This window comes from Pseudomonas sp. JE3303 (genome assembly GCF_056312565.1).
In genome coordinates this window covers 112,922-167,526 of the sequence record NZ_JBWGIF010000013.1, presented here as the reverse complement: position 1 = coordinate 167,526, position 54,605 = coordinate 112,922, and the positions used below count along the sequence as shown (strand labels likewise).

Here is a 54,605-nt window from a genome sequence, read left to right as displayed (position 1 = left end):
CTTCGCATGCCGCAATGTAGTCGACGCTGCCTGAGCGCAGGCTGTGTTCGAAGGCGTCGAGGAACAGCTGCTTGAGCTTGGCGGCGGTGATCTCGCGCATGTGCAGCAGGTTGATGAACAGCGCGCGGAAGGTCTTGAGGCTCTGCTCGCTCGTCGAGCGCAGCGGGATCAGGGTCAGGTCGAGCGGCACCGAAGTGTGGCCCCCGACCAGCAGCCGCCGCAGTTCGTCAGGCTTGAGCTCGTAGGCCTTGAGGCCGTTGCGCTCCAGGTTGGTGAACAGTTCCTTCTGGCGCAGGCAGGTGTCGTCTTTCTGGTAATGGGCCAGGTCCAGTTCGCCCGCATAGGCAAAGAACTGATGGCCGAAACCGCCGCCCGGGCCACGGCCAACCACGCCGATCACGTGCGGGCCATGGGGCAGGCTGACTTCGCAGAGAATGTAGCTGGTGTCGGTGGCGAAGTAGAAGCGCCTGGACTGCTCCAGGCTGTACTTGCCAAAACTCATGTCCGACATGCGCGCCAGGATCGGGAACTGCAAGGCGTTGATCGAGGCGCTCTTGCCCAGGTTGTTGGCGCCGTAGACAGACAGTGGATGCTCCAGCGGGAACAGGCCGAGGCTGTAGCCGGCGGTGTTGAGCAGTGCGAAGCGGCGGATGCCGTAGCGTTCCTGGCTCATGCGTCGATCTCCTGTTGTTCTTCGGTGATTGCCCGGGCCAGGGCCTGTGCCTCATCTTCATCGAGCGGGTCGTCGGCCAATGCCGGAATCGGCAGCGGAAGGTCGCTGTGCAGGCTGGCGGCCAGGTCCCGGTCCTGCTGCACCGACAGGCACACATCGAGGAAGCGGTGCATCGGCGGCAGGAAGCGGTAGATGCCGTTTTCTTCATGGGCGAAGCCCAGCTGGGTCATGCGGCGCATGATCTTTTCTTCCAGCTCGTCGGGCGTCTGCACTTCGGCCTGGAGGAACAGGTCGCGGTATTTCTCGAGCAGCGAAGGCAGCTCGTCGCGGCCCAGGCTGCCACCATCGAGAACGGCCATCGGGTCGCGGCCCTGGTCGGCCAGGTGCTCGACCAGGATGAACGTGAACAGCGACAGGCGCTGGGCGGTCTTGTTGACCTGCGCGGAGGCGGCGGCCAGCTCCGGGACGAAGTAGTAGAAGCCGCGGGTATCGCAGACCAGCTCGAAGCCAAGAGCCTTGAACAGGCCGCGGTACTGGTCCTGGAAGTTCGACAGGTGGGCGTACAGCTCGGGGTCGCGGCGGCTGATGTGAAAGCCCTTGAACAGCTCGCGGAAGATCGGCGCGAGCTGTGAAAGTTCGGAAAGATCAAGATGCATTGGCAGGGCTCGCGTTGGATTCAGGCGATGGCGTGCGGCTGGAGGTCAGGGCAAAGGAGCGCAGGCTGACCAGGTGTTCGTGAGTGGTGTAGTCGCGCCGCGCGAGGCGTTGACGGCTGAAGCGCTTCTCGCGCGAGAGGCGCGAGAACCAGTACAGCAGCTCGTCGGTGGCGCCTTCTGGCTCCTGCTCCAGCAGCCAGGCCATCAGGTCGGGCAGGGGCAGGGCGCCTTCGCAGCGCTCCAGCATTTCCTTGACCGTGCGCGGCGCACGCGTCGGCGTGGCCTTGTCGGACTTGTGCGCCTTGGGAAACTGCGCCGGCTTGGGCTCGAAGCGGGCGAGGGCGTAGACGTAGGCCTCGACCTGGCTGGCACTGCCCAGGAAAGTGCTCTGCGGGCGGGTGAACAAGGGCAGGGCGGCCTGGGGCACTGCGTCCAGGCCCTTGCGCCGGATCACCGAAAGGGCCAGGGCGGCTCCACGGGTCACGGCGTTGTGCCGGCGGGCTTCCTCGCGCAGGGGCAGCAGCAGTTCACGGGCGTGGCGCAGGGTCAGCTGGGCGCTGGTCTGCATCTCGAGGATGCGCGCGTGGGTGCGCAGCAGCATGTCGTCGTCGACCAGATGACCCAGGCGCGCCTGCTCGCCCAGCAGGCGCAGCAGCACCGTCTCGACCTTGCGCACGCCTTGCTCGAAGGCGCCGTCGGCATTGACCAGCGAGATCATCGGCTCGACGTATTCGTCCCAGGTCGCCAGCACTTCGGCATAGCGCTGGCGCAGGGGGATCTGCCGGTCGCGGGTCTTGGCGCGCTCGGCCACGGCCACCAGCGCCTGCTCGTCATTGTCGAGCTTCTTGAGCACGTCGCGCACGCGCATGTCGAGCAGACGCAACTGGCGGGCCAGGTCATCGCTGTCGCGGTTGTCGAAGGCGTCCTGGATGTGGCCTGCCAGGCGCTCGAGGTGGCGCAGGTAGGCTTCGATCTCGAGGCACAGGCCCAGGCGGTGCTCGCGGCGCAGGTAGGCGAGGAAGTCGTGGATCTGCGCATTGAGCTCGAAGCGGTTCGGGCTCTTGGCGACCGGGACCAGGATATCCAGGCGAATCCAGAGGTCGAGCAGCTGGGTAATGTCCGGCGGCGTGCTGTCCAGTTGCTGCTGGGCCAGCTGCTGGCGCAGTTCGATCAGGCTCAGCGTGCCCTGGTCGAAACGCTCGCACAATGGCTCGAGCAAGGCCCAGTGTTCGGCTAGGGCGCGCAGGACGCGCTTGGGTTCGATCATTGGCGGGTCGACTCGTTGCCAAAAAAAGGTGGGGGATTGTACTGCATCGACAGGGCAGGGTTTTACCCCTGATCGACTGTGGGGGTTTTCTGCCCATGAACTGCGGCGCGCGGCGAGCAAGGGCGGTAGAATAGCCGACTGTCTTTTCCCCGGATGCCCGCGCCTTGTTGACCGAGTCCCGCCGCCGCGCCTACCTCAACGCCATGCAAGTGGTGCATTGGCTGCCGCGTGCCGAGCTGCCGTTCGCTGCCAGTTCGCGCCCCGAGCTGCTGCTGCCGGTGGCGCCCGTGGCCGAGCCCGAGTTCGAGGTGCTGCCCCGCGTCGAGCCCCCTGCCGCGCCTGCCGCCCCCGTGCTGCGCCCGAGCGAGCGGCTGAAGATCGAGCGTCCGCGCCCTTCCAGCAGTGCCAAGACGGCAAGCAAGCCGGTCGAGGCCGACAGCGAGGCGCCGGCCCCTGTGGCCCGTCCCGTACCCGTCCCGCCCCCGCGTTTCGCCCTGCAGTTGCTGCGAGCCGGTAATTGCCTGCTGCTGATCGAGCTGGTGACCGGCCAGCCGTTCCAGAGCCGCGACCCGTCCTACCTGTTGTTGAAGGACATGTTGCGCGCCGCTGGCCTGCCCGACAGCCCGCAGATCATCGGCGAGCCCGTGCGCTGGCCGCTGCTCGCGCGTGGCAGCCTCGACCAGGGGCCTGAGGCCGCGCGCGACTTCGTCCAGGGGTTTGTCCAGGTGCAGTTGGAATCCGCGCCCTGCGCCTGCCTTTGGCTGGTCGGCCTTCCCGCCATGCGCTTCGCGGGTGACGCGCAGGATGAGGCGTACTACCAAGAACTCACCGTGCCCGGCCTGGGCACTGCCTGGGCCTTGCCCGGCCTTGAACTGTTGATGGACGAGCCGCCGCGCAAGGCGGACGTCTGGCAAGCGATGCGCCGGCTGATGGCGCGCTGGAAGTCTGCTGAATGAGTGATCCGATCAGTTTCCGCCGCATGACCGAGGCGGATCTGGATGCCGTGCTGAAGATCGAATACGCCGCGTTCAGTCATCCCTGGACCCGCGGCATCTTTCTCGATGGGCTCAAGTCGTATGAAATATGGCTGATGTTCGAAGGCAGCCAGCAGGTGGGCCACGGCGTGGTCAATGTGATCATCGACGAGGCGCATTTGCTCAACATCACCGTCAAGCCAGAGAGCCAGGGCAAAGGCCTGGGCTTGCGCCTGCTTGAACACCTGATGAGCCGTGCCTTTGCGCTCAACGGGCGGGAGTGCTTCCTTGAGGTGCGCGCGAGCAACCAGTCGGCGTACCGCCTGTACGAGCGCTATGGTTTCAATGAAGTCGGCCGTCGCCGGGATTACTACCCGGTGGCTGGTGGGCGTGAAGATGCCCTGGTGATGGCCTGCACCCTGTTCGAGTAAGGGTGTGACTCAGGCTCGTCATACATGGGTACCCCTGATGAGGCACTGACATGCACGACCTGCAGGAACTGATCGACAACAACGCACGCTGGGCCGACGCCATCACCCAGCGCGACCCCGATTTCTTCGCCAAGCTTGCCCGCCAGCAGACGCCTGAGTTTCTCTGGATCGGCTGTTCGGACGCGCGGGTACCCGCCAACGAGATCGTCGGCATGCTGCCGGGTGATCTGTTCGTGCATCGCAACGTGGCCAACGTAGTGCTGCACACCGACCTGAACTGCCTGTCGGTGATCCAGTACGCCGTCGACGTGCTCAAGGTGAAGCACATCCTCGTCACCGGCCACTATGGCTGCGGCGGCGTGCGAGCGGCCATGCAGGACCGCCAGCTCGGGCTGATCGATGGCTGGTTGCGCTCTATTCGCGATCTGTATTACGAGAAACGTGACGAGCTGGCCCCGCTGGAAGGCGAGGCCAAGGTCGACCGCATGTGCGAGCTCAACGTGATCCAGCAGGTGGCCAACGTCGGGCATACCAGCATTGTGCAGAACGCCTGGCACCGCGGGCAGAGCCTGTCCGTGCATGGCTGCATCTATGGCATCAAGGATGGCCGGTGGAAGAGCCTGGACGCCACCATCAGCGGGCCCGAGCAGTTGCCGCCGCAGTATCGGCTGCGCCGGTTGGAGTAAGACCTGGGGCGCAGCTCATAGTACGTGTGGGAGCGGGCTAGTCCCGCGATCGGCCGCGAAGCGGCCGTAAACCTTGCCAACGCTTTCCGCCAGACACACCGCGGATACCGGATCTACGACCGCTTCGCGGCCGATCGCGGGACTAGCCCGCTCCCACAGGCATTGCATTCGCCCTCAGGGCTTTCAGCCCTTCAACGCAGCCCTCGCTTTCATCCTCCCAACATCGACATCATCGATGATCGCCTTGGCGAAGGCGCTCAGGTAGTACGCCGACCAGAGCATGTCGCCATCGTTATCCACCGTGCCGGCATGGACCAGCGTGTTCACGCAGCCCAGCAGCGTTGAAACCTGTTCCAGCGCGTAGTCGCACGGCACGCCGGGGGCGATGCGGAACAGGTCCATGGGTGGATCCTCGGTGGTGATGAACGTGGTGACGCCCGGAGTCTTGGCTTTCTCGCTCATGCCATGGCCTCCTGGGGGTCGCCCGTCTGCATCTTCGCAAGGGCATGTTCGATGAGCGCCTTGGCGGTTTCGGCCGAGTGCAGCACGTTTACCAGCATGCCCTGGCCAGACTCTTCGAAGCGCGAGCGGCAGTATTCGTCGGTGGTCTCGTAGACCCCGCGCAGCAGTTCGCTGGCGATGACGAGGGAGTCTTCGGGAGTGAGGTTGCTGTTGAGGGTGTAGTGCGGGGCGGTGGTGAACTTGCGGGGGGAGGTGGAGAGGGGTGGATCGGGTACGATTTTTTTCATGACATTGTCCTCATACAGTTTCAGGAGCTGTCACTTGACCCTTCTCACGGGATATGGGTGGCAGCCATGCGCGGGGTGAGAATCCGAGGTATGAGGAACTCGGCCAGACCGAAGTCTGCCCGCGCACGGCTGCCATAACATGGCTGCCTCATACATGTCGGGTTCTCACACCCGGTCGCCATCGTGCGACCTGAGGAAACTAGCCCTGATGCATGCTCCCCTACAATAGGGAAAATTCAGCAGCGCTTGTAGGATACTTCCCAAAGTTGCGGAAACCGAAATTTTTTGTGGCTGTTGGGGGGCGCTTTTGACCGCGTTGTGGCTGCCGGGCGCATGCCATGAGGTTTGCAGCGCCCATCAGATCGAGCGCCGCCCGCGCGGCGCATCGCGGGACAAGCCCGCTCCCACATTTGTTGCAACGTGCCATGGCCTGACAGATTGGAGTCTTAGCCTTGTCTGTATGGCGAAGACCTTTCGGCGAACATACCGCCCCCCCACTAGTCTTCTGCCATGCACCAAGGCTGACCACCCAGATCCCACAGGCCATGGCACGTTGCAACGTGCCATGGCCTGACAGATTGGAGTCTTAGCCTTGTCTGTATGGCGAAGATCTTTCGGCGAACACACCGGCCCCCCACTAGTCTTCTGCCATGCACCAAGGCTGACCACCCAGATCCCACAGGCCATGGCACGTTGCAACAAATGTGGGAGCGGGCTTGTCCCGCGATGCGCCGCGCGGGCGGCGCTCGATCTCAAGGGCGCCACAAGGCCCCAAGCGCACGCCTCGCGCGGGCGCCACAAGCCCCTAAGCGCACGCCTCGCGAAGCGCCGCTCGATCTCAAGGGCGCTGCACACCGCATGGCATGCACCTCTCAGACAACACGCAATCCAATGAAATGGGGACGACGGTGATGACGAGATGGATCAACGGAACAGCACTGACCGCAGCCCTGCTTTTCACACTCCCCACCCACGCCGACGACCGTGACATCTGGATGTTCGCCCAATGGGCCGGCGACCACGAAAACCGCCGCTTCCGGGAAATGCTGGTCGACGCACGCCTCTACGGCATTGTCCCCATCCACCAGCTCCTGCGCTCGGCCTCCGACTGGCGGCTGTGCAACGCCTCGCCCTTCGCGATCCCGCCCGCCAGCCAATGGCCCGCAGTCCGCTCCACCTTGCAACTGATCAAGACCCTCGCCGACCAAGGCCAGCTCCGCCAGTTCGAGGTGGTCTCGGCCTACCGCGATCCTCGGCTGAATGTCTGCGCGGGCGGAGCGGTGGGCAGCGCTCACACCCGGGCCTTCGCTGTCGATGCGCTGCTGCCGGAATGGGCCGACCCCAATCCGCTGTGCCGCTTCTGGCAGCAACACGGGCAGCAGTGGAACATGGGGCTGGGACGATATCCGTCAGGACGGATTCATATCGACACGGCGGGGTACCGCACCTGGGGCGGCGATGGCGGTGCGGGGTCCTCGTTCTGTTTACGCCTGACGGCTCTGCCGTCGAATTGACAGCAGAGCGCGCATTTATCCAGTCGGTGTTTCGACCCCTTCGGGCATCAACGTGGCAATCAGAGCCCGTACCGTACCTGGCAACGCATCAAGCTCTCTTACCAGGATGCTGCGCTCGCGCACTGCCCAAGGTTCGTCGAGCTCGACGCTGATCAGCCGCATGGTGCGGCTGTGCCGCGCGGCGGCGGATTCGGGAATGATGCCGATACCCACGCCGGCTTCGACCATGCGGCAGATTGCCTCGAAGCTGGACATCTGGATGCGCAACAAAAGGGCCAGGCCGATGCGTTCGGCGTGCTCGCGCAGGAAGGCCAACAGCGTGCTGCCCTCGTGCAAGCCGATGTGCTGGAACGCCAGGGTCTGTTTCAGCGTGACCCGCTGCTCGCTGGCCAGCTCATGCCCGACCGGGACCATGAGCACCAACCGGTCGGTGCTGAAATGCAGCACTTGCAGGCCGGCCGCCTCGACCGGGCCGGCGATGATGCCCATGTCGGTGCTGCCGTCGAGCACGCCCCGCACGATGTCGCGAGACAGGCGCTCCTGCAGGTCGACAGTGACGCCCTGGCGCTTGGCGAGAAAACCAGCGAGGACTTCCGGCAGGAACTCTGTGACCGCGGTGGTGTTGGCAAAGATGCGGATGTGTCCCACCGAATCGGCGCCAAAGTGGGTGAATTCGGCTTTCAGATACTCGACCTGGCGCATGATCAGCCGTGCGTGCTTGAGCAACTGGTTACCCGCGGGCGTCAGTTCGACGCCGCGGCTGTCGCGGTAGAGCAAGCGGGTATTGAGCTGCTTTTCCAAGGCCTTGATTCGCGCGCTGGCGGCAGCGGGTGAGAGAAATGCCCGGTGAGCGCCCTGGGTCAGGCTGGGCGATTCGCCGATATGAATGAAGAGCCTCAAGTCAGCGAGGTCGAAGTGCATGTTCGTTTCCCTACAGTACTAAGCGCCAGCGTTCAGCATACCTGAACGCTGGCTTACGAAAATGTAAATTCACAGTATGCCGATGAGCCTCGCATCATCTGTCCATAACAACAAAACAAGAGGCTTGCAGGTATGAGTGCTTCGAATTCACCCATGGATTTCAGCGCCTGGATCGGTCGCACCCAAGAGGCAGAGGATGTGCTGAGCCAAAACCTGATCAAGCGCATCGCGGCGACCTTTGGCGAGGCGCCGCCGGCCGATGGCGACCCCCTGCCGTTGCTGTGGCAATGGTGCTTTTTCCAGGAGCCGGTACCCGAGGATCAGTTGGGTGAAGACGGTCATCCCGCCCGTGGCGGCTTCCTGCCCCCCGCCGACCATCGCAATCGCATGTGGGCCGGTGGCCGGCTGGAGTTCCTCGAACCGCTCAGGGTTGGCGCCTCGGCGCAGCGCCTGTCGACTCTCTTGCACGTCGAGGAAAAGCACGGCCGCACCGGCTCGCTGCTATTCGTCACGGTCCGCCATGACTACTCTCAGAACGGCAGGTTATGCGTGCGCGAGGAGCAGGACATCGTCTATCGCGAACCCAACCCGCCCAAGCTCGACAGTGGCCAGGCGCCGGAAGCGGGGGACTGGAGCGAAACCATCGTGCCCACGCCAACCCTGCTGTTTCGCTATTCCGCCGTAACCTTCAACGGCCACCGCATTCACTACGACCATCCCTATGTCACCGATACCGAAGGCTACCCAGGCTTGGTGGTGCATGGGCCGATCATCGCGACATTCAGCCTGCGTGCGTTCATCCGCGCCAACCCCGACAAACGAGTGCGACAGTTCGCCTATCGCGGCGTTCGGCCGTTGAGCGTGCCCACGCCCTTCCGTGTAGGCGGGTATCTCGGCGAAGCCGGCAGGGCGCAGTTGTGGGCGGGCAACGACGCCGGCATCGCACAAAGCGCCGAAGTCGTTTTCGACTGAAACCTCACCGGTGAACGCGTCCAGCGTCGCTGATCAACCGAGAGCAGAGCATGAATCCTTACGACGACGAAGACCTCAATGCCATCCGCGAGGGCGTGCGGGCCCTGTGTGCCGGATTCGATGCGGCCTACTGGCGCAAGATCGACGAAGAGAAGGGGTTTCCCGAAGCCTTCGTCAAGGCGCTGACCGACGCCGGCTGGCTGTCGGCAATGATCCCCAGCGAATACGGCGGCTCGGGCCTGGGACTGGCCGAAGCCTCGGTCATTCTCGAAGAGGTGAACGCGTGTGGCGGCAATTCCGGCACCGTCCATGGCCAGATGTACAACATGTTCACCTTGTTGCGCCATGGCAGCGAGGCGCAGAAGCAGTACTACCTGCCCAGGCTCGCCAGCGGTGAACTGCGCCTGCAATCGATGGGCGTGACCGAGCCGACTACCGGCACGGACACTACCAAGATCAAGACCACCGCCGTGCGCGAGGGCGACAAGTACGTGATCAACGGCCAGAAGGTGTGGATCTCGCGGATCCAGCATTCCGACCTGATGATCCTGCTGGCGCGCACCACGCCACTGGCCGAGGTAAAGAAAAAGTCCGAAGGCATGTCGATTTTCCTGGTCGACCTGCGCGAGGCCATCGGCAAGGGCCTGACCGTGCAGCCGATTGCCAACATGGTCAACCATGAAACCAACGAACTGTTCTTCGACAACCTCGAGTTGCCTGCCGACAGCCTGATCGGCGAGGAAGGCAAGGGTTTCCGCTACATCCTCGATGGGCTCAACGCCGAGCGCACGCTGATCGCCGCCGAATGCATCGGGGACGGTCGCTGGTTCGTCGAGAAAGCCAGTACCTACGCCCGCGACCGGGTGGTATTCGGCCGGCCCATCGGGCAAAACCAGGGCGTGCAATTCCCGATTGCCGAGGCGCACATCGAGATCGAGGCCGCTGACCTGATGCGCTGGCGTGCATGCGAGGAATACGACAGCGGCAAGAACGCCGGAGCCAGTGCCAACATGGCCAAGTACCTGGCGGCCAAGGCGTCGTGGGAAGCGGCCAATGCCTGCCTGCAGACCCATGGCGGTTTCGGCTTCGCGTGCGAGTACGACGTGGAGCGCAAATTCCGCGAGACCAGGCTCTACCAGGTGGCGCCGATCTCCACCAACCTGATCCTTTCCTACGTCGCCGAGCACTTGCTCGAACTGCCACGCAGTTTCTGAGGAGCGGTACATGAGACATACCGAAGCGTTGGCCGGCTTTCTCGCCGACCTGAACTACGAGCAGATCCCCGGCAGCGTTCTGGATCGCACCGAAGACCTGTTTCTCGACTGGCTCGGCTCGGCGCTGGCCAGCCAGGGCGCACGGCCGATTCCGCTGTTCGAGCGCTATGCCGAGCGCATGGGGCCCGCCGATGGCGTGTCCAGAATCCTCGTTAGCGGCCGCGGCACTTCGGCGTACTTCGCTGCGCTGGTCAACGGTGCATCCTCGCACCTGGTCGAGCAGGACGACCTGCATAACAGCTCAGTGCTGCACCCGGCCACGGTGGTGTTCTCGGCGGTCCTGGCTGCGGCTCAGGACCTGAACAAATCCGGCAAGGACCTGCTTCGAGCCTCGGTGGCAGGCTACGAAGCGGGTATTCGCATCGGCGAGTTCATGGGGCGTTCGCACTACCGGATCTTCCACACCACCGCCACAGTCGGCACCCTCGCTGCCGCGGTGGGTGTGGGCAAGCTGCTGGATTTCGACAAGCAGCAGTTCATCAGCCTGCTGGGCACTGCCGGGACCCAGGCCGCCGGCCTCTGGGAGTTTTTGCGCGATGCCGCCGACTCCAAGCAGTTGCACACCGCCAAGGCTGCCGCCGATGGCCTGCTTGCCGCCTACATGACTGCGGACGGTCTCACCGGCGCGCGCAACATTCTCGAGGGCGAGCAAGGCATGGCCGCAGGCATGTCCACCGATGCCGACCCCAGCAAGCTGGCAGATCGCCTCGGTACGCGCTGGGCACTGGGGGAAACCTCGTTCAAGTTCCATGCCTCGTGCCGCCATACCCATCCTGCCGCCGATGCCTTGCTGCAGCTGATGCAGCGCGAAGGCCTGCGCCACGACCAGATCGCCAAGGTCGTCACCCGGGTGCACCAGGGCGCCATCGATGTACTGGGTCGTGTATCGAAGCCGAGCACAGTGCACCAGGCGAAGTTCTCCATGGGCGCCGTGCTTGGGCTGATTGCCGTGCACGGCAACGCCCAGCTGATCGAATTCCGCGACCTGGCCCTGATCGATGCCGACGTCGACGCGTTCCGGGAAAAGGTCAGCATGGAACTGGACCCCGAAGTGGACGCCGCCTACCCGGCCCGTTGGCTTGGCCGGGTAATCGTCACCACCACCGATGGCCGCACTTTGACCGCGGCTATCGACGACCCCAAGGGCGACCCGGGCAACACCCTGACGCGCCCGGAACTGGAAGCCAAGTTTCAGCGCCTGCTGGCGTTTTCCGGCGCGCGTAGCGAAGCACAGGGCAAGGCGTTGATCGACAAGGTCTGGCATCTGCGCGATGTCCGGACCATGACCGATCTGATCTGAACGTTCGCCGAACAGGTAAAAGCACATGACTCAGCTCAACCCCCGTCCCTTGGACGGCATCACCGTCATCAGCCTGGAGCACGCCATCGCGGCGCCGTTCTGCACCCGCCAGCTGGCCGATCTTGGCGCTCGGGTGGTTAAGATCGAACGCCCCGGCACGGGTGACTTTGCCCGTGGCTATGACCAGCGAGTCGACGGACTGGCCTCGCATTTCGTGTGGACCAATCGTTCCAAGGAAAGCCTGGCCCTGGATCTGAAGCAGGACGCCGCGCTCGCCATCCTCGAGTCGCTGCTGGGCAAGGCCGATGTGCTGGTGCAGAACCTGGCTCCAGGCGCTGCGGCGCGCATGGGACTGTCGTTCGAGGCACTGCATGAGCGGTTTCCGCGGCTTGTCGTCTGCGATATTTCCGGCTACGGCGAGGGTGGACCTTATGAGAAGAAGAAGGCCTACGACCTGCTGATCCAGAGTGAAGGCGGCTTTCTCTCGGTGACCGGCGGCCCGGGCGAGGATGAGATGGCCAAGGCCGGTTGTTCGATCGCCGATATTGCCGCCGGCATGTACGCCTATACCGGGGTGCTGTCGGCGCTGATGCTCCGCGACAAGACCGGGGTGGGCAGCCGCATCGATGTGTCGATGCTGGAAAGCCTGGTGGAGTGGATGGGCTACCCCATGTACTACGCCTACAACGGTGCACCGCCACCGGCGCGGGCCGGGGCGTCGCACGCGACCATCTACCCCTACGGACCGTTTCCCACCGGCGGTGATGGCACCATCATGCTAGGTCTGCAGAACGAGCGGGAATGGGCACTGTTTTGCGAGAAAGTCCTGCTCGACAAGGCGCTGGCCCAGGACGAACGTTTTTCGGCCAATGCCAGGCGCTCGGAAAACCGCGAGGCATTGCGGCAGATCATCGTCGAGGGTTTCGCCACGCTGTCCCTGGACCAGGTAGTAGCGCGGCTCGAAGAAGCGCAGATCGCCAATGCGCGGGTCAACGACATGCAGGGCGTATGGGAGCACCCGCAGCTCAAGGCCCGCGACCGCTGGCGGGAAGTGGACAGTCCCGCGGGCACACTGCCGGCGCTGCTGCCGCCGGTAAACAACACCGCCTTCGCGCCACGCATGGACAGTGTGCCAGGCCTGGGCCAGCACACCGGCAGCATTCTGGCCGAACTGGGGGTGTCGGCGGATGAGCAGGCGCGGCTGGCGGCAGCCGGGGTGATCTGAATTCGCGGCCCAACCGCCCAAGGCCAACACCGCCCCGTAGTGCAAGCAACCCTGACCCCAGAATCCGAGGAGCACATGCCATGTCCCGATCCATCGTCCGCTCCGCGCTGTTCGTGCCAGGCAGTCGGCCCGAGCGTTTTGCCAAGGCCTTGGCCGCTGGCGCCGATGCAGTCATCGTCGATTTCGAGGATGCCGTCGAGGAGCCGCTCAAGCGCCAGGCGCGCGATAATCTCGCTGATTTTCTGCGCAAGGCACCGCAAGCCTCGGTCTGGGTGCGGGTGAATGCACCGGAGCATCTCGAGCATGCTGCGGACCTGGCGTTTTGCGCGCAACACACAGGCGTCGCCGGGGTATTGCTGCCCAAGGTCGAGACGGCCGCTCAGGTGGCCGCCGCCTGGCAGGCCGGCAAGCCGATCTGGCCGATCATCGAAAGCGCCAGGGGGCTGCTGGCACTGGGGGAGATTGCCCATGCAGAAGGGACCGAGCGCCTGTCATTCGGCAGTCTCGACCTGGCGCTTGATATCGACCTCAACAGCGGCACTGCCGCCGCTGACCTGGTTCTCGACCAGGCGCGCATAGCCGTGCAGCTGCACTCACGCGGCGCCGGCCTGCTGCCGCCGCTGGATGGCGTCTTTCCGGCGATCGGTGATCCCGAAGGACTGCAACGCGCCATCCGGCACGCCCGTGACATGGGCTACGGAGGCGCGTTGTGCATTCATCCGAAGCAGGTGCAGGTCATCCATGCGGCTCTGGCGCCCAGCGAGGAGGAGCTAGAGTGGGCACGCAAGGTGGTAGCCGGCAGTGCGGCCGCCAACGGTGCAGGGGCATTCCAGTTGGACGGGGAGATGGTGGATGCCCCCGTATTGCTGCGTGCGCAGCGGATGCTGGGGCTGACCGCGAGCTGAGTCCACGAGAGCCGGGGCAGGGACTGGCGTTCGGCATTGCCGAATGCCCGGTTTGGCAAAAGCAGATTCTCGAAACGCAGTCGATTAGGCCATCGTGAAGTCGGAAACGCTTCTAAGCTGCCTCTACCAGGGCGGTCTGAAGCGGCCCCCAGAGGCTGATTGCTCTACAACAATAAAAAGGTGATCCCGATGTTGAAGCTGACCAAAGCGCTGTTCTGCGCTGCCGCCGTCTCCATGGCAAGCCTTGCCCAGGCCGCCGACCCCATCGTCATCAAGTTCGCGCACGTCGTCGCGGACAACACGCCCAAAGGCCAGGGCGCCCTGATGTTCCAGAAAAGGGTTGCCGCCGACCCGCAACTCAAGGACAAGGTAAAGGTCGAGGTATACCCCAACTCGTCGCTGTTCGGCGATGGCAAGGAGATGGAGGCATTGCTGCTGGGGGATGTGCAGATGTTGGCGCCGTCGCTGGCCAAGTTTGAACATTACACCAAGCAGATTCAGATCTTCGACCTGCCGTTCCTGTTCGACGACCTGGCCTCGGTCGACCGTTTCCAGCAAGGCCCGCAAGGCAAAGCGTTGCTCACCTCCATGGAGGACAAGGGTATTCGTGGCCTGGCGTACTGGCACAACGGGCTCAAGCAGCTTTCTGCCAACAAGAAGGTGGTCCTGCCCAAGGATGCCCGTGGCCTGAAGTTCCGGGTCCAGGCTTCCAGCGTGCTCGAAGAGCAGTTCAAGGCGGTTCGCGCCAACCCGCGCAAGATGAGTTTCGCCGAGGTCTACCAAGGCCTGCAGACCGGTACCGTCAATGGTACCGAGAACACCTGGTCCAACTACGAAAGCCAGAAGGTCAACGAGGTGCAGCCGTTTTTCACTGAAACCAATCATGGCCTGATCGACTACATGGTCATCACCAATGCCAAGTTCTGGAGCGGCTTGCCCGAGGATGTCCGCGGCGAACTGCAACGGATCATCGATGACGTCACCATCGAGGTCAACAAGCAGGCTGAAGCCCTGAACCTGACCGCCCGGCAGAAGATCATCGACGCCAAGACCAGCGAAATCGAGCCGCTGACGGCCGAACAGCGCGAGGAATGGCGCGACGCCATGCGCCCGGTCTGGGACAAGTTCTCCGATGAAATCGGCGCGGACCTGATCAAGGCGGCCCAGGCAGCCAATAAAGCTTCCTGAAGGGCCTGCTGCTTCTCTCGGGCAAGACTTGATCTGCCACACAGAGTCCTGGGCGAGATCGCCACCAGCTCACCTACACCGGCCTTGCCACGGCCTGGTGCCGGGCCTTGGCATGGCTGTCCGGTTCTTTGCTTCGATACCGCTTCATTGATGGAGATCCCCCATGCACGCTGTCGCCCGTGTCTGGAATCGCGTTGAAGAACTGTTCGTGGCCTTCCTCTTGGCAGGCATGACGCTGATTACCTTTGCGTACGTGGTTTTCAACAACCTTTATGGGCTTTTCTACGCCCTGGGTGATTCGCTGCCCTTCGCCAGCGATTTCATGTTTACCCTGGGCGACGGCATCATGTTCATTGCCCAGGAAATGACCTGGAGCGTGGCGCTGACCAAGGCCATGTTCGGCTGGCTGATTTTCGTCGGCCTTGCCTGGGGTGTACGCATCGGCGCGCATATTGGCGTCGACCTGCTGGTACGCCTCTTCAAACCCGCACTGCAACGAGCCGTGGCGATTCTCGCGCTGCTGGGCTGCATGGCGTACTGCGCGCTGATGGCTTACTCCAGCGAGCAATGGGTCGCTACCCTGTTTACCGCCGGCATCGGCGCCGAGGACCTCGACCGCTTCGGGATCAAGCAGTGGCACATCGTGATCATCGTGCCGGTCGGCTTCACCTTGATGTTCATACGCTTTGCGCAGGTGCTGGTGGATGTCGTGCAGGGCCGGAAGCTGAATATCGGAGGCCACGGCGAAGCAGAAGATGCCGTGAAGCTGGCAGAAGAGACCAATGCCCAGGAGGCCAAACGATGACCATCGCTTTCCTGTTCGTCGCCCTGTTCGTGCTGATGTTCATCGGCATCCCAGTGGCGATCTCCCTGGGGCTGTCCGGGGCCATGACCATTCTGTTCTTCAGTCACGACTCGGTACGGTCATTGGCGATCAAGCTGTTCGAGACCAGCGAGCACTACACGCTGCTGGCGATCCCTTTCTTCCTGCTGTCCGGTGCATTCATGACCACTGGCGGCGTTGCCCGTCGCCTGATCGATTTCGCCAATGCCTGTGTCGGGCACATCAGGGGAGGCCTGGCCATTGCTGCGATCCTGGCGTGCATGCTGTTCGCGGCCTTGTGCGGTTCGTCTCCGGCGACGGTAGCCGCGGTCGGTTCGATCGTCATCGCCGGCATGGTGCGTTCGGGTTACAAGAAGGAATTCGCCTCGGGCATCGTATGCAACGCCGGGACCCTCGGCATCCTGATTCCACCCTCGATCGTCATGGTGGTCTATGCCACGGCAACCGAGACTTCCGTGGGCAAGCTGTTCATGGCCGGGGTGATCCCAGGCTTGCTGCTGGGCGTGGTCTTGATGATCACCATCTACATCATCGCCCGCGTGAAAAACATGCCATCGCTGCCACGCGCTTCATTCAGGCAAGTCCTCGAATCCGGCCGCAAGGCCGGATGGGGGCTGCTGTTGCTGGTGATCATCCTTGGCGGCATCTACTCGGGCATGTTCACCCCGACCGAAGCGGCAGCCGTGGCGGCGGTATACGCGGCTTTCGTCGCGATCTTCATCTACAAGGACATGACCCTGCGTCAGTGCCCAAGGGTGCTGGTCGAAGCCGGTAAGCTGAGCGTGGTGCTGATGTTCATCATCGCCAACGCCATGCTCTTCGCACACGTGTTGACCACCGAGCAGATTCCCCAATCGATCACCGCCTGGGTAGTGGCGCAAGGCTTCACCCCGGTCGAGTTCCTGCTGGTGGTGAATATCGTGCTGTTGATCGCGGGTACCTTCATGGAGCCTTCCGCGATTATCCTGATCCTGGCACCGATCCTGTTCCCCATCGCCATGAAACTGGGTATCGATCCGATTCACCTGGGCATCATCATGGTGGTGAACATGGAGATCGGCCTGATCACGCCACCCACCGGATTGAACCTGTTCGTCACCTCGGCCGTCACCGGCATGCCGTTGACCCGAGTGGTACGTGCGGTCTCGCCGTGGCTACTGGTGATGCTTGCGTTCCTGATCCTGGTGACCTATGTCCCGTTCGTTTCCCTGGCGTTGCCGACCTGGCTGGGAATGAGCTGATTCGAGCCGAGGGGCGCGCGTGATGACTCATGCGCAGCGCCCTGGTTACCTTGCAGGAGCCAAGGCAGGAGAAAGCGCGGCCAAGGCACATGGGCCTGACCCTGGCCCTCTGAGGCGGCAGAACGAATATGCCAGACACAAGAAAGCCCGCACTAGGCGGGCTTCTTGATATGTTTATGGACTTCAGAAGAAGTCTGTAAACAAGTATTTGGTGGCTACACAGGGACTTGAACCCCGGACCCCAGCATTATGAATGCTATGCTCTAACCAACTGAGCTATGTAGCCAAGTGGCGCGCATTATTAGCTCGAAACGCCTCCCTGTCAACACCTCGATTCAAAAAAATTAACCTACGATCAAACGCTTAGCCCAACCCCCCGGCTCAATGCACGAATAGCCGGTAAAAACAGTGGCTTTGTGTCGAGTTGTTTCTCGATAATTGGATCCCGATACCGCGGACGGATATACCTCCCATGGCCCTCAGCAGTACCCAGACCAGCACGACAGCCAGCGCCACCACGGCCCCGGCCAATCCCTTGGTGATGCGCATCATCGGCTTCTGCGCCTTGGCGCACTTGATCAACGACTTGATCCAGTCGGTACTGCCGGCCATCTATCCGCTACTCAAGGCCAATTACAACCTGAGCTTTGCGCAGATCGGCCTGATCACCCTGACCTTTCAGATCACCGCCTCCCTGCTGCAACCCTGGGTGGGCTTCCATACCGACCGCAAGCCCACACCGAACCTGCTGCCGCTGGGCACGCTCTGCACGCTGGTCGGTATCGTCATGCTGGCATTTGTCGGCAGCTTCCCGATGATCCTGCTGGCCTCGGCGCTGGTGGGGATCGGCTCGTCGACCTTCCACCCCGAAACCTCGCGCATCGCGCGCCTGGCCTCGGGCGGGCGCTTTGGCCTGGCGCAGTCGACTTTCCAGGTGGGCGGCAATGCCGGGTCTGCGTTTGGCCCGCTACTGGCGGCGGCGATCGTGATTCCGTTCGGCCAGGGTAATGTTGCCTGGTTCGGCTTGGCAGGGCTGTTCTTCTTCGGGGTGACCTTGCTGCTGCGCCGCTGGTACAAGGACCACCTCAGCCAGTTCAAGGCCCGCGCCGCTGCCCCGGCCACCCATGGCCTGTCGCGCCAGCGTGTGATGGCGGCATTGGTGGTACTGGGCTTGCTGGTGTTCTCGAAGTATTTCTACATGGCCAGCTTTACCAGCTACTTCACCTTCTACCTGATCGAGAAGTTCGACCTGTCGGTGGCGAGCTCGCAGCTGCACCTGTTCCTGTTCCTGGGCGCAGTCGCCGCGGGCACCTTCTTTGGCGGGCCGATCGGCGACAGGATCGGGCGCAAGGCAGTGATCTGGTTCTCGATCCTGGGCGTCGCCCCTTTCACCCTGGTGCTGCCGTACGCTGACCTGTTCTGGACCAGCGTGCTGAGCGTGGTGATCGGCTTCATCCTGGCCTCGGCATTCTCGGCCATCGTGGTCTATGCACAGGAACTGGTGCCAGGCAGCGTCGGCATGATCGCCGGCATCTTCTTCGGCCTTATGTTCGGCTTCGGCGGCATCGGTGCGGCGCTGCTGGGCTACCTGGCCGACCTGCGCGGCATCGAGTACGTCTACACCCTGTGCTCGTTCCTGCCGTTGTTCGGCCTGCTGGCGGTGCTGCTGCCGTCGACCAGCAAGCGTTGAGCGGCATGCAATCCCAGCTCCATCAGATACCCCGCAAGATTCGGAATTCGGGACGACGGGCGGTCAAGCTAGACTGACCCTGTCCCCACCCAAACGACCACCCCCATGACCCCCCTCGAAGAAGCAACCCGATTCCTCGCCACCCTCGACCCCGACTGGGCGCGTCATATCGCCACGATCGGCCCCTGCCTTCACCAGGCTACGCCAGGCCGCGAGCCTTACGAAGCGCTGGTTCGCGCGATCGCCTACCAGCAACTGCACCCTCGTGCAGGTGACGCGATTCTCGGCCGCATGCTGGCGCTGTTTCCCGAGGTGGATTTCCCTGCACCCGCCCAGCTCCTGGCAAGCACGCCGGAAGTCCTGCGCGCCTGCGGTTTCTCCGCAAACAAGCTGGCGACCATCCAGGGTATCGCCCAGGCGCGTCTGGATGGCGTGGTGCCTGGCAGGGACGAAGCGCTGCTGCTCAGCGACGCGGCATTGATCGAGCGCCTGGTCAGCCTGCGAGGGGTAGGGCGATGGACGGTGGAGATGTTGCTGATCTATAGCCTGGAACGCGGGGATATCCTGCCGGTGGATGACCTTGGCGTACGCGAGGGTTATCGTCGGATGAAGGGGCTGGACAAGGCGCCGACGCCTGCGCAGATGCGCTCGCTGGCGGCAGTATGGAGCCCGCACCGGACGGCAGCTTCGTGGTACCTGTGGCGGGCCTGAGTCCTGCGATCCAATGGCGGAGTACGACATGACATTCATCTCCGATTCTCAGCGATGGCAAGCGGTGCTGACCCGCGACCCCACCGGCATCGGCCATTTCGTATACGCCGTGCGCACGACTGGCATCTACTGTCATCCTGGGTGCAGCGCACGCGCGCCCAAGCGCGAAAACGTCGAGTTCTTCGCCACCCCGGCGCAGGCCCAGGCCGCTGGCTACCGTGCCTGCCTACGTTGCTCCAGAGGCGTCGCGCGGCGCAGCGAGTGGGTAGCGCGTGCCTGCCGCCTGATCGAAGCCAGCGAAGCGTCCTTGAGCCTCAAGCAACTGGGCCAGCACCTGAGCATGAGCCCGTTCCATCTGCAACGCGAGTTCAAGGCGGAAACGGGCCTGACGCCCAAGGCCTACGCTTCGGCCTTCCGTGCGCGCAAGGTACGTGAGCAATTGGGTGATGCCTCTACCTCGGTTACCGAGGCGATCTACGGCGCCGGCTTCAATTCCAACAGCCGCTTCTATGAAAGCGCGGCGGAACGCCTGGGCATGTGCCCACGCGATTTTCGCGATGGCGGCACCGGTGCGACCATCCACTTCGCCATCGGCCAGTGCTCGCTGGGCGCGATCCTGGTGGCGCAGAGCGAGCGCGGCCTGTGCGCGATTCTGCTCGACGACGAACCCGAGCGGCTGTTGGCCGAGCTGCAGGATCAATTCCCCAAGGCCCGCCTGATCGGCGGTGACGCCGGGTTCGAGCGTCTGGTCGCAGAAGTGGTCGGCTTCGTCGAGGCGCCCGCTCTGGGCCTGGACCTGCCGCTGGATGTGCAGGGCACGGCGTTCCAGGAGCGGGTCTGGCGGGCCTTGCGCGAGGTGCCGCCGGGCAGCCGGGTGAGCTATACCGAGATCGCCGAGCGCATCGGCGCACCGGCCGCGGTGCGGGCGGTGGCCAAGGCGTGCGCCGCGAATCGTATCGCGGTGGCGATCCCTTGCCACCGCGTGGTGCGCCGCAATGGCGATCTGAGCGGCTACCGCTGGGGCGTCGAGCGCAAGCGCCAGCTGCTTGATCGTGAAACACCACCTGCCTGATCCGCAGTGACCGGCGTAGAATCCGCCCGTCGCGACATGAAAGAGGAAAATTCGATGAGGCGTGTCAGCCTGAACAGTTTGTGCACGGGGATACTTGCCCTGATGCTATGGGTAGCCTTGCCGGCCTGGTCCGCCCCCGAGGCTCCCGCGCAACGACCGGCGGCCGAGCTGCCGGCGCTCGCCGAGGATGCCACGCTGGACCAGTTGAGCGACCGGCTCGACCTGATCCGCCAAGGCGTGACCAGCAACGCCAACGACGACCTGCTCGCCCAGTTGCGCCAGGGCGCGCTGCAAGTGCAACGCCAGGCCGATACGCTGCTCACGGAGCGTACGACGAATCTTCAGCGGGTCGACGACCAGCTCAACGTACTGGGTCCGGTTCTGCCTGACGAGGCCGACAGCATCAAGCGCCAGCGTCAGCAGCTCACGGCCGAGAAAAAAACCGTCACGGCTCAGGTCCAGCAAGCTACGCAACTCGCGCAGTCGGCGCGTGACCTCGCGGCGCAGATCATCAACCTGCGCCGCAGCCTGTTCAACTCGCAGGTGACCTCGCGCGCGGCCAGCCCGCTGAGCCCGGCGTTCTGGTCCAGCCTGATCCGTCCGACCGATGACGATCTTCGCCGCCTGCGCGAGCTGCGCGATGAGGCGGTCGCCGCCGTGGACAGCGCGATCAGTGCGGGGATACGCGGCTTTTTCATCGGCAGCCTGATCGCTGCCATTCTCGTCTGGACGCTGGGACGCCGCCTGCTCGAGCGCTTCCTGGCATGGGCGGTGCTGCGGTGGCTGCCCGAAGGCCGCTTGCGGCGCAGCGCGCTGGCGCTCGGCGTCGGCCTGGCCACGTTGACCACCATCGGCGGTGCCGTCGCGCTAGTGCGCTGGGGACTGGAAAACAGTGCCGAACTGGGCACTGATATTGCCAGCCTGACCAACCAGATCCTGACCCTCGTGGTGTTCTGTTCCTTCATCGCCGGCCTGGGACGGGCGATGCTGATGCTGGCGCGGCCGTCCTGGCGCCTGCCGGGCATTCCAGACGAAGTGGCTTCTGCGCTGCATTGGTTCGCGCCCGTATTGGGCGGGGCCCTGATGCTGCTGCTCACTCAGGAGCGAATCAACAGCGTGATCGCCAGCAGCCTGGCGCTGACAGTAGCCACCAACGGGCTGACAGCGCTGGTCGTCGCGCTGATCTATGCCGCCGCGCTGATACAGTACCGCCGTATCCGCCGCCAGCACGAGCTCGAGCGCCCGCCGGGACTGGCGGGGTTGATTCCCTTCGTCATCACTGCCTGGGTCGCGGCGATCTTGCTGACCCTGCTGACGGGCTACCTGACCCTCGCGTACTTCCTCACTGGAAAGCTGCTGTGGATCAGCGTCATCGCAACCTGCACCTACCTGCTCGTGGCAGCCTTCGGTGACTTGTGCGAAAGCCTGCTTTCACCCCGTCAACCGGGCGGCCTCGCGCTGGCCTCCGCGCTGGGCCTGGCGCCGCGTCACCAGGCTCAGGCGAGCACCGTGCTGGCGGGCGTGGGCCGTACGGTGCTGCTGTTCACCGCAGCCTTGCTGGCCATTCTGCCGACGGGCACCAGTCCGGGTGAGTTGCTGTTGAGTCTTGGCGAGTGGAACGTCAGCGGCGCCAAGACCCTGGGCAACCTGAACATCGTCCCGCAGGACATCCTGGTGGCGCTGGTGTTGCTGGTCGGAGGCATGTTCGGCCTGCGCGTGCTCAAGCAGTGGCTCAGCGAGCGCCTGTTGCCCGAGACCGAGATGGATGCCGGTATGCGTGCCTCCCTGGTCACCTTGGTCGGCTACCTGGGGTTCCTGTTCCTGGCGATGCTGGTCATGTCGATCCTGCGCATCAACCTCACCAGTCTTACCTGGGTGGTCAGTGCGCTATCGGTCGGTATCGGTTTCGGCTTGCAGGCGATCGTGCAGAACTTCATCTCGGGCCTGATCCTGCTGACCGAGCGTCCGGTGAAGGTGGGCGACTGGGTCAGCCTGGCCGGTGTCGAAGGCGATATCCGCCGGATCAACGTGCGCGCCACCGAGATCCAGATGTCCGACCGCTCCACGGTGATCGTGCCTAACTCGCAGTTCATCTCGCAGAACGTACGCAACGTCACCATGGGCAACGCCCTTGGCGTGGTAGGGATCACCCTGACCTTGCCACTGGAAACCGATCCTTCGCAGGTGCGTGACCTGCTGCTGGAAGCCTACGGCGAGCACGAGGCGATTCTCGATGCGCCGTCGCCGTCGGTGAGTTTCAAGGACCTGACCAGCACTGGCCTGGTGCTCAGCGCCAGCGGCTACGTCGCCGGCCCGCGCGCGGTATCCGGGGCCCGCAGCGACTTGCTGTTCACCATTCTCGAGCGGTTGCGCGAGCGCGGGATTGCCTTGTCGTCGCCGCAGAGCATGGTGTTGTTGCAAGAGCCGGCAGTGAGGGGGCCGGAAAACGCTTCGTAGAACCAGCGGTCGACTGAACCTGTAATGGAATGGTTTTGCCAGTCCATTACAGGGCCGACCGAGGCGGTCGTCAGGCGTGTCTATCCCATACACCGGGTGACGTGCTTCACCGACTGATACCCCGCCAATCCCCACGGCCCCAGCTCTCTGCCTATTCCGCTGCCCTTGGTGCCGCCCCAGGACGTCTCCACGAACACCGCCTGGATCGAGTTGATCCAGACATGCCCGACCTCCAGCGCATCGGCCACGCGTTCAGCCCGCTCGATATCGGCCGAGCACACGGTGGCGACCAGCCCGAAGCGGCTGTCATTGGCCAGGGCAATCGCTTCGGCCTCAGTGGCAAAGCGCCGTGAGCAGAGTACCGGGCCGAAGATTTCCTCGGTCCACAGGCGGCTGTCGGTCGGCACGTCGGCATACAGTGTGGGGCTGACGAACCAGCCTGGCGGAGACAGGTTTTCGCCGCCGGCAAGGCACTGGAGGCCTTCTTCCCGGGCAGTGGCGAAATAGGCCGCAACCTTGAGCCATTGGCCCTGGCTGGTCAGCGGCCCCATGTCCACCTCTTCGGTCAGCGGGTTGCCGACCCGCAGGTTCTCGAACGCCGCCTGCAACCGCGGCAACAGGGCGTCGGCGATGCCTTCCTGGATCAGCAGGCGGGAGGTCGCCGAGCACATCTGTCCAGCGTTCCAGCTGATGCCCGCGACAATCCACTCGACTGCCTGATCCACGTCGCAGTCATCGAACACGATGATCGCGGACTTGCCGCCCAGCTCAAGGGTAACGGGCCGGCACTGGCTCGCAGCGCTGCGCATCACCTGGCTGCCGACGGCGTTGCTGCCGGTGAAGGAGAGCTTGTCCAGGCCGTTGTGGCTGCTCAGCGCCGCGCCGGTCTCGGCCTTGCCATTGACGATGTTCAGCACGCCGGCGGGCAGGCCCACGGCGTCGGCGATCTGTCCGTACGCCTGTTCGGCCAACGGGGTGACTTCGGACGGCTTGAGTACCACGGTGCACCCGGCTGCCAGGGCCGGAGCCAGCTTCCAGGCGCTGGTCACCAGTGGGAAGTTCCACGGCACGATCAGGCCCACGACGCCGACGGGCTCCAGGCGGGTACGGGCCTTGAACCCATCCTGGGCCAGCGGCACGTCAATATTCTTGCCAGGCAGCTGCTCAGCCAGTTCGGCGTAGTAGGCGAAGGTGGCGATGGCATCGTCCAGGTCCACCTCTGCCTCATGCCGTGGCTTGCCGTTGTTGCGCATCTGCAAGCTGATCAACGCCTCGCGGCGCTGACCCAGCTGCTCGGCGAAACCCCGCAGGTAACCCGCGCGTTCGCTGGCAGTGTGGTTTTTCCAGCCCGGCAGCGCATGGCGCGCGGCCGCGACAGCTTGGTCGACCTGCTCGAGGCTGGCGGCGCGCAGCTCGTCGAATGGCTCGCCCAGGGCAGGGTCATGCACGGTGATGCAGTCGGTGCCAGCGCCTTCGACCCAATGGCCGGCGATGTAGTGCGATGAAGTCATGGTCAGGTTCCAGTCAGCGAGTCAGGCGATTCCGGCGGTGCCCACGGGGGCGCTCGCAGTGCATTTCGAGCGCACCCAGCGCGGCCCGCTGGGCCCATACACCGCTGCGGGTTCGGGAAAGAAGTTGAGCAGTGCCAGGTACAGCACGCAGGCCATGCCCAAGGTGACCGGCAGGCTGATGTCGATGCCGCCGGCCATTTCGCCCAGTGGCCCGACGAACTGGCCCGGCAGGTTGACGAAGCACAGGCCAAGCGCCGCGCTGGGAATCCAGGCGCCCATGCCACGCCAGTTCCAGCCATGCTGGAACCAGTAGCGGCCACCCTGCTGGCCACGGGTGAACACCTGCAGGTCATCGGCATGATAGAAACCGCGGCGCGTGATCAGGCCGAGGATCATGATCATCATCCAGGGGCTGGTGCAGGTGATGATGAGCACGGCGAATGTCGACACGCTCTGCACCAGGTTGAAAGTGAAGCGGCCGATGAAGATGAAGGCGATGGCCGCCACCCCGATCAGCACGGTGGCTGCGGCGCGGCTCAGCACGCGTGGGAACACGCTGGACATGTCCAGCCCGGTGCCGTACAGCGCCGTGGTGCCGGTGGACATGCCGCCGATCACGGCAATCAGGCATACCGGCAAGAAGAACCAGGCTGGCGAGATGGCCAGCAGGCCGCCGACATAGTTGTTGGTCTCGATGTATTGCGGCGCCTGTGACGCCACCAGCGTGGCCGTGCACAGGCCGAAGAAGAACGGGATCAGTGTACCGGCCTGGGACGCGATCACCGCCAGCATGATCCGCGACTTCGCGGTGTGCCGTGGAATGTAGCGGGACCAGTCGCCTAGAAAGGCTCCAAACGACACGGGGTTGCTCATGGCCAGGATCGCCGAGCCGACAAAAGCCGCCCAGAAACCCGGCTGTCCAAGGTTCACGCTGCCGGCATAGCCCGCATCGAACGGCCCCGCGAAGGCGGCGATACCCAGCAGGAACAGCAGGCTCGACGCCCAGACCGCAATCTTGTTCACCCACAGCATGAAGCGGAAGCCATAGATGCAGACGATCAGCACCAGCACCGCGAACAGCCCATAGGCCAGGCCCAGTGTCAGGTCGGTTTCCGGGAGACCGGCGAGCCGCTTGGCGCCGCCGACCAGCGCATCACCGGAACTCCACACTGACAGCGAGAAGAACGCCACCGCCGTCAGCAGCGACAGGAACGAGCCGACAATGCGCCCGTGCACCCCGAAGTGTGCCCCGGAAGACACCGCATTGTTGGTGCCGTTGAGCGCACCGAACAGTCCCATGGGCGCGAGAATCAAGGCGCCGACGCTGACGCCCAGGATGATCGCCCACAGGCCCGCCTCGAAAGACAGCCCGAAGAGCACGGGGAAACTGCCGAGCACCGCGGTAGCAAAGGTATTGGCGCCGCCGAAGATCAGGCGGAACAGGTCGGTGGGCGAGGCGTCGCGTTGGTGGTCGGGTATCTGCTCGACACCGTTGGTTTCGATACCGGTCGATTGGCTCATCGTAAGGCTCCAGCGCTGTTGTAGTGGGCGAGCGCAGTAGCGCGGGCCCTTTTTATGGGTGCGATGGCAGAGCGGCAATGCCGCGAAGAATGTCAGGCCGGGGAGGCTACCGAAAGGTGTTCGTGGCACGCCAGCCAGCGTTCGCCGTGCAGCCGGAAGACGATGCTCTCGCGCTCCTGCAACAGATGCTCGGTGCCGCCTTGGCGGATATGGGTCGCCACATCGTGCATGAAGATCGCCACCTCGCCTTGCAGGCTCACGCAGGCATTGCTCGACTGGCAGCCGAGCACGGCAAAGCCCTCGTCCTGCCACTGCTGCCAGAGGTCCTGGTAGGCGCTGCGCGAGAGCAACGGTTGCGGCAAGGTGTGGAAAAAGAAGCTGGCGTCTTCACTGAAACAGTCGAAGTAGCGCGTGGTGTCATTGCTGGCGAAGGCATCCACGAGGTCGGCGGCGGCTTGCCGAACCTGGGCTTGGAGGATCTGGTCCATGGGGCTCACGATTATTGTGATTGTCGTGGGGCCGATTCTGGTGAGCGGCGCCGCCGGGAAAAATCCCCAGCGGCAAATAATCAGTTCAGGAATTTGTGAACCAATGCGACCATTCCAGAACAAAGGGCGTGAGTGCTGTATCGTCCTGCCCAACAGTATCCACGGGCGCTGACAGCAGTTGGTCCGCAGGAGTCGTGACAGTCGGGACCTGTTTCAGATCGCGAAGTGCGCTTCAATCGCCGGGGTGAAATGCGTGCAGTTGATGCGTGCGTAGCGCCGGTAGTCGCGCGTCACCGAAAACGCAGAGCCTGGCATCACGCCGCCTTCGTTGCGCTGGCCGGGTTGTCCTTGCTGATCGCGGTCTGCCTGCCTGAGGCCCCGGCGGTGTCTGTCAAGACGCGTGCACCCGAAGGCGAAGCCAAGACCAGGGTCATGACCCCCGTCGTTACACTCGCCATGGCGATCGCGGCCATGGGCTACGGCATCATGAACCTGCTGATGATCCAGGCGTCGCTGCACATGGGGCACCGCCATGAGGATTTCTCCGATATGCGCCTGGCTATCCAATGGCATGTAATCGCCATGTTCGCTCCCTCGTTTTTCACCGGCGCGATCATTGGCAAGTTCGGAGTCAAGACCACGCTCCACGCCGGCCTGCTTCTGCTTGCCACCTGCGCCGCCATCAACATGGCTTCCCACAGCTACGCGATGATGAGCCTGTCGCTGATCGTGCTCGGGCTCGGCTGGAACCTCACCTACGTAGGCGGCGCCGCGCTGCTGGCCCAGGCACTTGAAGGCAACCCCGAGGCCTTCGGAATGCAGGGCAGGAATGACCTGGCCATCGCGGTATGCGCGACGATCGGGGCGTTTACGCCCTCGTTGCTGCTGAGCAGCATTGGATGGGTAGGAAGCAATGGACTTGGCATGGTGCTGGTGGGGGTGCTTATGGTGGCCACGGCCACCGTCATCAAACCGGGCAGAGGGGGTACAGCACATGAATCCTGCTCACCCTCCATCCGTGGTGCCAAAGAGGGCTAGCGAACGGGCTGTAGAAACCGACACAGCAAAAGACCGCGGCAAGCCGCGGTCTTTTTGTTGAAGCAGTTTTACGTCGGCATCAGACGTTGAAGCGGAAGTGCATCACGTCGCCGTCCTTGACGATGTAGTCCTTGCCTTCCAAACGCCACTTGCCAGCCTCTTTCGCGCCGCCTTCACCGTTGTACTGGATGAAGTCGTCATAGGCGACCACTTCAGCGCGGATGAAGCCTTTCTCGAAGTCCGTGTGGATCACGCCAGCGGCCTGTGGGGCGGTGGCGCCGATGCGCACGGTCCAGGCGCGGACTTCCTGGACGCCTGCGGTGAAGTAGGTCTGCAGGTTGAGCAGGCCGTAACCGGCACGGATGACGCGGTTCAGGCCAGGCTCTTCGAGGCCGAGGGCTTCGAGGAACATGTCTTTTTCTTCGCCTTCATCGAGCTCGGCGATCTCGGCTTCGATCTTGTTGCACACCGGTACCACGACCGCGCCTTCTTCCTCGGCAATGGCCTTGACCACGTCGAGCAGCGGGTTGTTCTCGAAGCCGTCCTCGGCCACGTTGGCGATGTACATGACCGGCTTGCTGGTCAGCAGGTGGAAGCCGCGGACCACGGCCTTCTCATCGGCGCCCATGTCTTTCATCAGGCTGCGCGCAGGCTTGCCTTCGGTGAAGTGGGGGATGAGTTTCTCGAGAATCGCTTTTTGCGCCAGGGCGTCCTTGTCACCGCCCTTGGCGTTGCGGGTGACCTTCTGCAATTGCTTTTCGCAGCTGTCGAGGTCGGCGAAGATCAGCTCGAGGTCGATGATCTCGATGTCACGCTTGGGGTCGACGCTGTTGGAAACGTGGATCACGTTCTCGTCTTCGAAGCAGCGCACCACGTGGGCGATGGCATCGGTCTCGCGGATGTTGGCGAGGAACTTGTTGCCCAGGCCTTCACCCTTGGAGGCACCGGCAACCAGGCCGGCGATGTCGACGAACTCCATGGTGGTCGGCAGCACGCGGTTCGGCTTGACGATGGCCGCGAGTGCGTCGAGGCGCGCGTCGGGCATCGGCACGATGCCGCTGTTCGGCTCGATGGTGCAGAAGGGGAAGTTCTCAGCTGCGATACCGGACTTGGTCAGCGCGTTGAACAGGGTGGACTTGCCGACGTTTGGCAGGCCGACGATGCCGCAATTGAAACCCATGGGAATTCCCCTCTTGAGAGATCAGGCCTTCTGGCTGTGCAGTTCGCGCATCGCCTTGGCGAAGTCGCCAGCGAGGACATCGGGCAGCACGCCGAGGGCAAAGTCGATGCTGGCGTCGAGCTTGTCCTGCTCGGCACGCGGTGCGCGGCCCAGGACGAAGTTGGAGACCAGCTTGGCATCCCCTGGGTGGCCGATGCCGAGCCGCAGGCGATGGAAGTCGTTCTGGTTGCCGAGCTGCGCGATGATGTCGCGCAGGCCGTTGTGCCCACCATGGCCGCCGCCGCGCTTGAGCTTGGCAACGCCGGGAGGCAGGTCGAGTTCGTCGTGTGCCACCAGGATGCCCGCAGGCGGAATCCGGAAGAAATTGGCCAATGCCGCCACGGACTGGCCGCTGCGGTTCATGTAGGTGGTGGGGATCAGCAAGCGAACATCGTTGCCCTGATGGCTGAATTTAGCCGTCAGGCCGAAATACTTGCGGTCAGCGGTCAGTGAAACACGCTGGGCGCTGGCAATGCGTTCAACGAAAAGAGCCCCTGCGTTATGCCGGGTCTGTTCGTATTCGGGGCCGGGATTTCCCAGGCCGACGATCAACTGGATGGCGGTCACGTAGGGGCTCTTCCTTGGAGTTGGTGGGTTACGGTGCGCGGCACTGTAACCCGATCAACACCGGCGCGCGAGTGGATTACTCGGCAGCGCCTTCTTCAGCTTCTGGAGCAACGCGCGGTGCGTGGACGTTGGCAACAGCCTTGTCATCACCGTGGGCCAGGGCTACGAACTCGACGCCTTTCGGAGCCTTGAGGTCCGACAGGTGGATGATGGTGCCGATGTCGGCATTGCCCAGGTCGACTTCGATGAACTCTGGCAGGTCCTTGGCTTCGCAGGAAACTTCGATCTCGGCCACTACGTGGGAGATTTCGCCGCCTTTCTTGACCGGTGCTTCTTCGTTGATGAAGTGCACTGGAACGATGGCGGTCAGCTTCTGGCCAGCAACGACGCGGATGAAGTCAGCGTGCATGATGAACTGCTTGGCAGGGTGGCGCTGCATGGCCTTGACGATGACGTTCTGCTTGACGCCGTCAACGTTCAGCTCGATCACGTGGCTGTAGGCAGCTTCGTTTTCGAACAGCTTGGCGATTTCCTTGGCCACGATGGTCAGGGACTGGGCTTCTTTATCGCCACCGTATACCACGGCAGGGATGCTCAGAGCGTGACGCAGGCGGCGGCTCGCACCTTTCCCCAGGTCAGTACGCGCTTGTGCGTTCAGGATGAAATCGGTCATTTTGCTTCTCCAAAATAGCCAGCCCCGAGTGGCACTTGCGACCAGCGCCAACGCGGGGTGGGCAAAAAAGCCCCGCCCCAACGGAAGTGTTGGGGCGGGGCGCTTTTCATCAACGGGTGTTTCGCGTGGGCAGGGCCCTTAGCGGAACATCGCGCTGATCGATTCTTCATTGCTGATGCGGCGTACCGCCTCGGCAACGACCGGTGCGATATCCAGTTGACGGATACGGTCACAGGCTTGTGCTGCAGCGGACAGCGGGATGGTGTTGGTCACCACCAGCTCGTCCAGCACGGATTTCTCGATGTTCTCGATCGCCCGACCCGAGAGGACAGGGTGCGTGCAGTAGGCATAGACCTTGGCAGCGCCGTGTTCTTTCAGGGCCTTGGCCGCATGGCACAAGGTGCCGGCGGTGTCGACCATGTCGTCTACCAGGATGCAAGTGCGTCCTTCGACGTCGCCGATGATGTGCATCACTTCGGAGTGATTGGCCTTTTCACGGCGTTTGTCGATGATACCCAGATCAACACCCAGGGACTTGGCAACGGCACGTGCACGCACGACGCCACCGATGTCCGGGGAGACGATCATGAGGTTCTCGAAACGCTGGTCCTCGATATCATCGACCAGAACGGGCGAGCCGTAGATGTTGTCGACTGGAATATCGAAGAAACCCTGGATCTGGTCAGCGTGCAGGTCGACTGTGAGTACACGGTCGATACCTACGACAGTGAGCATGTCAGCGACGACTTTGGCGCTGATGGCTACACGTGCCGAACGCGGACGGCGGTCCTGGCGGGCATATCCGAAGTAGGGAATCACGGCGGTGATTCGGGAGGCTGAGGAGCGGCGGAAGGCGTCGGCCATCACTACCAGTTCCATCAGGTTATCGTTGGTTGGCGCGCAGGTCGGCTGAATGATAAATACGTCTTTACCGCGGACGTTTTCATTAATCTCAGTACTGATTTCGCCGTCGGAGAATTTGCCGACAGAAACATCACCTAGTGGGATATGCAGCTGACGTACGACACGCCGAGCCAGATCGGGGTTAGCGTTCCCCGTGAAGACCATCATCTTGGACACGCGCAGTACCTGAAGGCTGAGGGTATACCTGGATGAGTATAAGGAAAATGGCAGGGGCGGCTGGATTCGAACCAACGCATGGCAGGATCAAAACCTGCTGCCTTACCGCTTGGCGACGCCCCTGTATCTGTTGCTTTCGAGTACCTGATACTCGATTCCTAGAGCAGATTTTGCAGCTTGCGGTGCAACATCGAAACGTTGCTTCCTTTTGCCACAAACCCTGTTTGGGTCTCTGAAAGAAGGGCCAGAACTTTATCAGCTTCAGCTTTGCTTGGGAAGGCCCCAAACACACAACTTCCAGTTCCGGTTAGCCTTGCATTTGTGAACTTGCTTAGCAAATTCAACGAGTTACGTACTTCTGGGTAACTCTGCTCAACGACCGGTTGGCAGTCATTACGACTGTTTCCCTTGGGAACGGGGCGCATCTTAAGGGGCAAGGAATCACGTGTCAACAGTGGATGCGAAAAAATTTCTGCTGTACTTACAGCGACTTGCGGGACCAGCACCACGTACCACGGTTCCTCGGGGTCGACGGGGGTGAGCTGCTCGCCGACGCCTTCGGCAAATGCGGCGTGGCCGCGGACGAACACGGGTACGTCCGCGCCGAGGGTAAGGCCCAGCTCGGCGAGCTGGTCGACCGTGCAGTCGACTTGCCAAAGATGCGCCAGGCCCAGCAGCGTGGTTGCAGCGTCCGAGCTGCCCCCGCCGATGCCGCCGCCCATGGGCAGGACCTTTTGCAACCAGATGTCGGCGCCCAGCCTGCAGCCGGTCAATTGCTGCAGCTGGCGGGCCGCCCGGACGATCAGGTTGCTGTCATGAGGTACGGAGTCGATGGCGTCGTGCAGGCGGATTTCGCCGTCCTGACGCACCGCGAAGCCCAGCTCATCGGCGTGATCGAGAAACTGGAAGACGGTTTCGAGCAGGTGGTAGCCGTCCGCACGGCGCCCCAGGATGTGCAGCCAGAGGTTGAGCTTGGCCGGAGCGGGCAGTATCAGGGTGGCATGCTGCATGGATCAGTGGCCCAGCTGGCGCGGCTGCCAGTCCTTGACCACCAGGGTCACGTCGAGGTCCTGGCCATGCAGCTTCATGCGTTCTGGCAGCCAGTAGCCGTTCTGCTCGGCATAGCTCAGGTACTCGACCTTCCAACCATCCTGGGCAAGGCTGGCCAGGCGGCTGTCGCCGTCGAGGGTCAGCTGGCTCTTGCTGTCGGGGGCGGGCAGGCCACGTACCCACCACACCAGATGAGACACCGGCAGACGCCATCCGAGTTGTTCTTCGAGCAGCGTTTCCGGGCTTTCGGCTTCATAGCGGCCCTGGTTGGCCACTTCCAGCACCACGCCGCCGGGGCGGCCGGTCAGGCGTGCGGCACCGCGGCCGAGCGGGCCGGCCAGGCGGATGTCGTAGTAGTCCTGGCGCTGCAGCCAGAACAGCGTGCCGCTGCCCGAATCGCGTGGGGCGCGGATGCCGACCTTGCCGTTGATCTGCCAGCCATCGAGGCTGCTCAGCTGCTGCTTGTGTTCACGCCACTGCTGCGGGTTGCCCTGGCCTTGCAGGGCCTCGCGGGAACCGAAGCCGGCACAGCCGGCCAGCAGGGCGATCAGGGTAAAGGTAATGCAATGGCGCATGAACATGGTCTAGAGGGTCTCGGATCCGGTCAGGCGCAGGACGGTCTTGCGCAGGATAGGGCTGTCGGGCTGGGTCTCGAAGGCCTTGGCCCAGACCTGACGCGCTTCGCGGCGCTTGCCATTGGCCCAGAGCACTTCGCCCAGGTGAGCGGCGACTTCGTGGTCGGGATAGCGATCCATTGCCAGGCGCAGCAAGCGCTCGGCCTCGTCGAGATTGCCCAGGCGATAGTTGATCCAGCCCAGGCTGTCGAGCACGGCCGGGTCGTCCGGGTTGATCTGGTGTGCCTTGTCGATCAGCGCCTTGGCTTCAGCCAGGCGGCTGGTGCGGTCGGCCAGGGTGTAGCCCAGGGCGTTGAGCGCCATGGCGTTTTCCGGCTCGCGGGTGATGATGGCACGCAGGTCTTTTTCCATCTGCGGCAGGTCGTCACGCTTTTCGGCCAGCATGGCGCGGGTATAGAGCAGGTTCAGGTCATCAGGGTAACGCTGGATGGCCTGTTGCAATACCTGGTCGGCCTGCGCCTGCTTGCCGTTGTTGCCCAGGCTTTCGGCTTCGATCAGGTACAGCTGGATGGCGTAGTCGGGCTGAGCCTCGCGAGCCTCCGCCAGCAGCCGGGACGCCTCGGCACTGCGGCCGTTGGCAATGAGAATGTCGGACTGGCGCAGCAGTGCCGGCAGATAGTCGGTGCCAGGACCGACCAGCGCATATTCGCGCAGCGCGCCCTCGGGGTCGTTGCGCTCTTCGCGGATGCGGCCAAGGTTGAGGTGCGCAGCGTCGACATTGCTGTCGCGCTCGACCAGTTCCTGCAGATAGCCCTCGGCTTCTTCCCACTCCTTGTTCTCAAGGCTCACCAACGCCAGCGAATAGCGCAGCTCGTCGTCCTCCGGATATTGCTGGACCAGGCTCACGAACTCGGCCTTGGCGTCAGCCAGGCGGTCCTGCTCGACCAGCATGCGCGCATAGGTCAGGCGCAGGCGCTTGTCGTCGGGGTTCTCGCTGATGGCCTTGCGCAGCAGGGGCAGGGCCTCGGGGCCGCGGTCGACGGCCTGCAGCAGGCGAGCGCGCAGCAGGATCGGGGCGATCTCGCCTTCCTGCGGCGGATGCTCCTCGAGCAGGTCGAGCGCGGCCTGGGCGTTGCCGTCCTGTTGCAGCAGCAGGGCCTTGCCGAACACCAGCTGGCCGTTGTCGGGATATTTGACCAGCAGGCGGTCGAAGCTCTGCTGCAGGCCGTCGCGGGTCGACTGGTCGGTGTCGGCGGCCGACAGGGCAAGGAAGTCGAAGTGCGTATCGCCCTGGCCCTGGAGCACCTTCTCCATGTAGGTCATGGAGTCGTCGTAGCGACCGGCGCGGGCCAGCTGGATGGCGGCGGCGCGTTGTGCATCGAGGTTTTTCGCATCGTTGCGCGCCCAGATGAGCGCGGTGTCCAGCGCAGGTTCGTCGGCACCCAGGTATTCGGCAATGCGGTAGGCCCGCTCGGAGACGCCCGGATCCTGGGTCTTCACGGCCTGGTCGACGTAGTTTTGCAGGGCGATGTCGAAGCGATTGCGCTGGCCCGCCAGCTCCGCCGTCAGCAGGCTATAGAGCGTCTCCTGGCTGAACGAGCCATACACCACGGGCGCCACCGGTTCTGCCGGGGTGACGTCGGCGGCCGGGGCTGCTGTTTCCTGGCTCTGTGGGGCCAGGCTCTGGCAGCCCTGGAGCAAGGCGAGGGCGAGCAGCAATGCGTAGGATCTATTCATAAATGGGGGCTTTGAACGGCTAACCGGCGGTCGGAACATCATGACACAAGCACAGGGGCAAAACCCACCTGCGATGGACTCGGTATATTAGGACAATAGCGAACGGTGGTTGTTCTGAATCCTGCGAAGTAGGACAATTATCGGCTTCACGTCACAACCAGCGACCTTGCATGGCCTTTCTTGCCCTCGGTATCAACCATAAGACTGCCTCGGTAGACGTACGCGAGCGCGTGGCGTTTACGCCAGAGCAGCTGGTAGATGCCCTGCAGCAGCTGTGTCGGCTGACCGCCAGCCGCGAGGCGGCGATCCTTTCGACCTGCAACCGCAGCGAGCTCTATATAGAGCAGGACCACCTGGCGGCCGACAGCGTGCTGCGCTGGCTGGCCGAATATCATCAGCTGAGCCTCGAGGAGTTGCGCGCCTGCGCCTACGTCCATGAAGAGCACGACGCCGTGCGTCACATGATGCGGGTTGCCTCCGGTCTCGACTCGCTGGTGCTGGGCGAGCCGCAGATTCTCGGCCAGATGAAATCGGCCTACGCCGTGGCACGCGAGGCCGGCACCGTCGGACCCCTGCTCGGGCGCCTGTTCCAGGCCACCTTCAGCGCCGCCAAACAGGTGCGCACCGATACCGCCATCGGCGAGAACCCGGTATCGGTGGCGTTTGCGGCGGTCAGCCTGGCCAAGCAGATCTTCAGCGACCTGGGGCGCAGCCAGGCGCTGCTGATCGGCGCGGGCGAAACCATCACGCTGGTCGCCCGGCACCTGCACGAGCAGGGTGTGCGCCGCATCGTCGTGGCCAACCGCACGCTGGAGCGCGCGAGTATCCTGGCCGAGCAGTTCGGCGCCCACGCCGTGTTGCTGGCCGACATTCCCCAGGAGCTCGCCAACAGCGATATCGTCATCAGTTCCACTGCCAGCCAGTTGCCGATCCTGGGCAAGGGGGCCGTGGAAAGCGCGCTCAAGCAGCGCCGGCACAAGCCGATCTTCATGGTCGACATTGCCGTGCCGCGCGATATCGAGGCGCAGGTCGGTGAGCTGGACGACGTCTATCTGTACACCGTCGACGATCTTCACGACGTGGTCGCGGAAAACCTCAAGAGCCGCCAGGGCGCGGCCCAGGCCGCCGAGGAGCTGGTGTCGGTTGGCGCCGAGGATTTCATGGTGCGCCTGCGCGAGCTGGCGGCGGTGGATGTGCTCAAGGCCTACCGCCAGCAGAGCGAGCGCCTGCGCGACGAAGAACTGAACAAAGCCCAACGCCTGCTGGCCAACGGCGCCAATCCCGAAGAGGTATTGGCGCAACTGGCGCGCGGGCTGACCAACAAGCTTCTGCACGCCCCCAGCGTGCAGTTGAAAAAGCTCTCAGCCGAAGGCCGCCTCGATGCATTGGCCATGGCTCAGGAACTCTTTGCCCTCAATGAGGGTTCGACGGATAAAACCCCGCAATGAAAGCGTCGCTGCTCAATAAACTGGACACGATCCAGGACCGCTTCGAGGAACTGACCGCCCTGTTGGGTGATGCCGAGGTCATCAGCGACCAGACGCGTTTTCGCGCCTATTCGCGCGAGTACGCCGAAGTCGAGCCGGTGAACGCCGCCTATCAGGCCTGGCGCAAGGTGCAGGATGATCTCGAGGGTGCCCAGGCGTTGCTCAAGGATGCCGACCCCGACCTGCGCGAGATGGCCGTCGAGGAAGTGCGCGACGCCAAGGAGCAGCTGGTCGTGCTCGAATCGCAGCTGCAGCGCATGCTGTTGCCCAAGGACCCGAACGACGGGCGCAACGTGTTCCTGGAAATCCGCGCCGGTACCGGCGGTGACGAGGCGGCGATTTTCTCGGGCGACCTGTTCCGGATGTATTCGCGCTATGCCGAGCGCCGAGGATGGCGGCTGGAGATCCTCTCGGAGAACGAGGGCGAGCACGGCGGCTACAAGGAAATCATCGCCCGGGTAGAAGGCGACAGCGTGTACGGCAAGCTCAAGTTCGAGTCTGGCGCGCACCGTGTGCAGCGGGTGCCCGAGACCGAATCCCAGGGCCGTATCCACACCTCGGCCTGCACCGTGGCGGTGCTGCCCGAGCCGGACGAGCACGTGGCGATCGAGATCAATCCGGCCGACCTGCGCGTCGACACCTACCGCGCTTCCGGCGCGGGTGGACAGCACATCAACAAGACCGACTCGGCCGTGCGCATCACCCACTTGCCCACCGGGATCGTGGCGGAGTGCCAGGAAGAGCGTTCGCAGCACAAGAACCGTGCCCGTGCCATGCAGTGGCTGTCGGCCAAGCTCAACGACATCCAGACCAGCGCGGCGCAAAACGCCATTGCCACCGAGCGCAAGCTGCTGGTCGGCTCGGGTGACCGCTCCGAGCGTATCCGCACCTATAACTATCCACAGGGGCGGGTGACCGATCACCGCATCAACCTGACCCTGTATTCCCTCGACGAGGTTCTGGCCGGCGGTGTCGACGCCGTGATCGAGCCGCTGCTGGCCGAGTACCAGGCCGACCAACTTGCCGCCCTGGGGGATTGATGACCATCATCGCCAGCCTGCTGCGCGGCGCGCAGCTGCCGGATTCACCCACCGAGCGCCTTGACGCCGAATTGCTCCTCGCCGCTGCCATCGGCAAGTCGCGCAGCTACCTGCACACCTGGCCCGAGCGTATCGTCAGCAGCGAAGCGGCACAGACCTTCGCCGACTACCTGGCACGACGCCGTGGCGGCGAGCCGGTGGCGTATATCCTCGGGCAGCAGGGGTTCTGGAAGCTCGACCTGGAGGTCGCGCCGCACACCCTGATTCCTCGCCCCGACACCGAGCTGCTGGTCGAGACCGCGCTCGAGCTGGTGCCGGCCAGCCCCGCGCACGTTCTCGACCTGGGCACTGGGACTGGTGCTATTGCGCTGGCCCTGGCGAGCGAATGCCCGGCATGGCAGGTGACCGCTGTCGACCGTATCGAAGAGGCCGTGGCCCTGGCCGAGCGCAATCGCCAGCGCCTGCGCCTGGAAAACGTTCAGGTGCGGTCCAGCCATTGGTTCGACAGCCTTGCGGGCCAGTACTTCGACCTGATCCTCAGCAACCCTCCGTACATTGCAGCCCAAGACCCGCACCTGGCAGTCGGCGACGTGCGTTTCGAGCCGAGCAGCGCGCTGGTAGCGGGCAGCGATGGCCTGGACGACCTGCGCACGATCATCGCCCAGGCTCCGGCGCATCTGCTGCCTGGCGGCTGGCTGCTGCTCGAGCATGGTTTCGACCAGGCCGCGGCGGTTCGGGCCCTGCTCAGCGATCGTGGCTTTGCCGATGTGTCCAGCCGTCGCGACCTTGGCGGGCATGAACGCATCAGCCTTGGACGCCTGCCATGCTGAGCGACCTGGAGCTGTTGCGCTATAGCCGGCAGATCCTGTTGGCGCAGGTAGACATCGACGGCCAGCTGAAACTCAAGCAAAGCCGGGTGCTGATCGTCGGTCTTGGTGGCCTGGGGTCGCCAGTGGCGCTGTACCTGGCCGCGGCTGGGGTAGGCGAGCTGCATCTGGCGGACTTCGATACGGTCGACCTCACCAACCTGCAGCGCCAGGTCATCCACGACAGCACCAGTGTCGGCATGAGCAAGGTCGACTCGGCCCTGGAGCGTCTGAGCGTGATCAATCCCGAGATCACGCTTGTCCCGCACCGTCAGGCGCTGGACCAGGACTCCCTGGCCGCCGCAGTGTCGTCGGTAGACCTGGTGCTCGATTGCTCCGACAACTTCGGCACCCGCGAGGCGGTCAATGCAGCTTGCGTCGCGGCTGGCCGTCCGCTGGTCAGTGGCGCGGCGATCCGTCTCGAAGGGCAACTCTCGGTATTCGACCCGCGCCAGCCCGGCAGCCCGTGCTATCACTGCCTGTACGGGCACGGCAGCGAGGCCGAGCTGACCTGCAGCGAAGCGGGGGTGATCGGGCCTCTGGTCGGCCTGGTGGGCAGCCTGCAGGCGCTAGAAGCCCTGAAATTGCTGGTCGGATTTGGCGAGCCCTTGGTGGGGCGCCTGTTGTTGATCGATGCGCTGGGCACGCGCATGCGTGAGCTGCGGGTCAAGCGTGATCCGGCCTGCGCTGTCTGCGGCGCGCAGCATGGCTGAGCGCTCGGCGCCGGTCGGCGTGATGGATTCAGGCGTCGGCGGTCTGTCGGTACTGCGCGAAATCCACCACCTGCTGCCCTATGAATCCCTGCTCTATGTGGCCGATTGCGGTCATGTGCCCTATGGCGAAAAATCCGCCGACCATATCCGCCAGCGCTGCCGGTGGATTGCCGAATTCTTCCATGCCCAGGGTGCCAAGGCCATGGTCCTGGCCTGCAATACCGCGACGGTGGCCGCGGTCGCCGATCTGCGCGAACGCTATCCCGATTGGCCATTGGTGGGCATGGAGCCTGCCGTCAAACCTGCTGCGGCGGCGACCCGCTCCGGCGTGGTGGGGGTGCTGGCCACCACCGGCACCCTGCAAAGCGCGAAGTTCGCCGCGTTGCTCGACCGCTTCGCCAGCGATGTACGGGTGGTGACCCAGCCCTGTCCTGGGCTGGTGGAGTGCATCGAGCAAGGAGATCTGGGCAGTCCTGCGCTTCGCCAGTTGCTGCAAGGCTATGTGCAGCCCCTGCTGGCCGCCCGTTGCGACACCCTGATCCTGGGCTGCACCCACTATCCCTTCCTGCGCCCGTTGCTGGCCGAGATGGTTCCGGCCGACGTGGCGATCATCGACACCGGCGCTGCGGTAGCGCGCCAGCTGCAACGGCTGCTGCGCGAGCGCGAGTTGCTGGCAGCCGGTCCGGCGCGGGAGGCCCAGTTCTGGACCAGCGCCAGTCCTGAGCAGTTAAAGAAAATCCTGCCGCTGCTGTGGCAGCAGTCAGACAGCGTGAACAGCTTTCCAATGTAAAAAAAATGTGAAAAAGCGGCGCCCCGAGCTGAACTATCGTGCCACTGCTGATTTCTACTCCCCTGTCTGAAGAGTCAGAAAAACAAACAACAGCATTGGAAAAAGGACGTTTCTCATGAAGAAACTGCTTTGCTTGGCGGCAGCTGCCGTCGTTACCCTGGGGCAGACTTTTACCGCGCAGGCGGCAGATGTATCGTTGTCGGTGGGGCAGACCGGCGATTCGACGATGGTCTACCGGCTGGGCCTGCAATCGAATTGGGATAAGAGCTGGTGGCAGACCAGTGTCGGCCGGCTGACCGGCTACTGGGATGGCGCTTACACTTACTGGGACGGCGACGAGACGGCCAGCAATCACAGCCTGTCGTTCGCACCGGTGTTCGTCTACGAGTTCGCCGGTGAGTCGGTCAAGCCTTACATCGAGGCGGGCATCGGCGTAGCGGCGTTTTCCAGCACTGAAGTCGAGAGCAACCAGCTGGGTTCCTCCTTCCAGTTCGAGGACCGTATCGGATTCGGCCTGCGCTTCGCTGGCGGGCAAGAGGTAGGTATCCGGGCGATCCACTACTCCAATGCGGGCATTACTTCGACCAACGATGGCGTCGAGAGCTATAGCCTGCACTACCGCATGCCCCTCTGAGAGAAGTGGCTGCCCCTTCATCGGGGCAGCCAGGTTTAGCCGGGCAGTGACTTGAAGGCTTCCAGCGCCCGCTGACGGCTCTCGCTGATATCCACGATCTGCCGATGATAGCGGGAGCCTTCCGAATGCTCCGCGTTCGAGACCGGTGAATGCACGGTCTTCTTGTCCAGCCCAGCCAGCTCCGGTATCCACTGCCGGATGAACACGCCCTTCGCATCGAAACGCTGGGATTGGGTGATCGGATTGAAGATCCGGAAGTACGGCACCGAGTCGGTTCCGGTCGAAGCGCTCCATTGCCATCCCCCATTGTTTGCGGCCAGGTCGCCGTCGATCAGGTGGCGCATGAAGTGCCGCTCCCCCAGGCGCCAGTCGATCAGCAGATTCTTGGTCAGAAACATGGCCACTACCATCCGCAGGCGGTTGTGCATCCAGCCGGTGGCGAGCATCTGGCGCATGGCGGCATCGATCAGCGGAAAACCGGTGCGGCCTTCTTCCCAGGCCTTGAGGTCCTCGGGGGCATCGCGCCAGGGCAGGGCTTCAGTGTGCTGGCGGAAGGCCCGATGCCGTGACACCTGTGGATAACCCACCAGAATGTGCTTGTAGAACTCGCGCCACAGCAGCTCGTTGACCCACGTCTGCACGCCGCTGCTGCCCCCATCAAATTCCCCACGATTGTTTGACATCGCCGCGTGCAGGCACTGGCGCGGGGAGATGACGCCAGCGGCCAGATACGCTGAAAGCTGGCTGGTGCCAGGCTCCGCCGGAAAGTCGCGCTGTTGCAGGTAGTCATCGACATCTTCATCGACAAAGGTCTGCAGTCGTCGGTGGGCTTCACGCTCACCGGCCGGCCAGAGATCGCGCAGGCTTTGCTCCGGTGTCGCGAACCCTGGGACATGCTCCGGCACCGGGTCGCTCTCTACCGGTATGGGCGCCTGGCGATGCACCTTTGGCGCCATCGCGGGCAGGCTTCGGTGCAGGTGTTCGTGGCAGGCCCTGCGGAACTGGCCGAACACCTGGTAGTAGTGGCCGCTGCGCGTCAGGATGGTGCCGGGCGCGAACAGCAGCTGGTCCAGGTAGCTATGGGTGGTGATCCCGGCCTCGATGAGCACGTCACGGGTGCTTTCATCGCGGGCGGCTTCGTTGACGCCGTACTCATCGTTCCAGTGTACCGCCTCGACCTCAAGCTGTCGGCAGAGCTTGAGCAGCGCCTTGGGCACCTGCTGCCAAGTGTCCACACTACGGATCAGCAAGGGGATGTTGAGCTTCCCGAGCGAGTGCTGGAGCTCGCGTAGGTTACGCAGCCAGAAATCAACTTTGCACGGCGCGTCGTCGTGGGTGTGCCATTGCCCTGGACTGGCGATCCACACCGCCACGGTCGGTCCGCGTTCGCAGGCGGCGCTCAGGGCGGTATTGTCGTCGATGCGCAAGTCGCTGCGCAGCCAGATCAGTTGCATTGAGGGGTGTCTCCAGTTGAGGGGGCGTCGCGCAGTTGTTGCAGCTTGTGCAGCGTGGCCTGAGGGGTGTCCAGCAGGAAAAGGCTGGGCGATTGCAGTGCGCTCAGCCCGGCTTCATGAATGGGGAGGGCCGGGCCGCTCAGGATCTTCGGCAAATCGATCAACGGCAGGCTGCGCTGTAGCTCCGGCAAATCGATGCGCCGGCCCAGGCTCATTACCAGCGCCCGCGGCTGCAATTGCCGGACGGCTTCGCGCAACTGGCTGCCCGTTACCGGCCACTCGAGAATCTCGACCGGGCAGCCGCTGCTGCTCAGCAGCCAGGCGCAAAGCCACAGGTGCGCATCGAAGGCCTGCTCGCTGGTGCTGGCAATCAGCACTGGTGGGCCCTCGAGCGAGTGATTGTCGTGATAGACCCGCGCCCCCAGCTTGCTGCGCAGCCAGGAGTGGAAAAACACCTGCTCCAGCTGTGCGTTGAACGGGCTCTGCCAGCGGCGGGCCAGGCTGTCGAGCACCGGCAAGAGCAGGCGCTCGCAAAGGGTCACGGCGGGGTAGAGCGCCATGGCTTGGTTGAGCTGCTGGTCAAGCGGGCGCTGGGCAAGATTGCCGATGGCTTCGATCAATTGCCCGCAGCGCACGGGCCAGTCGCCGTTGGGGGAGGGCACCGGTGCCTGCTGCTCGCTGTCGAGCAGCGCGCGGACCTGGCCCACCGAGGCGCCGCGCTCGAGCCAGCGCAAGATGGCTTGCACCCGCTGCACCTGGTCCGCCGGGTAGAGCCGGTGTCCCTTGCCGGTACGTCCCGGCGTGAGCAGGCCATAGCGGCGTTCCCACGCGCGCAGTGTTACCGGGTTGACGCCCGTCAGGCGGGCGACTTCACGAATGGGCAGCAGCGCTTCAGATGGCATTGCGCAGCCCCATGCTCGCGGGGTGCGGGTTCAAGTAAGCCTGCTGCAGCAAGTAGGGGTCCGGATGATTGTGCAAATGATGCTTGAGCAGGGTCAGGGGCACCACCAGCGGCACGATGCCTTTCTGATATTCGCCGATCAGTCGCTGCAGTTCCGACCTGTCGTCCGTGCTCAGGTCTTCGCGGAGGTAACCGACCAGGTGCTGCAGCACGTTGCAGTGGGTGCCTCGGCTGGCGCAGCGGCGCAGCGCATGCATCAGCCGGCCGAAGTAACGTGTGCCGACCGCCTGGGGATCGTCCTCGCGGCTCATGGTGCCCAGCAGTCGGCCAAGCTCACGGTAGGCCTGGGGGTTATGGGCCATCAGCAGGTACTTGTAGCGCGAGTGGTAGCGGATCAGCGCACCACGGCTGATGCCCTGCGCCAGCAACTGCTGCCAGTCGGCGTAGGCATAGACGCGGCTGATGAAGTTTTCGCGCAGCACCGGATCGTGCAGGCGTCCCTCTTCTTCGACCGGCAGGTCCGGGCGGCGGGCGCAGAACGCTTCGGCGTAGGCGCCGCGTCCAGTCTTCACCGCGGGGTGGCCGTCGTCCTGGTAGACCTTGACGCGTTCAAGGCCGCATGACGGTGACTTCTGCATGAACACATAGCCGCAGATATCGGTAAGCGCGTCCGCCATCTGCTCGCCGTAGGCACGTAATGGGCCGGCCAGATCAAGGGATGGGTTACGGCTGCCAGTGACCGCCGGATTGTCAGGATCTCCAACCAGGCGAATGGCTTCTCGTGGGATGCCCAGGCCGATGGCCACTTCCGGACACAGCGCTACCCAGTCGAAATGCTCGTCGAATATTTCGCGGCACAAGGCCGAGGATTTATGACCGCCATTGAAGCGTACATTGTCGCCGGTCAGGCAAGCGCTGATACCGATGCGGGGTTTGGCGAGTGGCGTGGGGCTGTTCATCACCGTCTCCAGGAATACTTGTACAGACGACTTTTCCTGTACAAGTAAATTCCATCACAGTGTCGAGCGTATGGAAACAATAATTTGCGGGCTGGCAGCTATTCGTAGTGTTCCAGCAGCCTGCGAGCCGCCTCCTGGCCGCTCAGCCACGCACCTTCCACCCTGCCAGACAGGCACCAGTCGCCACACACATACAGGCCTTGATCGGCATCGGCCAGTGCGCCCCATTCGTGGGTTGCAGCCGGGCGGGCATAGAGCCAGCGATGGGCAAGGGCGAAAGTGGGTTCAGGGACTATGCAGCCGACCAGTTCGGCGAACTCGCCCCAGAGGTGCTCGATCACGGCTTCCCGGGTGAGGTCGATGTGCTGCTTGCTCCAGTTCGACGAGGCGTGCAGGACCCAGGTGTCGAGTTGTTCGTCGCGCCCCGGCTTGCTGCGGTTGCGGGCCAGCCAGTCGAGCGGGTTGTCTTGCACGAAGCAACCCTGCATGGGGGTGTCCAGGGGAGTCTGGAACCCCAGGGCGATGGCCCAGGTAGGTTCCATCTGCACGCCTGCGGCCACGGCGGCCAGCTTGGGCGTGGCGGCCAGCAACGGCGTGGCCTGTGGCGCCGGTACCGCGATAACGACGCTGCTGAACGGGCCATGGCTGCAGCCATCGGTATCCTGCAGGTGCCAGTACTGCTTGCCTCGGAAGACCTCGGCGATACGGCAGCCGAAGTTGACCGTGACGTCCTTGAGCATGCCGCGGGTGATCGCGCTCATGCGCGGCACACCTACCCAGCGCACCTGCTCGTCGGGGGAGGGCGTGAGTTCGCCATTGCGGTAGTTGTAGAGCTGCGGCTTCCATTGCTCGGCCCAGCCAGAACTCACCCAATGCTGCACCTGGTCGGTGAAGCGGCGGTCGCGAGCGGTGAAATACTGGGCGCCGAGATCGAGCGCACCGGCATCGCTGCGCTTGCTGGCCATGCGGCCACCGCTGCCGTGGCCCTTGTCGAACAGGTGGACGGTCTGCCCGGCCTTTTGCAGGGCCTGGGCAGCGGACAGGCCGGCGATGCCGGCCCCGATGATCGCGATAGGTACTGTCATGTTGGCCTCTTCGAACCTTGCTGAGGGCAGGCTACGCTGGTTGGCAAACCTGTACAATGCCCAAAACTTGTATAAGGTTATTCCGCTCGATAGGACAGGTTGGCCTATGTTTATCCGAGAGCGTCGGGTCAATAAAGTGCCTTGTTCTTTAAAATAGACCAAGGGCAGGCCTCAAGAGGACACAGCCATGCATATATTGCTGACCGGTGGTACGGGTTTGATCGGCCAACACCTCTGCCAGTTCTGGCGCGACAAAGGTCATCGCCTGACGGTCTGGAGCCGTACCCCCAGCGAAGTGCCAAAACGTTGCGGGACCGGCGTGCGCGGCATCGCCAGCCTGGATGAGCTGGCAGCCGATGACCCGGTCGATGCGGTGATCAATCTGGCCGGCGCGCCGATTGCCGATCGCCCCTGGACGGCGGCGCGGCGTACGCTGCTGTGGTCCAGCCGCATCACGCTCACCGAGCAGCTTCTGGCCTGGCTGCGCAGCCGTGAGCAGAAACCCGAGGTGCTGGTGTCGGGCTCGGCCGTGGGGTGGTACGGCAATGGTGGCGAACGTGAGCTCAACGAGGCCTCTCCCCCGGTGAAGGAGGACTTCGCCAGCCAGCTGTGCATTGCCTGGGAAGAGACCGCCCAGCGGGCCGAAGGGCTGGGGATTCGCGTGGTGCGCGTGCGCACGGGCCTGGTGCTGGCCAGTGATGGCGGCTTTTTGTCGCGCCTGCGCCTGCCTTTCAAGCTGGGCCTTGGCGGGCCTATTGGCGATGGACGCCAGTGGATGCCGTGGGTACACATCGACGACCAGATCGCCCTGATAGATTTTCTGGTGCAGCACAAGGATACCAGCGGTCCTTATAATGCCTGCGCGCCTGAGCCGGTGCGCAACCGCGAGTTTGCCAAGCGCCTGGGCAAGGTCTTGCACCGTCCGGCGGTGCTGCCATTGCCAGCACCATTGCTGCGGGCCGGCCTGGGCGAGCTTTCCGTCCTGCTGCTGGGTGGCCAACGGGCAAGACCGGTGCGCCTGCAGGCGGCCGGCTTCACTTTCCGTTTCAACGATCTGCAATCGGCGCTGGACAACCTTTCCAGCCGCCTCTGAAATAGGACGCTGCATGACCGATCACGCTCTGCTGCTGGTCAACCTGGGTTCGCCGGCTTCAACCTCGGTGGCCGATGTGCGCCGCTACCTCAACCAGTTCCTCATGGACCCTTATGTGATCGACCTGCCGTGGCCGGTGCGGCGGCTGCTGGTGTCGCTGATCCTGGTCAAGCGCCCGGAGCAGTCGGCCCATGCCTATGCCTCGATTTGGTGGGACGAAGGCTCGCCGTTGGTGGTGCTTACCCGACGCCTGAGGGCCGCCATGGTCGAGCATTGGCCACACGGACCGGTTGAAATCGCCATGCGCTATGGCCAGCCCGCGATACCCGAGGTGCTCGAGCGCCTGGCCGCCCAGGGCGTGCGCAAGGTGACCCTGGCGCCCCTTTATCCCCAGTTCGCCGACAGCACTGTGACCACAGTGATCGAGCAGGCCCGGCAGACGCTCGAACAACGCCGGCTGCCGTTGCAGATGACAGTGTTGAAGCCGTTCTATGACAGGCCCGAATATATCGAGGCGCTGGTGGCCAGTGCCAGGTCCCACCTTCAGCAGGACTACGACCACCTGTTGCTGAGCTTTCACGGCCTGCCCGAGCGCCACCTCAAGAAGCTCGACCCTACCGGCAAGCACCGGTTCCAGGATCCGGACTGCTGCAAGGACGCCAGCCCCGAGATGCGCGCCGTGTGCTATCGCGGCCAGTGCCTGGCCACCGCCAAGGCGTTCGCCCGCGAGATGGGAATACCTGACGGCAAATGGTCGGTGTCGTTCCAGTCCCGGTTGGGCCGGGCGAAGTGGATCGAACCCTACACCGAGACGCGGCTCGACGAACTGGGCAAGGCGGGTGTGAAAAAGCTGCTGGTGATGTGCCCGGCGTTCGTCGCCGATTGCATCGAGACGCTCGAGGAGATTGGTGATCGGGGGCGCGAGCAGTTTATCGAGGCGGGGGGAGAGGAGCTGGTGCTGGTGCCGTGCCTGAATGATCACCCGCAGTGGGTGAAGGCGTTGGCGGGGATGTGTGAGAGGGCGTGAGGTTCAGGTGGCCAGTGCCGGCCTCATCGCGGGCTTGCCCGCGATGAGGCCTTCAACTGGATGAACCCGAATCAGGGCAACTGATCATCCAGGGTCTTTTTCTTCCAGCTGTCATTGCCTGGCAACAGCAGATTCAAGGCGATCGCCACCACTGCGCACAGGGCAATACCCTTCAGGCCCCAGTCGTCCGGACCATCGCCACTGCCGACCAGCACACCGCCGATACCGAACACCAGGGTCACCGAGACGATCACCAGGTTGCGCGCTTCGGACAGGTCGATCTTGTGACGGATCATGGTATTCATGCCCACCGCCGCGATCGAGCCGAACAGCAGGCAGAGAATACCGCCCATCACCGGGACCGGGATGCTCTGCAATAACGCGCCGAACTTGCCGATGAACGCCAGCACGATGGCGAACACCGCCGCCCAGGTCATGATCTTGGGGTTGTAGTTCTTGGTCAGCATCACCGCGCCGGTCACCTCGGCGTAGGTGGTGTTGGGCGGACCGCCCAGCAGACCAGCCGCCGTGGTGGCCAGGCCGTCGCCGAGCAGGGTACGGTGCAGGCCGGGCGTTCTCAGGTAGTCGCGCCCGGTCACGCTGCCTACCGCGATCACCCCGCCGATATGCTCGATGGCCGGTGCCAGGGCAACGGGCACGATGAACAGGATCGCCTGCCAGTTGAAAGCGGGCGCGGTGAAGTTCGGCAGCTCAAGCCAGGGTGCAGCGGCAATCTTGGCAGTGTCGACAACGCCAAACGCGAACGACAGGGCAAAACCCACCAGCACGCCGGCAATGATCGGCACCAGGCGGAAAATACCCTTGCCAAAGACCGCGACGATCAGCGTGGTCAGCAGCGCCGGCATGGAAATCAGCATGGCCGTGCCGTACGGCACCAGCACACTGCCATCGCCGCCCTTGCCCATGGCCATGTTGGCGGCGATAGGCGCCATTGCCAGGCCAATGGAAATGATCACCGGACCGATCACCACGGGCGGCAGCGTGCGGTCGATGAAGCCCGTTCCCTTGATCTTCACGGCAAGGCCCATGAAGGTGTAGACAAAGCCGGCCGCCATGATCCCGCCCATGGTCTCGGCAAGGCCGAACTGGCCCTTGGCGAGAATGATCGGCGTAATGAAAGCGAAGCTCGATGCCAGGAATACCGGCACCTGACGACCGGTCACCAGTTGGAACAGCAAGGTCCCGAAGCCCGCGGTGAACAGCGCGACGTTAGGGTCCAGGCCGGTGATCAGCGGCATCAGCACCAAGGCGCCAAATGCCACGAAGAGCATCTGCGCGCCCGAGACGACCTGGCGCCAGAGCGGGTCGTTGAAGCCGTCCTGCATGGTCAGGCGTCCTTCTGCTTGGTACCGAAGATCTTGTCACCGGCATCGCCAAGGCCTGGGATGATGTAGCCGTCCTCGTTGAGGCGCTCGTCGATCGAAGCAGTGTAGATCTTCACATCGGGGTGCGACTTCTCGACCGAGGCGATGCCTTCGGGGGCGGCGACCAGGACCATCGCGCGGATGTCGCGGCAACCGGCCTTCTTCAGCAGGTCGATGGTGGCGACCATCGAGGCACCGGTGGCCAGCATCGGGTCGATGATCAGGGCCAGGCGCTGGTTGATCTCGGGTGCAAGTTTTTCCAGGTAGGTGTGCGCCTCGAGGGTTTCCTCGTTGCGCGCGACGCCCACGGCGCTGACCTTGGCGCCCGGGATCAGGCTGAGCACGCCATCGAGCATGCCGATGCCGGCACGCAGGATCGGCACGACAGTGATCTTCTTGCCAGCGATCTTCTCGACTTGTACCGTGCCGCACCAACCTTCGATTTCGTAGGTTTCCAGGGGAAGATCCTGGGTGGCTTCGTAGGTCAGGAGGGCGCCGACTTCCTGGGCGAGTTCGCGGAAGTTCTTGGTGCTGATATCGGCACGGCGCATGAGGCCGAGCTTGTGACGGATCAGCGGATGGCGGATCTCACGGGTAGGCATAGGGGGAAGGCTCCGGAATGCGGGCAAAAAAACCGCGCTAGATTAATCTATTCAGCCACGGGTGTCCTGTAGTCCTTTTGCACGGTAGTCCAAAACACTTGATCTGACGCGAGCGGGTGCGTACCTTTGCCCGCTTTTCTCAATAGCCGTCCACCCGGAGAGCGCCATGTCCGCTGATCTCGAGCACATCCGTCAAGTCATGCGCGAGGCTGACTGCCTGTACAACGAAGCGCAGGTCGAAGCTGCCATCGCCCAGGTGGGCGAGCAGATCACCCAGCAACTGGCCGACACCAATCCGGTCGTGTTCTGCGTGATGAACGGTGGCCTGATCTTCGCCGGCAAGCTGCTGACCCACCTGCAGTTCCCGCTGGAAGCGTCGTACCTGCACGCCACCCGCTACCGCAATCAGACCAGCGGAGGCGAGCTGTTCTGGAAAGCCAAGCCGGAAGTGTCGTTCATCGACCGCGATGTACTGATCGTCGATGACATTCTCGACGAAGGCCACACCCTCAGCGCCATCATCGAGTTCTGCAAGCATGCCGGCGCGCGCAACGTGTACACCGCGGTGCTGATCGACAAGGACCATGACCGCAAGGCCAGTCCGGACCTGAAGGCCAACTTCGTCGGCCTGCCGTGCATCGACCGCTACATCTTCGGTTATGGCATGGACTACAAGGGTTACTGGCGCAACGCCAACGGCATCTTCGCCGTCAAGGGGATGTGACCATGCGCCAGCCTGCGTTCATCGATCAATCGTTGTTTGGCGGGCTGGCGGAAAAGGCCGCCGCCAATCCCCGTGGCCGCCAGCACCACAATTTCCATGAGATGGAAGATCCCTGCCATCGCATGGCGGTGGGCTTGCAGCCGACCACCTACATCCCGCCCCATCGCCACCTGAGCGATGACAAGGCGGAGTGCCTGATCGTGCTCAAGGGCCGGCTGGGCCTGCTGATCTTCGACGAGCAAGGCCAGGTGACCGACAAGCGTGTGCTTCAGGCGGGTGGCGACTGCCTGGGCGTGGACCTTGCGCCCGGCACCTATCACGGCCTGGTGGTGCTGGAGGCGGACAGCATCCTGTTCGAGTGCAAGTCTGGCCCGTATCGCCCAGTGGGCGAGGGTGAACATGCGCATTGGGCGCCGCGTGAAGGTGAGGAAGGGGTCGCCGACTATCAGGCCTGGATGCTCGCGCAGTTCGAATGATCCCCATGCTAGAGTGCTCCTCCGATGCCAAGGAGCCCTACATGCGTGCCTTCCTTCCTTTGCTGCTGGCGCTGAGCCTGCCTGTCACCGCGGCGCCACTGCACAGTCAGTTCCTCCCGCCGGACGATCTCTCGGTGCGCCAGGAAGCCCCCACCGCACAGCAATTGCTCCAGGTCACCGACTACTCGGTGGTGGTGGGCGCACAGCGCCAGTCCGACCAGCAACCCATTCCGATCACCTCCTCGCTGCTGCTGCGGCTCAAAGGCAAGCCGCTGAGCAAAGGTGCGACAATCGCCCAGGTCCTGGTCAGTTTCGATGGCGAGGGCGGCAAGAGCCTGAAGAAGCCTGTCTTCGATGAAAAGTCCCGCACCCTGACGCTCAACTATCCCCTCGCCAGCTACCGGGTGGTCATGGACCTGCTGCGCAACGAGACCCTGTATGTGCAATTCCTGGCCTATGCCAACGGCCATGTCTGGGCCGACCTGCACACCGGCACCGTACGTTCGCGTTGAGGCCTGGCGCTGGCGGGGGGTAAACTGCCGTCCTTCGAAATATCCCCTGATGGTCCAGTTGGAGCCGGCAATGCGTAAAGACAAGAAACAGGTAATTGGTGACGAGATCAGCGACGACTACATCAAGTCGTACCTTCAGTTCGAGCCAGCCGATGGCGTGACTTCGCCGGCTCACCACAAGCTGGTCAAGGCCTACCGTGGCCTGCGCGTCGATGACTTCGAGCGCTTTATCGGTTTCTTCGTCGAAGCGGGGCTGGACCTGGACGGCAAGGACGAGCACGGCAAGACCTTCGCAGAGGTCATTGCCGACCAGCGCAATGCGCCTGAGTACCTCGAGATCATCCAGAACGCCCGCGGCTGAAACCCTGGACGCAGAAAAAAACGCCCCTCGGGGCGTTTTTTGTGGGAGTCACGCGGTTCAGGCGTAGTGCTGGGCCGGGCTGGCTTCCACCAGTTGCAGTGCTTCGTCGTTCTGGATGCTGATCTTGTGGTACAGGGCAGCGTCGGTCGCCAAGGTCTTCTCGCGGGCCGGGAAGATTTCCTTGAGCTTGGCCGCCCAGGCACCCTTGGTCTGCTCGGGGAAGCAACGCTCGATCAGTTCCAGCATGATCGAAACAGTCACCGAGGCGCCTGGCGAGGCACCCAGCAGGGCGGCGAGGGTGCCGTCCTTGGCTGCGACCAGTTCGGTACCGAACTGCAAGACACCGCCTTTCTTCGGATCTTTCTTGATGATCTGCACGCGCTGGCCCGCGACTTCCAGGCGCCAGTCCTCGGCCTTCGCCTCGGGGTAGAAGCGGCGCAGCGATTCCAGGCGCTGTTCCATCGACTGCATCACTTCGCTGACCAGGTATTTGGTCAGGTCCATGTTGTCGCGGGCCACGGCGAGCATCGGGCCGATATTGCCCATGCGAACCGACAACGGCAGGTCGAGCAGCGAACCGTGCTTGAGGAACTTGGTGGTGAAGCCGGCATACGGCCCGAACAGCAGCGACGTCTTGCCATCCACTACGCGGGTGTCCAGGTGCGGGACCGACATCGGCGGCGCACCGACCGCAGCCTGGCTGTAGACCTTGGCCTGGTGCTGGCGGACGATCTCGGGGTTGTCGCAACGCAGCCACTGGCCACTCACCGGGAAGCCGCCGAAGCCTTTGCTTTCATCGATGCCGGACAGTTGCAGCAGTGGCAGCGCGGCACCGCCAGCGCCCAGGAACACGAAGCGGGCATCGACCTCACGGCTGCTGCCGCTGTTGACGTCCTTGATGGTCACGCTCCAGCCGTTGGCCGTGCGGCGCAGGCCGGTCACCTTCTTGCTGTATTTGACCTGAGCGTTGCTGCTGGTGCCCAGGTGCTTGAGCAGCTTGTTGGTGAGCGCGCCGAAGTTGACGTCGGTGCCCTTCGCCACGCGGGTGGCGGCGATGTGCTGGTCGGCCGGGCGGCCGGGCATCATCAGCGGCATCCATTCGTTCATCACTGCCTTGTCTTCGGTGTACTCCATCTCGGCGAAGGCGTGGTGCTGCTTGAGCAGCTCGAAGCGCTTGCGCAGGAAGTCGACACCCTTGTCACCCTCGACATAGCTCAGGTGCGGGACAGGATTGATGAAGGCGCGTGGCGAGCCCAGGCCGCCTTTCCTGCTCAGGTAGGCCCAGAACTGGCGGGACACCTCGAACTGGGTATTGATGTGGACCGCTTTCTTGATATCGATGCTGCCGTCGGCAGCCTGGGGCGTGTAGTTCAGCTCGCACAGGCCAGCGTGGCCAGTACCGGCGTTGTTCCACGGGTTGGAGCTCTCCGCGGCACCCGAGTCCATCGCCTCCACGACTTCCAGCTTGAGCGTGGGGTCGAGTTCCTTGAGCAGTACGGCCAGGGTGGCACTCATGATGCCCGCGCCTACCAGTACCACATCAACCGATTCGTTCTGCGCCATTTACCGCGTCTCCAAAATCTACAGCACCAAATTGACAGCATAGGACCCCTGGGCTACCCCAGGATCGCCATGTCCGATTCTTCGCAGTTCTTGCAGCTTCGCGGACACCGCCAACCGGTCTTTGCGTCGCTCTATTGAACGCATTGTAACGCGGGTGCGGCAATTCGACTTATGGTCAAGGTGTCCGATTTGCGTTATGGACCGGATCAGTCACCCATTATGGATGGGCACGGTTGCCGGCTGCTCGGGGCTGTTCGGGACGTATCTGTCGCTTTTGCACATGCCAGACTGTTCATTTGCTCGCCACACTCTTGTGAAGTTGTGAAAACCCGTTTTTTCACGCTCTTTTGGAGTCGTGACCTCAAAAGGACTGCGCGATGGCAACCCGCAGGTTCATGCAGGCAGACGGCCGAGAATGCAGGCACATCAGCGGATGCAAGACCTGAAGTGGAAGGCTCTCTGTGGGCGAAGCGGGAGGGTGCCGGAAATGGTTTCGGCGATTGCGGGGCCCGATCAGGAGACGTCCTTATAATCGGGGAGAAATTATAACGGGGTCGCGGGCGGAAAAGGTCGTTTTCAGGAAGATTTATTACGGTTTTTGTCAGGTAAGCAGGCTGCGTTGTTGCCAGCGGCTGCTTGCACGCGCGCAAACCCGCGCGCTTGCGGGCAGCGGGCGGCCCAGCCAGCCGAGGTGGATTTCCTCTACCTGCACCCAGCCGCTGGCGCAGGGCGGTTGGCTGCATTGTTTGAAGGCCACGCAGGTGCCTTCGCTGTCGAGCCGGGCATAGCATGCGTTGCGAGGGCGTCGGAAGAGGAGTGTCCAGAGCGAGGCCATGGGAAGGGTCCTGAGTGGAGTGGGCTGGCGCAATCTTAAGGCCTGGGCCATGAAACCATTGTGACAGCGGGCTGGCCCGATAGCTGGCCTGATGCCGGCTGGGTATACTGGCGCCTTTGCGGCTTATTCCTGGAGAAATGCGCATGTTGCAACGTCTGTTGTTCGGTTTGATCGCGGTGGCCAGCCTGAGCCTGGTCGGTTGTGCCCACAGTCCGCAACAACTCACCCCCCAACCCAAGCTCAACGCGCAATTGGCTGCGGTAGGCCGGGGCCAGCCCGTGGTGGTGAAAGTGGTCGATGGCCGCGCGTCCCAGGCGCTCGGCACCCGTGGTGGCCTGTACCCGGAGACCAGCACCATCAGCGTGTCCGGCAACGATGTCGTGCCCAAGCTGCAGGCTCAGGCCGAAGCGGCCGTGCGCCTGCTCGGCTTCACCCCGACGGCCAATGCCTACAACGCACCGCAGCTGACAGTGACCCTGGCCGAACTGAAATACCAGTCGCCCAAGGAAGGCATGTACGTTACCGAAGCCACCATTGGCGCGACCTTCCGTGCCGATGTGTCCAACGCCAACCGACGCTACAGCGGCCGTTATGGCGCATCGCTGGACCAGCGCTTCGGCATGGCGCCGAACCAGGAAACCAACACCAAGCTGGTCAGCGACGTGCTCAGCGACGCCCTGACCCGCCTGTTCAAGGATCCGACCATCGGCCAGGTGCTTGCCGAGTAAGCGCGCACTTCGCTCACTTGTAGAAAAGCCCGGTACCTGCTGCAGGTACCGGGCTTTTTAATGAGCTTTCATTCTGTCGCAAAGCCCAGGCGAAGCTTCGATGGCGCTGGTGCTGTCCTGGTTCAGTGCCTGGGTCTGAGCCTGCTGCCCGCGGTCAGCCAGCTTTCACCTGGTACTGGTTTCTGACCGGTGTCGCGTATTGCTGGATCAGGTATGGCCGCTGCTCGGCCGGGCAGGCGTCCAGGCGGCGTTGCCATTCAGCCTGGGCGGTAGCGAGCTCCGCTGCGGGAAACAGTGATTTCGCGGTGGGTACCTGCAGCGCGGAGTCGGCCTGGTCCCACATGGCATAGGCCAGGTAATGGACCGGAAACAGCCGGTAACCTCCCAGGATCTGCCGGTCGATCTCCCCCGCCAGCTGCTTGGTGTCCTCGAAGTACTCGGTCACCGGCGGGGCGAAGTTGATGTGGACCCGGCCTTTGTACCCTGTAATGCCCTGGGCGATGCTTACGTCATCCTCGCCTGGCGCCTTCTTGTAGGTGCCAGTGGTGGCGCGGATGAACAGTTCGCGAGCCTTGGCCTGATCGCAGGGGTCGTATTCGTAGCTGATCGACACGGGGATCAGGTTCAGGCTCTGGATCACCGCTCCAAACGGCTCGGTCTTGCGGCTCATGTGGAACATCTTGAGGATCGCCGAATCGGTACGGTCGTCACCGTCCTTGGCCCGGCCCTCGGCCTGGGCGATCCAGATGGACGCGCCATCATTGCGGATGGAGTGATTGATGTAGGCCGACAGCAGCTGGTAGGCGGCGAGCTTTTCGCGGCGGCCGCTGATCGAGCGGTGCACGATGAAGCTTTTGTTCAGGCGCATCATGTCGCTGACAAAGGGCTTTTGCAGCAGGTTGTCGCCGATGGCGATGCGCGGGGTCGGCAAGCCGGCGTGGTACACCGCATAGTTGACGAAAGCCGGGTCCATCACGATGTCGCGGTGATTGGCCAGGAACAGGTAGGCAGTGCCGGACTTGAGCTGCTCGACGCCGGTGTAGGTGACACCGTCGGTGGCGCGTTCGATGGTCTGGTCGACATAGTGCTCGACCTTGTCCTGCAGGGTCGAGACGCAGCTGACGCCCGCGAACTCCTTGCGCAGGCGCTTGGCGATCAGCG

At 63.5% G+C, this 54,605-nt stretch carries 54 protein-coding genes, 2 tRNA genes and 1 pseudogene (2 of these 57 running past the window's edge); 30 read left to right on the top strand and 27 right to left on the bottom strand.

Features of this window, described 5'->3' with window-relative positions; all coding sequences use genetic code 11:
• The 3 genes in view from mksF to mksB are tightly spaced (each overlapping or abutting the next) and all read right to left on the bottom strand, a layout consistent with a single transcriptional unit that may run on beyond the window.
• Nucleotides 1-673: the 5' portion of an Mks condensin complex protein MksF gene (mksF, locus tag AC0ZZU_RS19150; protein WP_476342764.1), read on the bottom strand. It extends 2,159 nt beyond the left edge of the window; 673 of the gene's 2,832 nt are visible here — the first part of the coding sequence; its start codon is at nt 671-673; the stop codon falls past the left edge of the window.
• Complete coding sequence (mksE, locus tag AC0ZZU_RS19145) at nt 670-1,329, bottom strand: Mks condensin complex protein MksE (protein WP_476342762.1); 660 nt, start codon at nt 1,327-1,329, stop codon at nt 670-672. The genes mksF and mksE overlap by 4 nt, the downstream gene beginning before the upstream one ends.
• A complete protein-coding gene (gene mksB / locus AC0ZZU_RS19140; RefSeq protein ID WP_476342761.1) occupies nt 1,319-2,596 on the bottom strand; it encodes an Mks condensin complex protein MksB in 1,278 nt (425 codons plus the stop codon). Before mksB ends, mksE begins: the two co-directional genes overlap by 11 nt.
• 164 nt (nt 2,597-2,760) lie before the next feature.
• On the opposite strand from mksB, the gene AC0ZZU_RS19135 reads away from it, so the two are divergent.
• From AC0ZZU_RS19135 to can, 3 genes are read left to right on the top strand one after another with little or no spacing between them, the layout of a single operon-like run.
• On the top strand, nt 2,761-3,552 hold the full coding sequence (locus AC0ZZU_RS19135; protein WP_476342760.1) for an energy transducer TonB: 792 nt from the start codon (nt 2,761-2,763) through the stop codon (nt 3,550-3,552).
• A complete protein-coding gene (gene rimI / locus AC0ZZU_RS19130; protein ID WP_158460461.1) occupies nt 3,549-4,001 on the top strand; it encodes a ribosomal protein S18-alanine N-acetyltransferase in 453 nt (150 codons plus the stop codon). Before AC0ZZU_RS19135 ends, rimI begins: the two co-directional genes overlap by 4 nt.
• A gap of 50 nt (nt 4,002-4,051) precedes the next feature.
• Nucleotides 4,052-4,687, top strand: coding sequence for a carbonate dehydratase (gene can, locus AC0ZZU_RS19125; protein ID WP_476342758.1), 636 nt, complete (start codon nt 4,052-4,054; stop codon nt 4,685-4,687).
• A gap of 183 nt (nt 4,688-4,870) precedes the next feature.
• Here the strand turns inward: can and AC0ZZU_RS19120 are convergent, their stop codons facing one another.
• Both AC0ZZU_RS19120 and AC0ZZU_RS19115 read right to left on the bottom strand, forming a co-directional pair.
• Entirely contained in the window at nt 4,871-5,149 is a 279-nt protein-coding gene (locus tag AC0ZZU_RS19120; protein WP_476342756.1) for a DUF3077 domain-containing protein, read from the bottom strand.
• Nucleotides 5,146-5,436, bottom strand: a complete 291-nt coding sequence (locus tag AC0ZZU_RS19115; protein ID WP_476342755.1) for a hypothetical protein — start codon at nt 5,434-5,436, stop codon at nt 5,146-5,148. The genes AC0ZZU_RS19120 and AC0ZZU_RS19115 overlap by 4 nt, the downstream gene beginning before the upstream one ends.
• A gap of 911 nt (nt 5,437-6,347) precedes the next feature.
• On the opposite strand from AC0ZZU_RS19115, the gene AC0ZZU_RS19110 reads away from it, so the two are divergent.
• Nucleotides 6,348-6,950, top strand: a complete 603-nt coding sequence (locus AC0ZZU_RS19110; RefSeq protein ID WP_476342754.1) for a D-Ala-D-Ala carboxypeptidase family metallohydrolase — start codon at nt 6,348-6,350, stop codon at nt 6,948-6,950.
• A gap of 15 nt (nt 6,951-6,965) precedes the next feature.
• Here AC0ZZU_RS19110 and AC0ZZU_RS19105 read toward each other — a convergent pair whose 3' ends face one another.
• Nucleotides 6,966-7,871 carry a LysR family transcriptional regulator gene (locus AC0ZZU_RS19105; RefSeq protein WP_476342753.1) on the bottom strand — a complete coding sequence of 302 codons (906 nt, stop codon included), beginning with the start codon at nt 7,869-7,871 and terminating at the stop codon, nt 6,966-6,968.
• A 132-nt stretch (nt 7,872-8,003) separates the two neighbouring features.
• On the opposite strand from AC0ZZU_RS19105, the gene AC0ZZU_RS19100 reads away from it, so the two are divergent.
• The 8 genes from AC0ZZU_RS19100 to dctM all read left to right on the top strand — a co-directional run bounded on the left by AC0ZZU_RS19100 (nt 8,004) and on the right by dctM (nt 16,820).
• Nucleotides 8,004-8,843, top strand: a complete 840-nt coding sequence (locus AC0ZZU_RS19100) for an HTD2 family dehydratase (protein ID WP_476342751.1) — start codon at nt 8,004-8,006, stop codon at nt 8,841-8,843.
• 50 nt (nt 8,844-8,893) lie between these two features.
• Nucleotides 8,894-10,057, top strand: a complete 1,164-nt coding sequence (locus AC0ZZU_RS19095; RefSeq protein ID WP_476342750.1) for an acyl-CoA dehydrogenase family protein — start codon at nt 8,894-8,896, stop codon at nt 10,055-10,057.
• A gap of 10 nt (nt 10,058-10,067) precedes the next feature.
• Nucleotides 10,068-11,417, top strand: a complete 1,350-nt coding sequence (locus tag AC0ZZU_RS19090; protein WP_476342748.1) for an MmgE/PrpD family protein — start codon at nt 10,068-10,070, stop codon at nt 11,415-11,417.
• A 25-nt stretch (nt 11,418-11,442) separates the two neighbouring features.
• Complete coding sequence (locus tag AC0ZZU_RS19085) at nt 11,443-12,642, top strand: CaiB/BaiF CoA transferase family protein (RefSeq protein WP_476342747.1); 1,200 nt, start codon at nt 11,443-11,445, stop codon at nt 12,640-12,642.
• An 80-nt stretch (nt 12,643-12,722) separates the two neighbouring features.
• A complete protein-coding gene (locus AC0ZZU_RS19080) occupies nt 12,723-13,547 on the top strand; it encodes an HpcH/HpaI aldolase/citrate lyase family protein (protein ID WP_476342746.1) in 825 nt (274 codons plus the stop codon).
• Nucleotides 13,548-13,736: 189 nt separating this feature from the next.
• A complete protein-coding gene (locus AC0ZZU_RS19075) occupies nt 13,737-14,735 on the top strand; it encodes a TRAP transporter substrate-binding protein (protein ID WP_476342744.1) in 999 nt (332 codons plus the stop codon).
• A gap of 163 nt (nt 14,736-14,898) precedes the next feature.
• Nucleotides 14,899-15,540, top strand: coding sequence for a TRAP transporter small permease (locus AC0ZZU_RS19070; RefSeq protein ID WP_476342742.1), 642 nt, complete (start codon nt 14,899-14,901; stop codon nt 15,538-15,540).
• A complete protein-coding gene (dctM, locus tag AC0ZZU_RS19065; RefSeq protein ID WP_476342740.1) occupies nt 15,537-16,820 on the top strand; it encodes a C4-dicarboxylate TRAP transporter large permease protein DctM in 1,284 nt (427 codons plus the stop codon). Before AC0ZZU_RS19070 ends, dctM begins: the two co-directional genes overlap by 4 nt.
• A 209-nt stretch (nt 16,821-17,029) precedes the next feature.
• On the opposite strand, the gene AC0ZZU_RS19060 is transcribed toward dctM, so the two are convergent.
• Nucleotides 17,030-17,106, bottom strand: a tRNA-Met gene (locus AC0ZZU_RS19060).
• Between the two features lie 186 nt (nt 17,107-17,292).
• On the opposite strand from AC0ZZU_RS19060, the gene AC0ZZU_RS19055 reads away from it, so the two are divergent.
• From AC0ZZU_RS19055 to AC0ZZU_RS19040, 4 genes are all read left to right on the top strand, one after another.
• On the top strand, nt 17,293-18,510 hold the full coding sequence (locus AC0ZZU_RS19055; RefSeq protein WP_476342739.1) for an MFS transporter: 1,218 nt from the start codon (nt 17,293-17,295) through the stop codon (nt 18,508-18,510).
• A gap of 105 nt (nt 18,511-18,615) precedes the next feature.
• On the top strand, nt 18,616-19,221 hold the full coding sequence (locus AC0ZZU_RS19050) for a DNA-3-methyladenine glycosylase family protein (RefSeq protein ID WP_476342738.1): 606 nt from the start codon (nt 18,616-18,618) through the stop codon (nt 19,219-19,221).
• A gap of 28 nt (nt 19,222-19,249) precedes the next feature.
• Nucleotides 19,250-20,293: a bifunctional DNA-binding transcriptional regulator/O6-methylguanine-DNA methyltransferase Ada gene (ada, locus tag AC0ZZU_RS19045; RefSeq protein WP_476342737.1), complete on the top strand. Its 1,044-nt coding sequence runs from the start codon at nt 19,250-19,252 to the stop codon at nt 20,291-20,293.
• 54 nt (nt 20,294-20,347) lie between these two features.
• Nucleotides 20,348-22,750 carry a DUF3772 domain-containing protein gene (locus tag AC0ZZU_RS19040; protein ID WP_476342735.1) on the top strand — a complete coding sequence of 801 codons (2,403 nt, stop codon included), beginning with the start codon at nt 20,348-20,350 and terminating at the stop codon, nt 22,748-22,750.
• 80 nt (nt 22,751-22,830) lie between these two features.
• Here AC0ZZU_RS19040 and AC0ZZU_RS19035 read toward each other — a convergent pair whose 3' ends face one another.
• From AC0ZZU_RS19035 to AC0ZZU_RS19025, 3 genes are all read right to left on the bottom strand, one after another.
• Nucleotides 22,831-24,261, bottom strand: coding sequence for an aldehyde dehydrogenase family protein (locus AC0ZZU_RS19035; RefSeq protein ID WP_476342734.1), 1,431 nt, complete (start codon nt 24,259-24,261; stop codon nt 22,831-22,833).
• A gap of 21 nt (nt 24,262-24,282) precedes the next feature.
• Nucleotides 24,283-25,782: a purine-cytosine permease family protein gene (locus AC0ZZU_RS19030; RefSeq protein WP_476342733.1), complete on the bottom strand. Its 1,500-nt coding sequence runs from the start codon at nt 25,780-25,782 to the stop codon at nt 24,283-24,285.
• Nucleotides 25,783-25,874: 92 nt separating this feature from the next.
• Entirely contained in the window at nt 25,875-26,270 is a 396-nt protein-coding gene (locus AC0ZZU_RS19025; protein WP_476342732.1) for a nuclear transport factor 2 family protein, read from the bottom strand.
• A gap of 444 nt (nt 26,271-26,714) precedes the next feature.
• Here AC0ZZU_RS19025 and AC0ZZU_RS19020 point away from each other — a divergent pair.
• A pseudogene (locus tag AC0ZZU_RS19020) lies at nt 26,715-27,308 on the top strand (MFS transporter); the annotation flags it as partial.
• Between the two features lie 79 nt (nt 27,309-27,387).
• Here AC0ZZU_RS19020 and ychF read toward each other — a convergent pair.
• The 8 genes from ychF to AC0ZZU_RS18980 all read right to left on the bottom strand — a co-directional run bounded on the left by ychF (nt 27,388) and on the right by AC0ZZU_RS18980 (nt 34,209).
• Entirely contained in the window at nt 27,388-28,488 is a 1,101-nt protein-coding gene (gene ychF / locus AC0ZZU_RS19015; RefSeq protein WP_476342731.1) for a redox-regulated ATPase YchF, read from the bottom strand.
• Between the two features lie 21 nt (nt 28,489-28,509).
• The gene (gene pth, locus AC0ZZU_RS19010; protein WP_476342730.1) at nt 28,510-29,094 is read right to left on the bottom strand and encodes an aminoacyl-tRNA hydrolase; all 585 of its coding nucleotides are present in this window, start codon (nt 29,092-29,094) and stop codon (nt 28,510-28,512) included.
• 76 nt (nt 29,095-29,170) lie between these two features.
• The gene (locus tag AC0ZZU_RS19005; protein WP_476342729.1) at nt 29,171-29,767 is read right to left on the bottom strand and encodes a 50S ribosomal protein L25/general stress protein Ctc; all 597 of its coding nucleotides are present in this window, start codon (nt 29,765-29,767) and stop codon (nt 29,171-29,173) included.
• Between the two features lie 138 nt (nt 29,768-29,905).
• Nucleotides 29,906-30,847: a ribose-phosphate pyrophosphokinase gene (locus tag AC0ZZU_RS19000; protein WP_099773531.1), complete on the bottom strand. Its 942-nt coding sequence runs from the start codon at nt 30,845-30,847 to the stop codon at nt 29,906-29,908.
• Nucleotides 30,848-30,895: 48 nt separating this feature from the next.
• A tRNA-Gln gene (locus tag AC0ZZU_RS18995) sits at nt 30,896-30,970 on the bottom strand.
• Between the two features lie 35 nt (nt 30,971-31,005).
• Nucleotides 31,006-31,857, bottom strand: a complete 852-nt coding sequence (gene ispE / locus AC0ZZU_RS18990; protein WP_476342728.1) for a 4-(cytidine 5'-diphospho)-2-C-methyl-D-erythritol kinase — start codon at nt 31,855-31,857, stop codon at nt 31,006-31,008.
• Nucleotides 31,858-31,860: 3 nt separating this feature from the next.
• Entirely contained in the window at nt 31,861-32,478 is a 618-nt protein-coding gene (lolB, locus tag AC0ZZU_RS18985; RefSeq protein WP_476342727.1) for a lipoprotein insertase outer membrane protein LolB, read from the bottom strand.
• 3 nt (nt 32,479-32,481) lie between these two features.
• A complete protein-coding gene (locus tag AC0ZZU_RS18980; protein WP_476342726.1) occupies nt 32,482-34,209 on the bottom strand; it encodes a tetratricopeptide repeat protein in 1,728 nt (575 codons plus the stop codon).
• A gap of 170 nt (nt 34,210-34,379) precedes the next feature.
• Between AC0ZZU_RS18980 and hemA the strand changes: the two genes are divergently transcribed.
• The 6 genes from hemA (at nt 34,380) to AC0ZZU_RS18950 (ending at nt 39,739) form a co-directional block, all read left to right on the top strand.
• Complete coding sequence (gene hemA, locus AC0ZZU_RS18975; protein WP_158460432.1) at nt 34,380-35,657, top strand: glutamyl-tRNA reductase; 1,278 nt, start codon at nt 34,380-34,382, stop codon at nt 35,655-35,657.
• Entirely contained in the window at nt 35,654-36,736 is a 1,083-nt protein-coding gene (gene prfA / locus AC0ZZU_RS18970) for a peptide chain release factor 1 (RefSeq protein ID WP_476342725.1), read from the top strand. Before hemA ends, prfA begins: the two co-directional genes overlap by 4 nt.
• Entirely contained in the window at nt 36,736-37,566 is an 831-nt protein-coding gene (prmC, locus tag AC0ZZU_RS18965; RefSeq protein ID WP_476342724.1) for a peptide chain release factor N(5)-glutamine methyltransferase, read from the top strand. The genes prfA and prmC overlap by 1 nt, the downstream gene beginning before the upstream one ends.
• Nucleotides 37,560-38,315: a molybdopterin-synthase adenylyltransferase MoeB gene (locus AC0ZZU_RS18960; RefSeq protein WP_476342723.1), complete on the top strand. Its 756-nt coding sequence runs from the start codon at nt 37,560-37,562 to the stop codon at nt 38,313-38,315. Before prmC ends, AC0ZZU_RS18960 begins: the two co-directional genes overlap by 7 nt.
• Nucleotides 38,308-39,105 carry a glutamate racemase gene (murI, locus tag AC0ZZU_RS18955; protein WP_476342722.1) on the top strand — a complete coding sequence of 266 codons (798 nt, stop codon included), beginning with the start codon at nt 38,308-38,310 and terminating at the stop codon, nt 39,103-39,105. The genes AC0ZZU_RS18960 and murI overlap by 8 nt, the downstream gene beginning before the upstream one ends.
• A 115-nt stretch (nt 39,106-39,220) precedes the next feature.
• Nucleotides 39,221-39,739: an acyloxyacyl hydrolase gene (locus tag AC0ZZU_RS18950; protein WP_476342721.1), complete on the top strand. Its 519-nt coding sequence runs from the start codon at nt 39,221-39,223 to the stop codon at nt 39,737-39,739.
• Between the two features lie 35 nt (nt 39,740-39,774).
• On the opposite strand, the gene phrB is transcribed toward AC0ZZU_RS18950, so the two are convergent.
• From phrB to AC0ZZU_RS18930, 4 genes are all read right to left on the bottom strand, one after another.
• On the bottom strand, nt 39,775-41,193 hold the full coding sequence (gene phrB / locus AC0ZZU_RS18945) for a deoxyribodipyrimidine photo-lyase (RefSeq protein ID WP_476342720.1): 1,419 nt from the start codon (nt 41,191-41,193) through the stop codon (nt 39,775-39,777).
• A complete protein-coding gene (locus AC0ZZU_RS18940; RefSeq protein WP_476342719.1) occupies nt 41,184-42,095 on the bottom strand; it encodes a MerR family transcriptional regulator in 912 nt (303 codons plus the stop codon). Before AC0ZZU_RS18940 ends, phrB begins: the two co-directional genes overlap by 10 nt.
• Complete coding sequence (locus tag AC0ZZU_RS18935; protein WP_476342718.1) at nt 42,085-43,053, bottom strand: YbgA family protein; 969 nt, start codon at nt 43,051-43,053, stop codon at nt 42,085-42,087. The genes AC0ZZU_RS18940 and AC0ZZU_RS18935 overlap by 11 nt, the downstream gene beginning before the upstream one ends.
• 98 nt (nt 43,054-43,151) lie before the next feature.
• Nucleotides 43,152-44,138, bottom strand: coding sequence for an NAD(P)/FAD-dependent oxidoreductase (locus tag AC0ZZU_RS18930; protein WP_476342717.1), 987 nt, complete (start codon nt 44,136-44,138; stop codon nt 43,152-43,154).
• A 187-nt stretch (nt 44,139-44,325) separates the two neighbouring features.
• Here AC0ZZU_RS18930 and AC0ZZU_RS18925 point away from each other — a divergent pair, with 187 nt between their 5' ends.
• Together AC0ZZU_RS18925 and hemH are read left to right on the top strand one after the other, a co-directional pair.
• Nucleotides 44,326-45,231 carry a TIGR01777 family oxidoreductase gene (locus AC0ZZU_RS18925; protein WP_476342716.1) on the top strand — a complete coding sequence of 302 codons (906 nt, stop codon included), beginning with the start codon at nt 44,326-44,328 and terminating at the stop codon, nt 45,229-45,231.
• A 13-nt stretch (nt 45,232-45,244) separates the two neighbouring features.
• A complete protein-coding gene (gene hemH / locus AC0ZZU_RS18920; RefSeq protein WP_476342715.1) occupies nt 45,245-46,258 on the top strand; it encodes a ferrochelatase in 1,014 nt (337 codons plus the stop codon).
• 71 nt (nt 46,259-46,329) lie between these two features.
• Here hemH and AC0ZZU_RS18915 read toward each other — a convergent pair whose 3' ends face one another.
• Nucleotides 46,330-47,604: a uracil-xanthine permease family protein gene (locus AC0ZZU_RS18915; protein WP_476342714.1), complete on the bottom strand. Its 1,275-nt coding sequence runs from the start codon at nt 47,602-47,604 to the stop codon at nt 46,330-46,332.
• Nucleotides 47,605-47,606: 2 nt separating this feature from the next.
• The gene (gene upp / locus AC0ZZU_RS18910) at nt 47,607-48,245 is read right to left on the bottom strand and encodes a uracil phosphoribosyltransferase (protein ID WP_476342713.1); all 639 of its coding nucleotides are present in this window, start codon (nt 48,243-48,245) and stop codon (nt 47,607-47,609) included.
• Between the two features lie 166 nt (nt 48,246-48,411).
• On the opposite strand from upp, the gene AC0ZZU_RS18905 reads away from it, so the two are divergent.
• The 4 genes from AC0ZZU_RS18905 to AC0ZZU_RS18890 all read left to right on the top strand — a co-directional run bounded on the left by AC0ZZU_RS18905 (nt 48,412) and on the right by AC0ZZU_RS18890 (nt 50,318).
• Nucleotides 48,412-48,969: a hypoxanthine-guanine phosphoribosyltransferase gene (locus tag AC0ZZU_RS18905; RefSeq protein ID WP_158460418.1), complete on the top strand. Its 558-nt coding sequence runs from the start codon at nt 48,412-48,414 to the stop codon at nt 48,967-48,969.
• 2 nt (nt 48,970-48,971) lie between these two features.
• On the top strand, nt 48,972-49,445 hold the full coding sequence (locus AC0ZZU_RS18900) for a WbuC family cupin fold metalloprotein (protein ID WP_476342712.1): 474 nt from the start codon (nt 48,972-48,974) through the stop codon (nt 49,443-49,445).
• A gap of 41 nt (nt 49,446-49,486) precedes the next feature.
• Nucleotides 49,487-49,957, top strand: a complete 471-nt coding sequence (locus AC0ZZU_RS18895; RefSeq protein ID WP_476342711.1) for a hypothetical protein — start codon at nt 49,487-49,489, stop codon at nt 49,955-49,957.
• A 70-nt stretch (nt 49,958-50,027) separates the two neighbouring features.
• Complete coding sequence (locus AC0ZZU_RS18890; protein ID WP_476342710.1) at nt 50,028-50,318, top strand: PA4642 family protein; 291 nt, start codon at nt 50,028-50,030, stop codon at nt 50,316-50,318.
• A 57-nt stretch (nt 50,319-50,375) separates the two neighbouring features.
• Here AC0ZZU_RS18890 and mqo read toward each other — a convergent pair whose 3' ends face one another.
• Both mqo and AC0ZZU_RS18880 read right to left on the bottom strand, forming a co-directional pair.
• Entirely contained in the window at nt 50,376-51,881 is a 1,506-nt protein-coding gene (gene mqo, locus AC0ZZU_RS18885) for a malate dehydrogenase (quinone) (protein WP_476342709.1), read from the bottom strand.
• A gap of 601 nt (nt 51,882-52,482) precedes the next feature.
• Nucleotides 52,483-52,716, bottom strand: coding sequence for a hypothetical protein (locus AC0ZZU_RS18880; protein ID WP_476342708.1), 234 nt, complete (start codon nt 52,714-52,716; stop codon nt 52,483-52,485).
• A gap of 143 nt (nt 52,717-52,859) precedes the next feature.
• On the opposite strand from AC0ZZU_RS18880, the gene AC0ZZU_RS18875 reads away from it, so the two are divergent.
• Nucleotides 52,860-53,444, top strand: coding sequence for a YajG family lipoprotein (locus tag AC0ZZU_RS18875; protein ID WP_158460412.1), 585 nt, complete (start codon nt 52,860-52,862; stop codon nt 53,442-53,444).
• A 154-nt stretch (nt 53,445-53,598) separates the two neighbouring features.
• Here the strand turns inward: AC0ZZU_RS18875 and AC0ZZU_RS18870 are convergent, their stop codons facing one another.
• Nucleotides 53,599-54,605, bottom strand: partial view of a 1-acyl-sn-glycerol-3-phosphate acyltransferase gene (locus AC0ZZU_RS18870; RefSeq protein WP_476342707.1) — the 3' portion only. 151 nt of this gene lie beyond the right edge of the window; only the last 1,007 of its 1,158 coding nucleotides appear in the window; its start codon lies off the right edge, out of view; the stop codon is at nt 53,599-53,601.

What these genes read in the sequence shown, in the direction of transcription:
- AC0ZZU_RS18930 (WP_476342717.1), bottom strand. Translation starts at nt 44,138, where the DNA reads ATGACAGTACCTATCGCGATCATCGGGGCCGGCATCGCCGGCCTGTCC.
- prmC (WP_476342724.1), top strand. Translation starts at nt 36,736, where the DNA reads ATGACCATCATCGCCAGCCTGCTGCGCGGCGCGCAGCTGCCGGATTCA.
- AC0ZZU_RS18960 (WP_476342723.1), top strand. Translation starts at nt 37,560, where the DNA reads ATGCTGAGCGACCTGGAGCTGTTGCGCTATAGCCGGCAGATCCTGTTG.
- rimI (WP_158460461.1), top strand. Translation starts at nt 3,549, where the DNA reads ATGAGTGATCCGATCAGTTTCCGCCGCATGACCGAGGCGGATCTGGAT.
- AC0ZZU_RS19055 (WP_476342739.1), top strand. Translation starts at nt 17,293, where the DNA reads ATGGCCCTCAGCAGTACCCAGACCAGCACGACAGCCAGCGCCACCACG.
- AC0ZZU_RS19035 (WP_476342734.1), bottom strand. Translation starts at nt 24,261, where the DNA reads ATGACTTCATCGCACTACATCGCCGGCCATTGGGTCGAAGGCGCTGGC.
- AC0ZZU_RS19080 (WP_476342746.1), top strand. Translation starts at nt 12,723, where the DNA reads ATGTCCCGATCCATCGTCCGCTCCGCGCTGTTCGTGCCAGGCAGTCGG.
- hemH (WP_476342715.1), top strand. Translation starts at nt 45,245, where the DNA reads ATGACCGATCACGCTCTGCTGCTGGTCAACCTGGGTTCGCCGGCTTCA.
- dctM (WP_476342740.1), top strand. Translation starts at nt 15,537, where the DNA reads ATGACCATCGCTTTCCTGTTCGTCGCCCTGTTCGTGCTGATGTTCATC.
- AC0ZZU_RS19105 (WP_476342753.1), bottom strand. Translation starts at nt 7,871, where the DNA reads ATGCACTTCGACCTCGCTGACTTGAGGCTCTTCATTCATATCGGCGAA.
- upp (WP_476342713.1), bottom strand. Translation starts at nt 48,245, where the DNA reads ATGCCTACCCGTGAGATCCGCCATCCGCTGATCCGTCACAAGCTCGGC.
- AC0ZZU_RS18915 (WP_476342714.1), bottom strand. Translation starts at nt 47,604, where the DNA reads ATGCAGGACGGCTTCAACGACCCGCTCTGGCGCCAGGTCGTCTCGGGC.
- AC0ZZU_RS18895 (WP_476342711.1), top strand. Translation starts at nt 49,487, where the DNA reads ATGCGTGCCTTCCTTCCTTTGCTGCTGGCGCTGAGCCTGCCTGTCACC.
- murI (WP_476342722.1), top strand. Translation starts at nt 38,308, where the DNA reads ATGGCTGAGCGCTCGGCGCCGGTCGGCGTGATGGATTCAGGCGTCGGC.
- AC0ZZU_RS19090 (WP_476342748.1), top strand. Translation starts at nt 10,068, where the DNA reads ATGAGACATACCGAAGCGTTGGCCGGCTTTCTCGCCGACCTGAACTAC.
- AC0ZZU_RS18950 (WP_476342721.1), top strand. Translation starts at nt 39,221, where the DNA reads ATGAAGAAACTGCTTTGCTTGGCGGCAGCTGCCGTCGTTACCCTGGGG.
- AC0ZZU_RS19095 (WP_476342750.1), top strand. Translation starts at nt 8,894, where the DNA reads ATGAATCCTTACGACGACGAAGACCTCAATGCCATCCGCGAGGGCGTG.
- AC0ZZU_RS19030 (WP_476342733.1), bottom strand. Translation starts at nt 25,782, where the DNA reads ATGAGCCAATCGACCGGTATCGAAACCAACGGTGTCGAGCAGATACCC.
- ychF (WP_476342731.1), bottom strand. Translation starts at nt 28,488, where the DNA reads ATGGGTTTCAATTGCGGCATCGTCGGCCTGCCAAACGTCGGCAAGTCC.
- AC0ZZU_RS18900 (WP_476342712.1), top strand. Translation starts at nt 48,972, where the DNA reads ATGCGCCAGCCTGCGTTCATCGATCAATCGTTGTTTGGCGGGCTGGCG.
- AC0ZZU_RS18940 (WP_476342719.1), bottom strand. Translation starts at nt 42,095, where the DNA reads ATGCCATCTGAAGCGCTGCTGCCCATTCGTGAAGTCGCCCGCCTGACG.
- lolB (WP_476342727.1), bottom strand. Translation starts at nt 32,478, where the DNA reads ATGTTCATGCGCCATTGCATTACCTTTACCCTGATCGCCCTGCTGGCC.
- AC0ZZU_RS18890 (WP_476342710.1), top strand. Translation starts at nt 50,028, where the DNA reads ATGCGTAAAGACAAGAAACAGGTAATTGGTGACGAGATCAGCGACGAC.
- hemA (WP_158460432.1), top strand. Translation starts at nt 34,380, where the DNA reads ATGGCCTTTCTTGCCCTCGGTATCAACCATAAGACTGCCTCGGTAGAC.
- AC0ZZU_RS18980 (WP_476342726.1), bottom strand. Translation starts at nt 34,209, where the DNA reads ATGAATAGATCCTACGCATTGCTGCTCGCCCTCGCCTTGCTCCAGGGC.
- AC0ZZU_RS19115 (WP_476342755.1), bottom strand. Translation starts at nt 5,436, where the DNA reads ATGAAAAAAATCGTACCCGATCCACCCCTCTCCACCTCCCCCCGCAAG.
- mksE (WP_476342762.1), bottom strand. Translation starts at nt 1,329, where the DNA reads ATGCATCTTGATCTTTCCGAACTTTCACAGCTCGCGCCGATCTTCCGC.
- AC0ZZU_RS19100 (WP_476342751.1), top strand. Translation starts at nt 8,004, where the DNA reads ATGAGTGCTTCGAATTCACCCATGGATTTCAGCGCCTGGATCGGTCGC.
- AC0ZZU_RS19005 (WP_476342729.1), bottom strand. Translation starts at nt 29,767, where the DNA reads ATGACCGATTTCATCCTGAACGCACAAGCGCGTACTGACCTGGGGAAA.
- AC0ZZU_RS19025 (WP_476342732.1), bottom strand. Translation starts at nt 26,270, where the DNA reads ATGGACCAGATCCTCCAAGCCCAGGTTCGGCAAGCCGCCGCCGACCTC.
- AC0ZZU_RS18905 (WP_158460418.1), top strand. Translation starts at nt 48,412, where the DNA reads ATGTCCGCTGATCTCGAGCACATCCGTCAAGTCATGCGCGAGGCTGAC.
- ada (WP_476342737.1), top strand. Translation starts at nt 19,250, where the DNA reads ATGACATTCATCTCCGATTCTCAGCGATGGCAAGCGGTGCTGACCCGC.
- can (WP_476342758.1), top strand. Translation starts at nt 4,052, where the DNA reads ATGCACGACCTGCAGGAACTGATCGACAACAACGCACGCTGGGCCGAC.
- AC0ZZU_RS19040 (WP_476342735.1), top strand. Translation starts at nt 20,348, where the DNA reads ATGAGGCGTGTCAGCCTGAACAGTTTGTGCACGGGGATACTTGCCCTG.
- mksB (WP_476342761.1), bottom strand. Translation starts at nt 2,596, where the DNA reads ATGATCGAACCCAAGCGCGTCCTGCGCGCCCTAGCCGAACACTGGGCC.
- AC0ZZU_RS18925 (WP_476342716.1), top strand. Translation starts at nt 44,326, where the DNA reads ATGCATATATTGCTGACCGGTGGTACGGGTTTGATCGGCCAACACCTC.
- AC0ZZU_RS19110 (WP_476342754.1), top strand. Translation starts at nt 6,348, where the DNA reads ATGACGAGATGGATCAACGGAACAGCACTGACCGCAGCCCTGCTTTTC.
- ispE (WP_476342728.1), bottom strand. Translation starts at nt 31,857, where the DNA reads ATGCAGCATGCCACCCTGATACTGCCCGCTCCGGCCAAGCTCAACCTC.
- prfA (WP_476342725.1), top strand. Translation starts at nt 35,654, where the DNA reads ATGAAAGCGTCGCTGCTCAATAAACTGGACACGATCCAGGACCGCTTC.
- AC0ZZU_RS19050 (WP_476342738.1), top strand. Translation starts at nt 18,616, where the DNA reads ATGACCCCCCTCGAAGAAGCAACCCGATTCCTCGCCACCCTCGACCCC.
- AC0ZZU_RS19085 (WP_476342747.1), top strand. Translation starts at nt 11,443, where the DNA reads ATGACTCAGCTCAACCCCCGTCCCTTGGACGGCATCACCGTCATCAGC.
- AC0ZZU_RS19075 (WP_476342744.1), top strand. Translation starts at nt 13,737, where the DNA reads ATGTTGAAGCTGACCAAAGCGCTGTTCTGCGCTGCCGCCGTCTCCATG.
- AC0ZZU_RS19070 (WP_476342742.1), top strand. Translation starts at nt 14,899, where the DNA reads ATGCACGCTGTCGCCCGTGTCTGGAATCGCGTTGAAGAACTGTTCGTG.
- AC0ZZU_RS18875 (WP_158460412.1), top strand. Translation starts at nt 52,860, where the DNA reads ATGTTGCAACGTCTGTTGTTCGGTTTGATCGCGGTGGCCAGCCTGAGC.
- AC0ZZU_RS18935 (WP_476342718.1), bottom strand. Translation starts at nt 43,053, where the DNA reads ATGAACAGCCCCACGCCACTCGCCAAACCCCGCATCGGTATCAGCGCT.
- AC0ZZU_RS19120 (WP_476342756.1), bottom strand. Translation starts at nt 5,149, where the DNA reads ATGAGCGAGAAAGCCAAGACTCCGGGCGTCACCACGTTCATCACCACC.
- mqo (WP_476342709.1), bottom strand. Translation starts at nt 51,881, where the DNA reads ATGGCGCAGAACGAATCGGTTGATGTGGTACTGGTAGGCGCGGGCATC.
- AC0ZZU_RS18880 (WP_476342708.1), bottom strand. Translation starts at nt 52,716, where the DNA reads ATGGCCTCGCTCTGGACACTCCTCTTCCGACGCCCTCGCAACGCATGC.
- phrB (WP_476342720.1), bottom strand. Translation starts at nt 41,193, where the DNA reads ATGCAACTGATCTGGCTGCGCAGCGACTTGCGCATCGACGACAATACC.